The 57,671-nt window shown below is 64.8% G+C and carries 49 protein-coding genes and 2 pseudogenes (2 of these 51 running past the window's edge); 28 read left to right on the top strand and 23 right to left on the bottom strand.

Going from position 1 to position 57,671, the window contains the following annotated elements; translation table 11 throughout:
* The 3 genes in view from YUA_RS0128190 to YUA_RS0128180 are tightly spaced (at most 40 nt apart) and all read left to right on the top strand, a layout consistent with a single transcriptional unit that may run on beyond the window.
* Positions 1–1,424, top strand: partial view of an adenylate/guanylate cyclase domain-containing protein gene (locus YUA_RS0128190; protein ID WP_027533709.1) — the 3' portion only. The gene continues 346 nt to the left of window position 1, outside the view; only the last 1,424 of its 1,770 coding nucleotides appear in the window; the start codon falls outside the window, past its left edge; the stop codon is at positions 1,422–1,424.
* Positions 1,425–1,464: 40 nt separating this feature from the next.
* On the top strand, positions 1,465–2,355 hold the full coding sequence (locus YUA_RS47100) for a hypothetical protein (protein WP_084292920.1): 891 nt from the start codon (positions 1,465–1,467) through the stop codon (positions 2,353–2,355).
* A complete protein-coding gene (locus tag YUA_RS0128180; protein ID WP_027533707.1) occupies positions 2,352–3,386 on the top strand; it encodes a G1 family glutamic endopeptidase in 1,035 nt (344 codons plus the stop codon). Before YUA_RS47100 ends, YUA_RS0128180 begins: the two co-directional genes overlap by 4 nt.
* Before the next feature lie 26 nt (positions 3,387–3,412).
* Here YUA_RS0128180 and YUA_RS0128175 read toward each other — a convergent pair whose 3' ends face one another.
* Both YUA_RS0128175 and YUA_RS0128170 read right to left on the bottom strand, forming a co-directional pair.
* Positions 3,413–4,543 (bottom strand): M48 family metallopeptidase, encoded by a 1,131-nt coding sequence (locus tag YUA_RS0128175; RefSeq protein WP_027533706.1) that lies wholly within the window; start codon positions 4,541–4,543, stop codon positions 3,413–3,415.
* A 3-nt stretch (positions 4,544–4,546) separates the two neighbouring features.
* Positions 4,547–5,695, bottom strand: a complete 1,149-nt coding sequence (locus YUA_RS0128170) for a YjgN family protein (RefSeq protein WP_198029519.1) — start codon at positions 5,693–5,695, stop codon at positions 4,547–4,549.
* A 311-nt stretch (positions 5,696–6,006) separates the two neighbouring features.
* On the opposite strand from YUA_RS0128170, the gene YUA_RS0128165 reads away from it, so the two are divergent.
* Together YUA_RS0128165 and YUA_RS0128160 are read left to right on the top strand one after the other, a co-directional pair.
* Entirely contained in the window at positions 6,007–7,272 is a 1,266-nt protein-coding gene (locus tag YUA_RS0128165; RefSeq protein ID WP_027533704.1) for a cytochrome P450, read from the top strand.
* A 177-nt stretch (positions 7,273–7,449) separates the two neighbouring features.
* Positions 7,450–8,724: a cytochrome P450 gene (locus YUA_RS0128160; RefSeq protein ID WP_027533703.1), complete on the top strand. Its 1,275-nt coding sequence runs from the start codon at positions 7,450–7,452 to the stop codon at positions 8,722–8,724.
* A gap of 242 nt (positions 8,725–8,966) precedes the next feature.
* Here the strand turns inward: YUA_RS0128160 and YUA_RS0128155 are convergent, their stop codons facing one another.
* Complete coding sequence (locus tag YUA_RS0128155) at positions 8,967–9,887, bottom strand: LysR substrate-binding domain-containing protein (protein WP_027533702.1); 921 nt, start codon at positions 9,885–9,887, stop codon at positions 8,967–8,969.
* A 125-nt stretch (positions 9,888–10,012) separates the two neighbouring features.
* On the opposite strand from YUA_RS0128155, the gene YUA_RS0128150 reads away from it, so the two are divergent.
* From YUA_RS0128150 to mdlC, 4 genes are all read left to right on the top strand, one after another.
* The gene (locus YUA_RS0128150) at positions 10,013–11,182 is read left to right on the top strand and encodes an acyl-CoA dehydrogenase family protein (RefSeq protein WP_027533701.1); all 1,170 of its coding nucleotides are present in this window, start codon (positions 10,013–10,015) and stop codon (positions 11,180–11,182) included.
* A 10-nt stretch (positions 11,183–11,192) separates the two neighbouring features.
* Positions 11,193–12,296 (top strand): CaiB/BaiF CoA-transferase family protein, encoded by a 1,104-nt coding sequence (locus YUA_RS0128145; protein WP_027533700.1) that lies wholly within the window; start codon positions 11,193–11,195, stop codon positions 12,294–12,296.
* A 14-nt stretch (positions 12,297–12,310) separates the two neighbouring features.
* Complete coding sequence (locus YUA_RS0128140; protein WP_027533699.1) at positions 12,311–13,162, top strand: MaoC family dehydratase N-terminal domain-containing protein; 852 nt, start codon at positions 12,311–12,313, stop codon at positions 13,160–13,162.
* Positions 13,163–13,313: 151 nt separating this feature from the next.
* Complete coding sequence (gene mdlC, locus YUA_RS0128135; protein WP_027533698.1) at positions 13,314–14,948, top strand: benzoylformate decarboxylase; 1,635 nt, start codon at positions 13,314–13,316, stop codon at positions 14,946–14,948.
* A 4-nt stretch (positions 14,949–14,952) separates the two neighbouring features.
* Here mdlC and YUA_RS0128130 read toward each other — a convergent pair whose 3' ends face one another.
* Positions 14,953–15,729, bottom strand: a complete 777-nt coding sequence (locus tag YUA_RS0128130; protein WP_027533697.1) for an SDR family NAD(P)-dependent oxidoreductase — start codon at positions 15,727–15,729, stop codon at positions 14,953–14,955.
* Between the two features lie 75 nt (positions 15,730–15,804).
* On the opposite strand from YUA_RS0128130, the gene YUA_RS45245 reads away from it, so the two are divergent.
* Positions 15,805–16,263: a MarR family winged helix-turn-helix transcriptional regulator gene (locus YUA_RS45245; RefSeq protein ID WP_198029518.1), complete on the top strand. Its 459-nt coding sequence runs from the start codon at positions 15,805–15,807 to the stop codon at positions 16,261–16,263.
* 127 nt (positions 16,264–16,390) lie between these two features.
* Here the strand turns inward: YUA_RS45245 and YUA_RS0128120 are convergent, their stop codons facing one another.
* Together YUA_RS0128120 and YUA_RS0128115 are read right to left on the bottom strand one after the other, a co-directional pair.
* The gene (locus YUA_RS0128120) at positions 16,391–17,185 is read right to left on the bottom strand and encodes an SDR family oxidoreductase (RefSeq protein WP_027533696.1); all 795 of its coding nucleotides are present in this window, start codon (positions 17,183–17,185) and stop codon (positions 16,391–16,393) included.
* A gap of 55 nt (positions 17,186–17,240) precedes the next feature.
* Entirely contained in the window at positions 17,241–17,936 is a 696-nt protein-coding gene (locus tag YUA_RS0128115) for a hemolysin III family protein (protein WP_027533695.1), read from the bottom strand.
* 183 nt (positions 17,937–18,119) lie between these two features.
* Here YUA_RS0128115 and YUA_RS0128110 point away from each other — a divergent pair, with 183 nt between their 5' ends.
* Together YUA_RS0128110 and YUA_RS0128105 are read left to right on the top strand one after the other, a co-directional pair.
* Entirely contained in the window at positions 18,120–19,589 is a 1,470-nt protein-coding gene (locus tag YUA_RS0128110; protein ID WP_027533694.1) for a YcjX family protein, read from the top strand.
* Positions 19,586–20,614 carry a YcjF family protein gene (locus YUA_RS0128105; RefSeq protein ID WP_027533693.1) on the top strand — a complete coding sequence of 343 codons (1,029 nt, stop codon included), beginning with the start codon at positions 19,586–19,588 and terminating at the stop codon, positions 20,612–20,614. The genes YUA_RS0128110 and YUA_RS0128105 overlap by 4 nt, the downstream gene beginning before the upstream one ends.
* Positions 20,615–20,656: 42 nt before the next feature.
* Here the strand turns inward: YUA_RS0128105 and YUA_RS45240 are convergent, their stop codons facing one another.
* A complete protein-coding gene (locus YUA_RS45240) occupies positions 20,657–22,297 on the bottom strand; it encodes a glycosyltransferase family 39 protein (RefSeq protein ID WP_245285280.1) in 1,641 nt (546 codons plus the stop codon).
* Positions 22,298–22,655: 358 nt separating this feature from the next.
* Between YUA_RS45240 and YUA_RS0128095 the strand changes: the two genes are divergently transcribed.
* The 4 genes from YUA_RS0128095 to YUA_RS0128080 all read left to right on the top strand — a co-directional run bounded on the left by YUA_RS0128095 (position 22,656) and on the right by YUA_RS0128080 (position 26,602).
* Complete coding sequence (locus tag YUA_RS0128095; protein ID WP_027533692.1) at positions 22,656–24,392, top strand: adenylate/guanylate cyclase domain-containing protein; 1,737 nt, start codon at positions 22,656–22,658, stop codon at positions 24,390–24,392.
* Positions 24,393–24,673: 281 nt separating this feature from the next.
* On the top strand, positions 24,674–25,873 hold the full coding sequence (locus YUA_RS0128090) for a molybdopterin-dependent oxidoreductase (protein ID WP_027533691.1): 1,200 nt from the start codon (positions 24,674–24,676) through the stop codon (positions 25,871–25,873).
* Between the two features lie 11 nt (positions 25,874–25,884).
* Positions 25,885–26,193, top strand: a complete 309-nt coding sequence (locus YUA_RS0128085; RefSeq protein WP_027533690.1) for a sulfite:cytochrome C oxidoreductase subunit B — start codon at positions 25,885–25,887, stop codon at positions 26,191–26,193.
* Between the two features lie 208 nt (positions 26,194–26,401).
* Complete coding sequence (locus tag YUA_RS0128080; protein WP_008134691.1) at positions 26,402–26,602, top strand: cold-shock protein; 201 nt, start codon at positions 26,402–26,404, stop codon at positions 26,600–26,602.
* A 158-nt stretch (positions 26,603–26,760) separates the two neighbouring features.
* Here the strand turns inward: YUA_RS0128080 and YUA_RS0128075 are convergent, their stop codons facing one another.
* The gene (locus YUA_RS0128075; protein WP_027533689.1) at positions 26,761–27,222 is read right to left on the bottom strand and encodes an Lrp/AsnC ligand binding domain-containing protein; all 462 of its coding nucleotides are present in this window, start codon (positions 27,220–27,222) and stop codon (positions 26,761–26,763) included.
* A gap of 114 nt (positions 27,223–27,336) precedes the next feature.
* Between YUA_RS0128075 and putA the strand changes: the two genes are divergently transcribed.
* Positions 27,337–30,336 carry a bifunctional proline dehydrogenase/L-glutamate gamma-semialdehyde dehydrogenase PutA gene (gene putA, locus YUA_RS0128070; protein WP_027533688.1) on the top strand — a complete coding sequence of 1,000 codons (3,000 nt, stop codon included), beginning with the start codon at positions 27,337–27,339 and terminating at the stop codon, positions 30,334–30,336.
* 331 nt (positions 30,337–30,667) lie between these two features.
* Positions 30,668–31,873, top strand: coding sequence for a CaiB/BaiF CoA-transferase family protein (locus YUA_RS0128065; protein ID WP_027533687.1), 1,206 nt, complete (start codon positions 30,668–30,670; stop codon positions 31,871–31,873).
* A gap of 284 nt (positions 31,874–32,157) precedes the next feature.
* Here YUA_RS0128065 and YUA_RS51225 read toward each other — a convergent pair whose 3' ends face one another.
* The 3 genes from YUA_RS51225 to YUA_RS0128050 form a co-directional block, all read right to left on the bottom strand.
* On the bottom strand, positions 32,158–32,322 hold the full coding sequence (locus tag YUA_RS51225) for a hypothetical protein (protein ID WP_198029517.1): 165 nt from the start codon (positions 32,320–32,322) through the stop codon (positions 32,158–32,160).
* A gap of 23 nt (positions 32,323–32,345) precedes the next feature.
* Complete coding sequence (locus YUA_RS0128055) at positions 32,346–33,902, bottom strand: hypothetical protein (protein WP_027533686.1); 1,557 nt, start codon at positions 33,900–33,902, stop codon at positions 32,346–32,348.
* Between the two features lie 95 nt (positions 33,903–33,997).
* Positions 33,998–35,002, bottom strand: a complete 1,005-nt coding sequence (locus tag YUA_RS0128050; RefSeq protein ID WP_027533685.1) for a hypothetical protein — start codon at positions 35,000–35,002, stop codon at positions 33,998–34,000.
* Positions 35,003–35,285: 283 nt separating this feature from the next.
* Here YUA_RS0128050 and YUA_RS0128045 point away from each other — a divergent pair, with 283 nt between their 5' ends.
* Entirely contained in the window at positions 35,286–35,657 is a 372-nt protein-coding gene (locus YUA_RS0128045) for a cyclic nucleotide-binding domain-containing protein (protein ID WP_027533684.1), read from the top strand.
* Positions 35,654–36,466 carry an MBL fold metallo-hydrolase gene (locus YUA_RS0128040; RefSeq protein WP_027533683.1) on the top strand — a complete coding sequence of 271 codons (813 nt, stop codon included), beginning with the start codon at positions 35,654–35,656 and terminating at the stop codon, positions 36,464–36,466. The genes YUA_RS0128045 and YUA_RS0128040 overlap by 4 nt, the downstream gene beginning before the upstream one ends.
* A gap of 175 nt (positions 36,467–36,641) precedes the next feature.
* Here the strand turns inward: YUA_RS0128040 and YUA_RS0128035 are convergent, their stop codons facing one another.
* The 3 genes from YUA_RS0128035 to YUA_RS0128025 form a co-directional block, all read right to left on the bottom strand.
* Complete coding sequence (locus tag YUA_RS0128035; RefSeq protein WP_027533682.1) at positions 36,642–37,139, bottom strand: TPM domain-containing protein; 498 nt, start codon at positions 37,137–37,139, stop codon at positions 36,642–36,644.
* 2 nt (positions 37,140–37,141) lie between these two features.
* Positions 37,142–37,951, bottom strand: a complete 810-nt coding sequence (locus YUA_RS0128030; RefSeq protein ID WP_371259917.1) for a YgcG family protein — start codon at positions 37,949–37,951, stop codon at positions 37,142–37,144.
* 218 nt (positions 37,952–38,169) lie between these two features.
* Positions 38,170–38,778: a LemA family protein gene (locus tag YUA_RS0128025; RefSeq protein WP_027533680.1), complete on the bottom strand. Its 609-nt coding sequence runs from the start codon at positions 38,776–38,778 to the stop codon at positions 38,170–38,172.
* Between the two features lie 167 nt (positions 38,779–38,945).
* Between YUA_RS0128025 and YUA_RS0128020 the strand changes: the two genes are divergently transcribed.
* The 3 genes and pseudogenes from YUA_RS0128020 to YUA_RS52375 form a co-directional block, all read left to right on the top strand.
* Positions 38,946–39,797 (top strand): enoyl-CoA hydratase, encoded by an 852-nt coding sequence (locus tag YUA_RS0128020; RefSeq protein ID WP_027533679.1) that lies wholly within the window; start codon positions 38,946–38,948, stop codon positions 39,795–39,797.
* Positions 39,798–39,802: 5 nt separating this feature from the next.
* Positions 39,803–39,946 (top strand): annotated as a pseudogene (locus YUA_RS51220) (pimeloyl-CoA dehydrogenase small subunit); the annotation flags it as partial.
* Positions 39,938–40,081 (top strand): annotated as a pseudogene (locus tag YUA_RS52375) (acyl-CoA dehydrogenase family protein); the annotation flags it as partial. The pseudogenes YUA_RS51220 and YUA_RS52375, both read left to right, overlap by 9 nt.
* Positions 40,082–40,252: 171 nt before the next feature.
* Here the strand turns inward: YUA_RS52375 and YUA_RS0128010 are convergent.
* The 3 genes from YUA_RS0128010 to YUA_RS0128000 all read right to left on the bottom strand — a co-directional run bounded on the left by YUA_RS0128010 (position 40,253) and on the right by YUA_RS0128000 (position 44,838).
* The gene (locus tag YUA_RS0128010; RefSeq protein ID WP_027533677.1) at positions 40,253–42,577 is read right to left on the bottom strand and encodes a xanthine dehydrogenase family protein molybdopterin-binding subunit; all 2,325 of its coding nucleotides are present in this window, start codon (positions 42,575–42,577) and stop codon (positions 40,253–40,255) included.
* Positions 42,578–42,774: 197 nt separating this feature from the next.
* Entirely contained in the window at positions 42,775–43,698 is a 924-nt protein-coding gene (locus YUA_RS45235; RefSeq protein WP_051383417.1) for a dihydrodipicolinate synthase family protein, read from the bottom strand.
* Between the two features lie 174 nt (positions 43,699–43,872).
* On the bottom strand, positions 43,873–44,838 hold the full coding sequence (locus YUA_RS0128000) for a VOC family protein (protein WP_027533676.1): 966 nt from the start codon (positions 44,836–44,838) through the stop codon (positions 43,873–43,875).
* A 181-nt stretch (positions 44,839–45,019) separates the two neighbouring features.
* Here YUA_RS0128000 and YUA_RS0127995 point away from each other — a divergent pair, with 181 nt between their 5' ends.
* Both YUA_RS0127995 and YUA_RS0127990 read left to right on the top strand, forming a co-directional pair.
* On the top strand, positions 45,020–45,886 hold the full coding sequence (locus YUA_RS0127995) for a S1C family serine protease (protein ID WP_027533675.1): 867 nt from the start codon (positions 45,020–45,022) through the stop codon (positions 45,884–45,886).
* Positions 45,883–46,254 (top strand): response regulator transcription factor, encoded by a 372-nt coding sequence (locus YUA_RS0127990; RefSeq protein ID WP_027533674.1) that lies wholly within the window; start codon positions 45,883–45,885, stop codon positions 46,252–46,254. Before YUA_RS0127995 ends, YUA_RS0127990 begins: the two co-directional genes overlap by 4 nt.
* Here the strand turns inward: YUA_RS0127990 and YUA_RS0127985 are convergent.
* The 4 genes from YUA_RS0127985 to YUA_RS0127970 form a co-directional block, all read right to left on the bottom strand.
* Positions 46,249–47,319 carry a HAMP domain-containing sensor histidine kinase gene (locus YUA_RS0127985; protein ID WP_027533673.1) on the bottom strand — a complete coding sequence of 357 codons (1,071 nt, stop codon included), beginning with the start codon at positions 47,317–47,319 and terminating at the stop codon, positions 46,249–46,251. The genes YUA_RS0127990 and YUA_RS0127985 overlap by 6 nt on opposite strands.
* Positions 47,306–47,998, bottom strand: coding sequence for a response regulator transcription factor (locus tag YUA_RS0127980; protein WP_027533672.1), 693 nt, complete (start codon positions 47,996–47,998; stop codon positions 47,306–47,308). The genes YUA_RS0127985 and YUA_RS0127980 overlap by 14 nt, the downstream gene beginning before the upstream one ends.
* A 98-nt stretch (positions 47,999–48,096) precedes the next feature.
* Positions 48,097–48,633: a hypothetical protein gene (locus YUA_RS48790; protein WP_084292914.1), complete on the bottom strand. Its 537-nt coding sequence runs from the start codon at positions 48,631–48,633 to the stop codon at positions 48,097–48,099.
* 297 nt (positions 48,634–48,930) lie between these two features.
* The gene (locus YUA_RS0127970) at positions 48,931–51,270 is read right to left on the bottom strand and encodes a Tex family protein (RefSeq protein WP_027533670.1); all 2,340 of its coding nucleotides are present in this window, start codon (positions 51,268–51,270) and stop codon (positions 48,931–48,933) included.
* Positions 51,271–52,563: 1,293 nt separating this feature from the next.
* Between YUA_RS0127970 and YUA_RS0127965 the strand changes: the two genes are divergently transcribed.
* The gene (locus tag YUA_RS0127965; protein WP_027533669.1) at positions 52,564–53,667 is read left to right on the top strand and encodes a ring-opening amidohydrolase; all 1,104 of its coding nucleotides are present in this window, start codon (positions 52,564–52,566) and stop codon (positions 53,665–53,667) included.
* Positions 53,668–53,776: 109 nt separating this feature from the next.
* Positions 53,777–55,246: an amidase gene (locus YUA_RS0127960; protein ID WP_027533668.1), complete on the top strand. Its 1,470-nt coding sequence runs from the start codon at positions 53,777–53,779 to the stop codon at positions 55,244–55,246.
* Between the two features lie 6 nt (positions 55,247–55,252).
* On the opposite strand, the gene YUA_RS0127955 is transcribed toward YUA_RS0127960, so the two are convergent.
* Positions 55,253–56,473: an LON peptidase substrate-binding domain-containing protein gene (locus YUA_RS0127955; protein ID WP_027533667.1), complete on the bottom strand. Its 1,221-nt coding sequence runs from the start codon at positions 56,471–56,473 to the stop codon at positions 55,253–55,255.
* A 176-nt stretch (positions 56,474–56,649) separates the two neighbouring features.
* A complete protein-coding gene (locus tag YUA_RS0127950; protein WP_027533666.1) occupies positions 56,650–56,967 on the bottom strand; it encodes a hypothetical protein in 318 nt (105 codons plus the stop codon).
* 135 nt (positions 56,968–57,102) lie between these two features.
* Between YUA_RS0127950 and YUA_RS0127945 the strand changes: the two genes are divergently transcribed.
* On the top strand, positions 57,103–57,671 hold the 5' portion of the coding sequence (locus YUA_RS0127945; protein ID WP_027533665.1) for a PaaI family thioesterase. The gene runs 340 nt beyond the window's last position; only the first 569 of its 909 coding nucleotides appear in the window; it begins with the start codon at positions 57,103–57,105; its stop codon lies off the right edge, out of view.

Genomic DNA, 57,671 nt, shown 5'->3' with positions numbered 1-57,671 from the left:
ACGTCTATGGCGACGGCGTCAACATTGCGGCACGTCTTCAAACCTATGCGCAGGCGGGCGGCATCGTCGTTTCGGGTGCAATTGCGGAGCAGCTCGGCAAGGATTTCGACGTCAACGTTATAGATCTTGGCGATCTGCATCTTCGCAATATGGGTCGACCGGTCCGAGTCTATGCACTCCACCCGCCCGCGCAGCCCGCAAAGCTTGTCGGGGAAGCGCTTGCGGGCCAGGAGCCGCGCCCCTCGATTGCCGTTCTGCCGTTCCGAATGAATCTCTCCAACCCCGACGAGAGCTATTTCGCGGACGGCATTGTCGACGACATCATCCGCGGCCTCGCCGGGCTCAAGGAGCTGTTCGTCGTATCGAGAGGAGCCAGCCTTGGCTTTGGCGGCCGCAATATCGACGTGCGCGAAATCGGCCGTCAGCTCGGCGTTCGTTACGTCCTCTATGGAGGGGTGCAACGAACAGCGACGGCTATCCGCATCGGGACCGAACTCAGTGACGCCGAATCGGGAGAGGTCATTCGTTCGGATTTGCACGAAGGCGATCCCAGCGAACTGTTTGCTCTTCAGGATCGGATTGCCATCAGTGTCGTAAGACAGATCGCGCCGCAGGTGCGCGAGCGGGAATTGATGCGCGCAATGCGCAAGCATCCGCAGAATCTGACCGCTTACGAACTCGTGCTGCAGGCATTCGACCTTTTGTACCGTATGGACTACGATTCGTTTTCGAAGGCTCGGGGCCTGCTCGAGCAGGCGATATCGCACGACCCCAATTACGCTCTGGCCTATTCCTACGCCGCTCTCTGGTACGTGTTCCGGATGGGAGAAATGGGATCGCCGGATCCGGACGGCGACGCCATCGCCGGCGCCAAATATGCGGCGGAGGCCATCGCACGAGGCGGCGACGACGCATTCGCGTTAGCGGTGCATGGCCACGTCCAGTCATTTTTGCTCGGCGATTTTCAAAAGGCAAAGATTGTGCTGCAGCGTGCGATTGCCGCCGGCCCGAGTTCGGCCATGGCCTGGACGATGGCAAGCGCAACGTCGGGCTTTCTGGGGGATGGCGCTGCGGCCGTGCGCCAAGGTGAGCAGGGCGTGCGGCTCTCCCCGCTCGACGCCCGCTCGTTCTGGCACGAGGGACTACTGGGGCAGGCTCACTACGTCAATGGCGACTACGAACAAGCATTGGAGTGGGTGCGCAGTGCGGTGAGCCGCAACGAGCTCATCCGCTTCAATCAGCGCCTTCTCATCGTCACGCTCAGCGCGTTGGGCCGTGGTGAAGAGGCCGCGCAGGCAGCGCGTCGCTACCTGCATATTCAACCGGATTTCCGCATATCATCCTATGCGAGACGCTGCCCATTTCGCGGCGCTGCATTGGAAACCTGGCTCGGGCACCTCCGATCCGCGGGGCTTCCCGACTGATGCTGACTGCTGGCGACAACTTTCAAAAAGGGCAGACGTCATGACAGGTAACACAGGCAATACAGGGAATACCGGAAATACGGGAAATACGGGCAACACAGGCAATACCGGCAATATCGGAGGCGTTGGCTGGTTCATTTCCGACCGGGTCGACTTGCCATTCGTCACAAGGCTTGCCCCAGGTGGAATGAGCGACCTTGGCTCGCTGCGACGAAACCCGCCGGCGTCCTTCGGTGACAGACAATGGTCGGCGAATTGGTATGCATGGCGCGTCTTGCATCACATGGTGGCCGAGGTCCCCGGCTGGGCGGCGACCGTCGACGCTGACGGCATGTTCACAAACATTCGGAACACCCTTGTCGCCAACTTCAACAGCCAAATCGATGACCTTGTGCTCGCCGCTCGGGACGAACGGCCGGATGCGATGGGCCTTATTCTCTCGCAGGATAGCGAATTCTTCTCTGATTTTCTGGCCGTCCTGACGATCCGGCCAGGATCGCATCCGCAAACCTGGCGCGTATTGAACATCGCCAGCCTGATCGGATCGTTTGCGGCATTGTATTTCAAGGACAAGTACGACCTGCCCAGACCAACGCAGATCTGCCCCGCATTGCTGCCGCCCATCCCCGTGCCCGGCCACTCATCCTGGCCGAGCGGGCACTCCACGCAGGCGCATCTGATGAAGAACTGCATGCTCAGGATATTTGCGGCGACGGCGATGCCTGCGGCCGACCAGATGGTATGGAGCGCTGACTTGACGGTTCTGGCGGACGAGATCGCGCGAAACCGCGAGATCGCCGGCTTGCACTACGCCGGGGATTCAGCGGGCGGCGCCAGGCTCGCAGACTTGATGGATACCGTCATCCTTATACCGCACGCCGTGCCGCTGTTTGATCAGGCGATTGCCGCCGCTGCGGGGGAATGGCAATGACTCGCGAAAAAGCGTCCCACCCCCGCATTGACGTCGACGCATTGAGGAAGCTCGTCGGGGCTTCGATCACAAGCACGCCACCTCCGGGAGAGTTCGACCCGTTGGCAGCGTCACAAGAAGACTTGAAGAAATTCGGCTTCCCGGTGCGGCCGGATCCGATGCTTCATCCGACCGAATACGCGTTCTGGCAAAGGATGTTCGCCAAGTCGCTCGCATTCGAGGCATTCGACTTCGAAATACTCCCCCTGGTTGCAACACAGGGTCGCGGATTTTTCTGGGAATCGCCGCGGCGGCAAACCAGCCTCAATTGGTCTGGCGCCTACATCACGCCCCGGGACGGCACGGTATTTTCGTCGATTTGGGCAATGTTTCAGGTTCCTACGCCGAACCTGCCGCCGGGTGCGAAGCCCGGCGAAAAGGATCTCAGTTCCACATGGATCGGCTTTGACGGGCAGCGCCGGTACTACATGTCGACTCTCCCGCAGTTCGGCACGGCACAGAATATCGAGCCGAACATGGGTATCCCAACGCGGTCATTCTTCGCATGGTGGCAATGGTGGGTCAGAGACCTCGGAGGCCAGCAGCTTCCGATCAAGCTCACTGCACCGGTGATTCGTGCCGGTGATCTGGTCATGTGCTACATGCAGGTAGCCGTCGATCGCGCGGCGGTGTCGTTCGTCATCACGAATCTTACGACCGGCCGCGTCGTGCAGTTCTCCCAGAACGCGCCGCCCCCGGTCGGAGCGGGGCTGCCCTTCACGGTTTCAGGCGCGACCGCAGAATGGGTGATGGAGAGACCGGCGATCCCACCCGATCCCGCTCCTATGCCGCTTCCAGACTATGGCACGGTGGATTTCCGGGACTGCGGAGCAACGGCGATCAACATGAAGACCGGCGCGACGGTGGAACGATCCCTCTCCGGGGCCAAGCTCATCGATATGTACGTCGTGAGGCAAAATCCGGAGAGAACCGTGAAGATCTCGATCCCGAAGCAGCTTGATACGACGGAGTTCCTCACGGAGTATCTTTAAACCAAAGCGCCTGATGGCAATTTGCCCTAGATCTTCCCGCTGCCGCAAATGCCCTTCAGCGCCTGCCACTCCTTGTCCGTGAGTAGCGGCGGGCCGCTGGCGGGACGGTCTTCCTTTGTCATGCGCGCGAGGCGGTCCTCGGTGAGCGGATGGCTCGCCAGGATCGTAAAGCCTGATCCGCCCTCCTTGCCGGTGATGCGGAACATCAACTCGGCCGCTGGCTTCGGCGAGCGGCCGAGCGCGTGCATGATCTCGATCGCGAACGTATCCGCGTTGGTCTCGGCCTCGCGCGAATAGGAGGCTTCGACCACGCTGCGCGAGGCGAAGATCACGGCAGACGAGCCGGTGACGTCGCCGAACAGCAGGCCGATCAGGAACGAGGTGCCGCCGTTGTAGATCAGGCCGCGCATGTTGTCGTGATGCTTGAGATGGCCGAGCTCGTGGGCGAGGATGCCGGCGATTTCGTCGGGACTTTCGGCCTTGTCGAGCAGGGCGTTGAGCACGAAGACCTTGCCGCCCGGCAGCGCGAACGCGTTCGGCACCGAGCTCGGCAGCACGCCGGCCGTCATCGCATCGTCGTCGAGCCCGGCAGCATCGCGCAGGCGGTTGACGAGCTTGGAAAAAGCCGCCTGGCCAGCCGGATCGCTGCAGGACTCGCGGCCGAAGATGGCCTTCACCTGGACCTCGGACGCGTCGCCGATCCGCCGCTCGATCGGTTTCGGCACCAGCGGCGCCAGCCGATCCGCGGCAAGCGGCACGCCGAACATCACGACGCAGACGATCGAGACGGCGGCCGCAACCGACCAGCCGACGATTTTTGCAACACCGCGGCCGGTGGTCTGGTGCTCGTCGAGCCGCTGACATCGTGCGGCGAGATCGGCTCCGAAAGCCGCATCGCGAATCTCGAGCCGCGCCAGCGACGGCGCGGACGTCGCGGTCAGGCGCAGGATGCCGGCCGGACTGTCGGCCCGACGGATTTCGTCATAGGCCCAGCGCGTGACGGTCCAGCCGGCCTCCACGGCGCTCTGCTCGGCGATCTCGAGCGCGTCACCGAGCGTCAGCATGACTTGCCGCCGGCGGCTCGATAGTCCGTCGAAGAAGATCGCGGGCTGTCCGGGCTTCGTCTCGGCGCCGGGCTCGGCGGTCACATCACTCACGATCTAGAATCCTGCGACATCGAGACCATCGGCAAAGCCTTCGCCGAGCGCACTGGCGAGCTCGCCGCTGGCGCGGACATCGGCTGCGGCTTCGATATCATGCACCACGACGGTCTCCAGCACCTTGGCCCAGAGATCGCGCTGGAGATAGACGCGCATGACGATGTTGATGGCAAGCGCAAGCGCGAAATAGCCGATCACCATCATCACCAGCATCGGGATGCTCTTGGCGGCGTGGTCCGGCCCGAACACCTGCTCGGCGGGCACGCCGCTCACCTTGACGACGAGCATGGCTGCACCACCGATATAGAGGCCGAACAGGGTCGAGAGCAGCATCCACCAGCCGATCGTCTTCCAGTAAAGGCCGTAGAATGCATTGTGCGGCAGCTCCGAGGACAGGCTGACGCCGCCGATGCGGATGCCGTTGAGCCACCAGCGCCATTCGCGCGCCTTGAACTCGGCATAGAAGAACGGCGCGAGCGGGAAGATCACGATCGCGATCGGGCTGAGCAGCCACAGCCACCAGCCGCGCTTGAAGAACTCCCAGCCGTTACCTTCGAAATCGCCCTGCAGATCGCCGAAATGCGTGTGCTGCATCTTGTAGCGCTCCAGCGATGCCTCGCGCCAGGGGAGCGCCAGGCCGAGCGTCAGGAACACCAATAGGCCCCACAGCATCGCGCGGAACGAATAGACCCAGCCGGAGCCGTCCATCCAGAAGCGCACGCCGCGCCAGACGGTGCGCGTCAGACGATAGCGCCGCGCGCGAAAGATCGCGAACTGGCCGAAGGCGTAGAAGGAGATGAACAGCGGCGTCGAGGCGAAGCCCTGCCAGCGCTCGAACTCGATACCGACGAGGAAATAGGCGAGATAGATCGGCACCAGGATCGCGAGCGCGAACAGGAAGCCGATCAAGAGCTCTTTGCCGCGGCCGGTATATTCGGCGGCATCGCCGTCGATCGCGGTGTTGGACCACAAATGTCGGCGGATGTCGGTGACGAGCCAGAACCGGTAGAAGCCAAAGGTGACGAGCTCCAGCATGGCACCCTTGGTGACCATCTTGCGGAACTCAGTGCGATTGCCGGTGAAGTCGACCCGCGAGGGCGGCAGCGGCGGCGGGACCGGTTCGGAGGGGCCGACGGGAGTCCATTGCATGTCATTCACGGCAGCAACCTCGGGATGCGGATCTGATCCGCTCAAACTATAGATTAGAGATTGGTCGATCCCCAAGATGGACGGGTTCGATTTACCTCGGTTTCGAGCGATTTCTCGCACGATTTCACGGCAAGCGGCGTGCGGGAGGTCACGTTCACGCAAGAACGTGACGGCCGCCCGGCGCTCCCGCGAAGGTTGGATGTGGTAAAACTCGCCCTTGCTCCGGCGCAGACAACGGGCTGTAATTGCAGCCCAAATGCCGCAGCGCAGAATTCAAGAAAATCGCGCGGTTCATGTCAGGGAGAGCGGTCATGCACGGGACCATCGAGAGCGCGGGAAAAATCGACGCATTGCGCGAGCGCGCGTCGTCATTGCCGCTGGAGCAGTACGACCCCGGCGACCCCGAGCTGTTCAGGACCGATACGTTCTGGCCGTATTTCGACCGGCTGCGGCGCGAAGACCCTGTGCACTATTGCAAGGATTCGATGTTCGGGCCGTACTGGTCGGTGACACGCTACAACGACATCATGGAGATCGAGACCAACCATTCGGTGTTCTCCTCGGCCTCCTCGCTCGGCGGCATCACCATCCGCGACATCGATCCGGACCTGCGCCGCGAGAGTTTCATCTCCATGGATCCGCCGCGGCATGCCGCGCAGCGCAAGACGGTGGCGCCGATGTTCACGCCGACGCATCTGGACAATCTCGCGCTCAATATCCGCAAGCGCTCGGCCGAGTGCCTGGACAATCTGCCGCGCGGTGAAGTGTTCGACTGGGTCGACCAGGTCTCGATCGAGCTCACCACGCAGATGCTCGCGGTGCTGTTCGACTTCCCCTGGGAGGACCGCCGCAAGCTGACGCGCTGGTCGGATATCGCCACCACCATTCCCGGTCCCGACGGACTTGTCGCCACCGAGGACGAGCGCCAGGCTGAACTCGCGGAATGCGCCGGCTATTTTGCGCGTCTCTGGAAGGAGCGCATCGAGCAGCCGCCGAAGAGCGACCTGCTCTCGATGATGGCGCATGGCGCCGCGACCCGCGACATGGATGCCAAAAACTTCCTCGGCAATCTCATCCTTTTGATCGTCGGTGGCAATGACACCACCCGCAACACCATGTCGGGCTCGCTTCTCGCGCTGAGCCAACATCCAGAGCAATACCGCAAGCTGCGTGAAAACCCCGCGCTGCTCGACAGCTTTGTGCCGGAGGTGATCCGCTGGCAAACGCCACTGGCGCATATGCGCCGCACTGCACTTGCCGATTTCGAGTTCCGCGGCAAGCAGATCAAGAAAGGTGACAAGGTCGTGATGTGGTACGTCTCGGGTAACCGCGACGCCGAGGCGATCGAGAAGCCCTACGATTTCATCATCGACCGCGCCCGCTCGCGCACGCATTTGTCCTTCGGCTTCGGCATCCACCGCTGTGTCGGATTGCGGCTTGCCGAACTCCAGCTCAAGATCATCTGGGAGGAGATCCTGAAGCGATTCGACCATATCGACGTGGTCGGCGAGCCGAAGCGGGTCTATTCGAGCTTCGTGAAGGGTTTGGAAGCGCTGCCGGTCAAGATTGCGGCGTGAGTTTGAGCGACACCCACGAGGACGCTGCGCCCCCTCTCGCGCTTGCGGGAGAGGGTTGGGGAGAGGGTATCTCCGCAACGGGACAATCCCCCAGAGGAGAAAACCCTCACCCGGCGCTGCGCGCCGACCTCTCCCGCAAGCGGGAGAGGTTTGAAAAACACACTGGAGTGACTGCCCATGAACATTCAAACCCCGGTCAAGGCCGACAAGGCCGAACGCATGCGGCGCGCGCGCGAGGAAGCCTATGCGACCCCGCTGAAGAATTTTCACCCCGGCGCGCCCCGGTTGTTCCAGGACGACACCTTGTGGCCGTGGTTCGAGCGCCTGCGCAAGGAAGAGCCGGTGCATTACTGCACCAACGCGCCGATCGAGCCGTACTGGTCGGTGGTGAAATACAACGACATCATGCATGTCGACACCAATCACGGCCTGTTCTCCTCCGACTCGACCCTCGGCGGCATCGGGATCCGCGACGTTCCGCCCGGCTATGACTGGCCGAGCTTCATCGCGATGGACCAGCCCAAGCACTCGTCGCAGCGCAAGACGGTGTCGCCGATGTTCACGCCGGCGCATCTGGACGATCTGGCAAAGCTGATCCGCCAGCGCTCGCAGACCGTGCTCGACAATCTGCCGCGCAACGAGACCTTCAATTTCGTCGAGCGCGTCTCGATCGAGCTGACGACGCAGATGCTGGCGACCCTGTTCGACTTCCCCTGGGAGGAGCGGCGCAAGCTGACGCGCTGGTCGGACGTCGCGACCGCACTGCCCAAGAGCGGCATCGTCGAATCCGCCGAACAGCGCCGCCGCGAGATGGACGAGTGCTACGCCTACATGTCGAAGCTGTGGAACGAGCGCGTCAACTCCGCGCCGCGCAACGATCTCTTGTCGCTCATGGCCCACAGCGACTCCACGCGCTTCATGGACCCCGACAACCTCATGGGCAACATCATCCTGCTCATCGTCGGCGGCAACGACACCACGCGCAACACCATGACCGGCTCGGTGCTGGCGCTGAACGAGAATCCCGAGCAGTACGACAAGCTGCGCGCCAACCCGGGGCTGATCGACACCATGGTGCCCGAGGTGATCCGCTGGCAGACCCCTCTGGCGCATATGCGGCGCACTGCGCTTGCTGATACCGAGATCGGCGGCAAGCACATCAAGAAGGGCGACCGCGTCGTGATGTGGTACGTCTCCGGCAATCGCGACGAGGAGATGATCGAGCAGCCGAACGAGTTCATCATCGACCGCGTCCGGCCGCGCACGCATCTCTCCTTCGGCTTCGGCATCCACCGCTGCGTCGGCATGCGTCTCGCCGAATTGCAGCTGCGGATCATCTGGGAAGAGATGCTGAAGCGGTTCGACCGCATCGAGGTGGACGGCGAGCCGAAGCGGATCTATTCGAGCTTCATCAAGGGATATGAATCGTTGCCGGTGAGGATACCGGGGTAGGCCCAACTGTCATGCCCGCGAAGGCGGGCATCCAGTACGCCGCGGCTTCTCGATTCTAGCCGTGCCGCCTCTGGAATACTGGATTGCCCGCTTTCGCGGGCAATGACACCGAGAGTGGAGCGAAGAGCGCATCGTCCCTGACACTCGGCAGGCGCGGCACCCAGCTATAAAATTTCGGCATGACAGGTCGCGCCAGATGCGAAGGCAAGACGGCGGCTGACTGTTCTACGACACCAGCGCATCTAACTCAATTTGATGTCCCACACGCCTTCCTTGCGGCAGGCGGCGACTTCGTCACGCAGGAGTGCGGTGACGGCCAGCGAGGCCGTCGAGGCCGGGCGGTCGATCGGAGAGGCGAAAATGAGCTCGCGCGACATCGGTTTGGAGACGACAGCGATTTCCAGCCGCCCGTCCGCGACTTCGGCATGGACGGACGATGGCGGCAGCAGCGCGAAGCCGAGGCCTTCCTCGACCAGGCTCGTCAGCACGCGGAACGAATCTGCTTCCAGCTGGACGTTGAGCTTGATCTTGCGCTGTGCGGCCGCGTGCTCGATCAGCGCACGGAGGCCGTGGGAATGACTGGGCAACACCAGCCGCTGCCGCAGCAGCCAGCCGATATCGACGTTCTTCTTGCGCGCGAGACCACACCCGCGCGGGCCGACCGCGACGATGTTGTCGCGCCCCAAGCTCTGCACATTGAGATGCAGATCGGCGGAGCGGCCGTAGAGGATGGCGAGATCCATCTCGCCGCGATGCAGCCATTCGACGATATGGCCGCTGTAGCTTTCGACGATGCGCAGCGAGATGCCGGGATATTTTTCGACGCAGCGCCGCGCAAAGCGCGCCGACAGCACGCAGCTTACGGTCGGCACCAGGCCGAGCACGACCTGGCCGGACGGCAGCCCCTTGGCCGACTGGATGTCGTCGCGGATCTGGTCGATCTGCCGCACGATGCCGGACGTGCGCGCCAGCAGCAGCCGGCCGGCCTCGGTGAGCACCATGCCACGGCCATTACGGGTGAACAGTTCCGTGCGCAGCTCATGCTCCAGCAGCTTGATCTGCCGGCTCAGAGCCGGCTGCGCCACGCGCAATGTGTCGGACGCCTTGCTCAGGCTACCGAGCTCCGCCACGCAACTGAAGGTCCTGAGCTGCCGGAAATCCATGCTTGCCAATCCTGGAAGGCTACTCCATACGCTATAGCAAATGAGCATAGGGGGCTGGCATTGTTTTCACAACGCCAGAGGGTTGGCCGGCGTTATCTTAACTGCCGCTATCAACGGGAAACGCCATGAGTGAAGAACACCACAGCGAAGATCACGCCGACATCCGCGAAGCCGTCGCAAAGCTCTGCGCGCAGTTTCCCGGCGAATACTGGCGCAAGCTCGATCGTGAGATGGCTTACCCCAAGGCGTTCGTCGACGCGCTGACGCAGGCCGGCTATCTCTCGGTGCTGATCCCCGAGGAATATGGCGGCGCGGGCCTGAAGCTTTCGGCGGCGGCTGCAATCCTCGAGGAGATCCAGCGTGCGGGGTGCAACGGCGGCGGCTGTCACGCCCAGATGTACACGATGGGCACGGTGCTGCGGCATGGCAATGACGAGCAGAAGGCAAAATATCTGCCGAAGATCGCGAGCGGCGAATTGCGCCTGCAGGCCTTCGGCGTCACCGAACCAACCAGCGGCACCGACACGTCATCGCTGAAGACCTTCGCGCGCAAGGAAGGCAACGACAGCTATATCGTCAACGGCCAGAAGATCTGGACCAGCCGCGCCGAGCATTCCGATTTGATGGTGCTGCTGGCGCGCACCACGCCGAAGGAGCAGGCGAAGAAACGCACGGATGGTCTGTCGGTGTTCATCGTCGACATGCGCGAGGCCAGGAACAATGGCCTTGAGATCCGCCCGATCCGCACCATGATGAACCACGCCACCACCGAAGTGTTCTTTACCGACATGAAGGTGCCTGCGGAGAATCTGATCGGCGAGGAGGGCAAGGGGTTTCGCTACATCCTCTCCGGCATGAATGCCGAGCGCATCCTGATCGCGGCCGAATGCGTCGGCGACGCCAAATGGTTCATCGCCAAGGCCACGAATTACGCCAAGGAGCGCGCGGTGTTCGGCCGGCCGATCGGCCAGAACCAGGGCATCCAGTTCCCGATCGCCAAGGCCTACGCCTCGATGCGCGCGGCCGAGCTGATGGTGAAGGAAGCCACGCGCAAATACGAGGCCGGGCTCGACTGCGGCGCGGAGGCCAATATGGCGAAGATGCTCGCGGCCGATGCGTCCTGGGAAGCGGCGAACGCCTGCATCCAGACCCATGGCGGCTTCGGCTTCGCCGAGGAATACGACGTCGAGCGCAAATTCCGCGAGACGCGGCTGTATCAGGTGGCGCCGATCTCGACCAACCTCGTGCTGTCCTTCATCGCCGAGCACGTGCTCGGCATGCCGCGCTCGTACTGAGGCAGCAATCATGGGAGCACTTGACGGGATCAGGGTGATTGCGGTCGAGCAGGCGGTGGCCGCACCCTTCTGTTCCTCGCGCCTGGCGGATGCCGGTGCGGAGGTGATCAAGATCGAGCGGCCAGAGGGCGATTTCGCCCGCGGCTATGACGCGGCGGCCAAGGGCCAGAGCAGCTATTTCGTCTGGCTCAACCGCGGCAAGCAATCGGCGGTGGTCGACCTCGCCACCAAGGAAGGGCGCGCCGAATTGGAGAAGCTGATCGCGAGCGCCGACGTGCTGGTGCAGAACCTCAAGCCCGGCTCGATGGACAAGCTCGGCTTCTCGCGCGAGCGCTTGCTGAACGACTATCCGAAGCTGATCTCCTGCACCATCACCGGCTATGGCGACGACGGCCCCTACGCGCACCGCAAGGCCTATGACCTCCTGATCCAGGCGGAGAGCGGACTTGCCTCGATCACCGGCAATCCCGACGGCGCCTCGCGCGTTGGCATGTCGATCGTCGACGTCGCGACCGGCGCCACCGCGCATGCCGCGATTTTGGAGGCGCTGATCGCGCGCGGGCGGACCGGCAAAGGCTGTGACATCCGCATCTCCATGTTCGACGTGATGGCAGACTGGTGCACCGTGCCGCTGCTCAACGCCGAGGCCGGCAATCCGCCGAAGCGCATGGGCCTACGTCATCCCTCGATCGCGCCCTATGGCGTGTTCACCTCGCAGGACGGCAAGGACATTCTGATCTCGATCCAGAGCGAGCGCGAGTGGAAGACGCTCTGCGCCGAGGTTCTGGACCAGCCCAATCTCCCCGCCGATCCTCGCGTCGCCAACATGGTGGAGCGCGTGCGCAACCGCGACTTCACCGACAAGACGGTTGCCGATATCTTCGGCAGGATGACGCGCGACGAGCTGTTGAAGCGGCTGTCCGACGCCGACATCGCGTTTGCCGAGGTCAACACCATGACCGACCTCACCAACCATCCGCATCTGCGCCGCATCGAGGTGGATACCCCGAACGGCCGCGTCAGCTATCCCGCGCCGGCGCCGATCATCGTCGGCGAGACCCGCGCGTACGGCGCGGTGCCGGCCATCGGCGAAAATCCCAAAGCCAAGAAATAACAGAGCGAGGCGTCATGACCGGGAAGCTCGACATCGATCATCTCAGGCAATGGATCGGCCGCAGTGAAGAGGCGACCGACATCGTCACCGCGCAGCTCGTCAAAGGCCTGCGCGCGACGCTGTTCCAGGAGGTCAGCGAACCCAGGACGGGTGACGCCGCGCCGTTCACAGTGCATTGGTGCCTGGCGCAGCCGGTGTTTCCGATGTCGATGCTAGGGCCCGACGGCCACCCGACCCGCGGCGGTTTCCTGCCGCCAGTGCCGCTGCCGCGCCGGATGTGGGCCGGCGGCGAGATCGAATTTTTGCAGCCCTTGCGCGTCGGCGATGAGTCCACGCGGACCTCGCGCATTGCCGACGTGCAGATGAAGACGGGATCGACCGGCACGCTGTGCTTCGTCTCGGTCGAGCACAGCATCTCCTCCCCGCGCGGCGTTGCCATCCGCGAGCGGCAGGACATCGTCTATCGCGAGATGACGACCAACGCGACCGCGACCGCAAAAGCTCCGCCCCTGCCGCCGAAGGCACAGCACCGCGAGATCCATGTCTCCGATCCCGTGCTGTTGTTTCGTTATTCCGCGCTGACCTTCAACGGCCACCGCATCCATTACGACCGCGACTACGTCACCAAGGTCGAGGGCTATCCGGGCCTGATCTTCCACGGACCCTTGCAGGCGGCGCTCATCATCGAGATGGCGGCAAAACTCCGCAGCGGCAAGCCGCCGAAGAAGTTTGGCTATCGCAGCGTGCAGCCGCTGTTCGCGGGCAGCGAGTTCTCCATCAACGCCAACGAGACCGCTGATGGCATGGAGCTGTGGACCGCGAACGCCGAGGGGCAACCGACGATGAAGGGCACGGCGGTGTGGTGACATGCACACCGCTCCCTCCTCGTCATTGCGAGCGCAGCGAGGCAATCCAGCGTCTTTCCGCGGTGACAGTCTGGATTGCTTCGTCGCAAGGGCTCCTCGCAATGACGGGGTGAGGCTGCTACCTTCAATAAACAACAGGGGACGGAAACCAATGTCCAAGAACGGCAAGACCGACGGCAAGACCGGCAGCAAGTCCGTCACCGTCAAGCAGGCGACGCTCGACCTGCTGCGCGCCTTCGGCATCAGACGCGTGTTCGGCAATCCCGGCTCGACCGAGTTGCCGTTCCTGAGCGACTGGCCCGACGACATCGACTATGTGCTGGCGCTGCAGGAGGCCTCCGCCGTCGGCATGGCTGACGGCTATGCGCAGGCGACGCGCAATGCCGGTTTCGTCAATCTGCATTCGGCGGCCGGCGTCGGCAACGCGCTCGGCAACATCTACACCGCGCATCGCAACCAGACGCCGCTGGTGATTGCCGCCGGCCAGCAGGCCCGCTCAATCCTGCCGCTGCAGGCGTTCCTCTATGCCGAGCGCGCCTCTGAATTTCCGCGACCTTACGTGAAATACAGCGTCGAGCCCGCGCGCCCCGAGGACGTGCCGGCCGCGATCGCGCGCGCTTATTACACCGCGATGCAGCCGCCGTGCGGGCCGACCTTCGTGTCGATCCCGATCGACGACTGGACACATGCCTGCGCGCCGGTCGAGGCACGCAAGGTCAGTCGCGAGATCGGACCCGAGCCGGAGGCGATGAAGGCGCTGGTTGCCGCACTCGGCTCCGCAAGACACCCTGCCCTCGTCGTCGGCCCCGGTGTCGACCGCGCCGGCGCGGTCGACCTGATGGTGCGCGTCGCGGAGAAGGCGAAGGCGAGCGTCTGGGTCAGCCCGTTCTCGGCGCGCTGCTCGTTCCCCGAGCGGCATCCGCAATTTGTTGGCTTCCTGCATGCCTCTCCGGCACAACTCTCCGACGCACTGCGCGAGCACGACCTCGTCGTCGTGATCGGCGCGCCGGTATTCACCTTCCATGTCGAAGGCCACGCCGCGATCTTCGACGGCGGCGCGACGATCTTCCAGATCACGGATGATCCGGATGCTGCGGCGGTCACACCGGTCGGCACCAGCATCATCGCGACCATGAAGCCGGCGCTTAGCCTTCTGCTCGACATGCTGCCGGAGAGCAAACGCGCGACGCCAAAGGGCCGCACGCTGCCGCCGGCGCCGCAAGCCGCCGATCCGTTGCCGGTCGAGTTCCTGCTGCATTCGCTGTCGCAGGCGATGCCGGATGGCGCCTCGCTGGTCGAGGAAGCGCCGTCGCACCGGCCGGCGATGCAGAAATTCCTGCCGATGCCCGGCCAGGACAGTTTTTACACCATGGCGAGCGGCGGCCTCGGCTATTCGCTGCCCGCCGCGGTCGGCATGGCGCTGGGTAAGCCGAAGCAACGGACGGTGTGCCTGATCGGAGACGGCTCGGCGATGTATTCGATCCAGGCGCTGTGGACCGCCGCGCAGCGCAAGCTGCCGCTCACCATCGTCGTCATCAACAATTCCGGCTACGGCGCGATGCGCTCGTTCAGCCAGGTGATGCAGGTGCGCAACGTGCCGGGACTGGAGCTGCCCGGGATCGATTTCGTCCGGCTGGCCGAAGGCATGGGGTGCCACGCGGTGCGCGTGAGCAAGGCAGCCGAGCTCGGCGAGGCGCTGAAGCGCGGGATGGCGCACGAAGGCACCAGCCTCGTCGAGGTCGTCGTGGATTCGGCGGTGCCGGTGCTGTACGGGCAGAAGCACTAGGGCGTTACGCCGCCAGAAATCCCCCATCCGCCGCCAGCACGTGGCCAACCACGTACGACGACGCATCGGACGATAGCCACACTACGGCCTCTGCCACCTCCTCGGGCGTTCCCATCCGCCGCAGCGGCAGGCCGGCGCCGACGGTTGCGACATCGCCGACGCCGGCGCTCAGCATCATGTCGGTGATGACACGGCCGGGCGCGATGGCGTTGATGCGGATGCCGCGCGGCGCGTTCTCCATCGCCGCCGAGCGGGTCAGCGAGATCGCGGCGGCCTTCGAGGCCGAGTAGAGCGAGAAGCCGGGATTGGGATTGCGCACGCCGCTGACGGAGGCGTTGACGACGATGCTGCCGCCACCATTCGCCAGCATCGCCGGCAATTGATGGCGCAGGCACAAAAACAGCGCGCGGACATTGGTGTCGAACACGCTGTCGTAGACATCAGTGCCCTGCTGCTCCAGTGGCGCCCGGCGCTCCTGAAAGCCGGCATTGTTGAAGGCGACATCAAGCCTGCCACAGCGTTCGACGGCCGTGCGGACCAGACGTTCGACCTCGTCCTCTCTCGTGATATCGGTCTTGATCGGGATGGCCTCCGTGCCGAACTCGTGGCAGGCGGCCGCGGCGGCCTCGATCTCGGCCTCGCGCCGGCCAGCGACGATCACCGCGTCAGCGCCTTCGGCCGCCATCCGCAGCGCCGTGGCGCGGCCAATGCCGCTGCCACCGCCCGTGACAAGGCAGACCTTGCCTCTCATCCGCTCACCGGTTGGCAAAGTTCCGCTCATGGCCCACTCCAAAACGCTTGCGCGCACCGTTGCACGCATATAGTTGTATGATACAACTATATGCCGGGAGTCAAGATGGCCGAGCTTTCGCTGATCGACGACATCCGCGCCGCCTCGCGCCTGATGGTGCGCGAACTCGGCTTCATGGATGCGACGGTGGCGGCATCGGACTATCCGCCGTCGGCTGTGCATACGATCCTGGAGATCGGCATCCGTGGCCCGCTGACGTCAGGCGAGCTTGGCGATTTCCTGCGGCTGGAGAAATCCAGCGTCAGCCGTTTGGTGCGCAAGCTGATCGATTGCGGCGAGCTGCGGGAGACGCTGGACGAAGCCGACGCCCGCAGCAAGCTGCTGTCGCTGACCGCGAAGGGACGGCGCACGCTGGAGGCACTGCATGCGTTTGGTCGGCAGCAGGTGCGCGGCGCGCTGGCGGCACTGACGGACGCCGAGCAGCGCACGGTACGCGAAGGCATGATGCTTTATGCGCGGGCGTTGCGGATGAGTCGGGTGGAGGAAGCGCAGTCGGTAACGTAGCCACACTCTCGGTGTCATCGCCCGGCTTGACCGGGCGAAACCGCCCAGTACTCCGAGGCGGTCGTGATTGAACCGACAGGCCGCGGCGTACTGGATGCCCCGCCTTCGCGGGGCATGACAGTGTCGCCTACTTCCCGAACTCCTCCCGCATCTTCGCCTGGATCTTGGCCATGCCGCCGATCCAGCGGTCGTAATTCTCGGTCTTCTTGCGCATGTAGCCGAGCACCTGGGGGTGCGGCAGGATCAAAAACGTCTCCTGCTCGAGGCCGGCGAGCACGTCTTTCGCGACCTGTTCGGGCGTGAGGTCGCCGTCGCCGGATTGCGGGCCCTTGGGGATCGAGCGCAGCATGTTGGTGTCGACGCCCTGCGGGCAGAGGATCGAGACCCTGATATTGTCAGCCTTGTGCGAGATCGCGAGATTTTCGGCAAAGCCGACCGCGGCGTGCTTGGTGGTGGAATAGGCCGGGCTGCCGACCTGCGACAGCAGACCCGCGGCCGAGATGGTGTTGAGGAAATAGCCGCCGCCGCGCGCCTTCATGCGGGGGATGAGATGCCGCGCCGCGTAGACATGCGCCATGACGTGGATCGCCCAGCTGCGCTGCCAGGGTTCATCGGAGGCGCCGCCGGCATTGACCGACATTGGATCGAAGCCGCCGCCGATGCCTGCGTTGGAGCAGAACAACGCGATGGGACCGAACTGCCGCTCGGTCTCCTCGATGACGTGCGAAACGTCTTTTTCCTGCGCGACGTCGCATTTGAAGGCTGCGCCATCGACCATGGCGGCAACGGCACGCGCGTTCGCAGCGTCCATGTCCGCGACCACGACCTTGGCCGCACCCGCCTTGTGAAAAGCCTCGCACAGCGCCTTGCCGATGCCGTTAGCGCCGCCCGTGACGACCACGACCTTGCCGGTCACCTGCATGCGACGTCTCCTCTTGTCTTTTGCCGCGCCGCTTATGCCGCTTCGCGGAACCAGCTCAGCTCAACACGAGGTCGAGCACCGCAGTATAATGGCATGCCGCGCCGGCCAAGACAAAGCCGTGCCAGATCGCGTTCTGGAAGCGCAGCCGCCGCCAGGCGTGGAAGACCACGCCAAAGCTGTAGAGCATGCCGCCCGCAAGGATGAAGCCCAGCACCAGCGCGGGCAGCGCCCTGACCACGGGTCCGTAGAGCATCACGCCGCTCCAGCCCATCGCGAGATAGATGCCGACGGCGACGCGATCGAACCGGCCCGGATAGCGAAGCTTCAGCACGATGCCGAGGATCGCCACGCACCAGACGCAGACAAGCAGTGCCAGCGCAAACACGCTGTCCTTCACCTCCAGGATGAACGGCGTATAGGTCGCCGCTATCAAAAGGTAGATCGCGGAATGATCGAACCGCCGCAGCAGCCATTTGACCGGCGAGATCGGCCAGAGATTATAGGTTGCCGACAGCACCAGCATCGACAGCAGCCCGGCGACATAGATCGAGACGCCGACGATGTTGGTTGCATCGGCATAGACAACCGCAAGCACCACCAGCACGGTCGCGGCGATGATGCCGGAGAGCACACCGATCGCGTGGATGATGCCGTCGGCGATCAGCTCGGCGCGATCATAGTTCCAGCGGACCGCATCGGCTGCGGCGTGGACGGAGGTGAACGCAAGTTGTTTCAATCTGAAGACCATGATGGCAATCCACGAGGTGAGGCAATGCCCTCTTGTATGGGTGTTTCGGGACCGGCGCGTCGTTCAATCGGTTGATTTGCCGACAAAGGCGGTGGAAGTATGAAGCTTGATTTTCGTCAGGCAGTTGCCACTTTTGTGACTAGTCCATTTTGCGTATTTGCCCCCCGCCGAGATCCCCGCGTTCATATGGCATTCAGTTTCCAGGATATGGTCGAGGAGGCGCGCCTGTCGGCCCGGGCGCTGATCGACTATGGCGAGCATTTCTTCAATCCGACGGTGCGGCTTGGTGTCACCGGCCTGTCGCGGGCCGGTAAGACCGTATTCATCACCGCGCTGATCCATGGGCTGACGCGCGGCGGCCGGTTTCCGGTGTTCGAAGCCTGTGCCTCGGGCCGGATCGCGCGGGCGCATCTGGCGCCGCAGCCGGACGATGCCGTGCCGCGCTTCTCCTATGAAAGCCATCTGCACGCGCTGATCGAGGAGCGGCGCTGGCCGAGCTCGACGGTCGACATCAGCGAGCTGCGTCTCGTCATCGACTACCAGCGCCCGAACGGCGCCGACCGCACCTTGACGCTCGACATCGTCGACTATCCCGGCGAATGGCTGCTCGACCTGCCACTGCTGCAAAAGAGTTTTGAGCAATGGTCGGCGGAAAGCCTGGCGCTGTCGCGCGAAGCACCACGCGCGCATCTGGCCGCGGACTGGCACGCGCATCTGGCAACGCTCAAGCCCGAGGCGCGCGAGGACGAACAGGCGACGCTGACGGCCGCAAAGCTCTTCACCAGCTATTTGCGCGCCTGCCGCGACGAGCGGTTTGCCATGAGCCTGTTGCCGCCTGGCCGTTTCCTGATGCCCGGCAGTCTCGCCGACACGCCGGCGCTGACTTTCGCCCCGCTCGACGTGCCCGTCGGCAGTCAAGCAGCGGAGGGATCGCTGTGGGCGATGATGGTGCGCCGCTACGAGGCCTACAAGGACGTCGTGGTGCGGCCGTTCTTCAGGGATCATTTTGCACGGCTCGATCGCCAGATCGTGCTCGCCGATGCGCTTTCCGCATTCAACTCCGGACCCGAAGCGCTGCACGATCTCGAAGCCGCGCTGGCCGGCATTCTCGACTGCTTTAACATCGGCCGCAGCACGATCCTCTCCAGCCTGTTCCGGCCGCGCATCGACCGCATCCTGTTCGCGGCGACGAAGGCAGATCATCTGCATCATTCCAGCCACGATCGACTCGAGGCCGTGCTGCGCCGCGCGGTGACCCGGGCGCTCGCGCGTGCGGAAATTACCGGCGCGCAAATCGATGTGGTGGCACTTGCCGCCGTCCGCGCCACCCGGGAAGCTCAGGTCACCCGTGGCCGCGACAAATTGCCCTCGATCCTGGGAACGCCGGCCGCAGGCGAAAGCGCCGGCGGGGAATTCTTCGACGGCAACACGGAAGTCGCGACCTTTCCGGGCGATCTGCCGCTGGATCCAGAGCCGCTATTCAACGGCACCGATGCGTTCCGCGGCCTCTCCACGCAGGCCGCCGAGAAGAGCGATTTCCGCTTCCTGCGCTTCCGTCCGCCCAGGCTCGAGCGCGAGGAAGCGAACGAGCCCACGCTGCCTCACATCCGCCTCGACCGTGCCTTGCAGTTCCTGATCGGAGACAAGCTCGCATGAACGACCGATCCCAGCCGCGGCGGCCGGCGACGTTCCGGCTGGACGATCCCGGCGTCGTCCTGACCGAAGCCGACGAGACGAGCCGGCTCAGCCGTGCCGCCATCCAGATCACGCCGGAGCCCGATCCGGCGACATTGCCGGTGCCGATCGAAACCGCGCTTCCGGCGCGACGCGGGTTTCCTTGGGGCGCGGTGTTCTGGTCCGGCGTCGCCGGGTTGACACTGCTCGGCACCGGGCTCGGCGTTGTGCGCTTGATCGAGGATCTGTTTGCGCGCAGCGAGAGCCTCGGCTTCGTCGGGCTCGCGCTCGCCTTCGTCACCACGCTTGCGCTCGCGGTGGTGATCGGGCGCGAGGCGTTCGGGCTTGCACGCCTTGCGACGATCGAAAAACTGCATCGGCGTGCCGCCGAGGTGCTCGCCAGCGATGATCGCAAGGAGAGCCGCGCCATCGTGCAGGATCTGATCGCGATTGCACATCAGAACCCGCAGCTCGCACGCGCCCGTGCCGCGCTGGAGACCCATACCGGCGAGATCATCGACGGCGCCGACATGATCCGGCTCGCCGAGCGCGAGTTGATGTCGCCGCTGGATGCGCAGGCACGGCGGCTGGTGTCGTCGGCCGCGCAGCGGGTCTCGATCGTGACGGCGGTGTCGCCCCGCGCGCTGTTCGACGTGCTGTTCGTGTTCGTGGCCTCGCTGCGCCTGATCCGGCAGCTCGCACGGCTCTATGGCGGCCGGCCCGGCGCACTCGGCATGATCCGCCTGCTCCGTCACGTCATCGCCCATCTCGCCATCACCGGCGGCCTCGCCGCGAGCGACAGCCTGGTGCAGCAGATGCTAGGGCACGGGATTGCAGCAAAACTGTCGCAGCGTCTGGGTGAAGGCATGCTCAACGGGCTATTGACGGCGCGGCTGGGCCTCGCCGCGATCGACGTCACAAGGCCGCTGCCGTTCGCAGCCCTGCCGCCGCCGAAGTTATCGGATCTCGCAACAGATCTGCTGCGGAAGAAAGAGGACGGGGAGTAGCGGCGCCGCTCTTTCTTACCCTCCCCTGGAGGGGGAGGGTCGCTACGCATGCAGCGAAGCGAAATGCGTAGCGGGGTGGGGTGACAGTCTCTCCACTTCGCACACTGCCCGCGTGGAGAGATCACCCCACCCCGCTCGCGCTACGCGCGATCGACCCTCCCCCTCCAGGGGAGGGTAAGCAAGCGCGGGTCTCGTGCTGATCTCCCCCGCCAGCACGCGCCACGGGAATAGCGGCGAGTCCTTTGGCGGAGAAAGCTCCGGGGTCCATCCGGTGAGCTTGTCGATTGTGTAGGTGTCGATCAGGACACCGCGCCAGCGGCGTTCGACCTGTCCCAATGGCTCGCGCTTCGCGGGGATCGAGTCCCACAGGGGCGAATGATCGTCGGGCTGGCGGCCGATATAAATTCCCGCCTGCCCCCTGATCCGGTCCATGCCGGGATCGCGAAAACCCTGGAAGCGGCCGCGCTCGTTGATTTCGATCACCGGCACGCGGCCGCGGAACAGCCAGCGCATCATGGCGTAGGTGCGGTAATCCGTGGTCGCGATCCAGGTCGCGCCGGTCTCGTCCAGCGCGGCCTGCGCGCGCGCCACGACCTGCTCGTAGCCGGCCTCGGCGCCGATCGGATCCATCTTGCCGAGGAAATTCCAGGGCGCCGCGACGTAATAGAGGAACACGATCACGACGAAGGCGATCCCCGAGACCAGCGCCGTGTTCGCCCAGAACATGCTCGACCGGATCATCCGCGCCGAACACCCCACCCGAGGCATCATCGCGAGATTGATCGCCGCGGCGGCAAAGCCTATCGGCCACATGAACATCGGCCAGGTGTCGCCGACCCTGAGCGTCAGTGACTTGAAGAAGAAATAGACGAACGGCACCAGCGCCGCCGTCGACAACAGGATCGCAACCGGCTCGCGCCGGCGATAGCCGCGCCACGCCGTCATCACCAACCCCAAGAACACCACCGGCACCATGACGAAACCGACGAGGCCGAATTGCAGGCCGACATAGTCGCCGACGGTGCGCAGCGAGATGCCGTAATTGGTGGTCGCGCGCACGCCCTGGAAACGGAACGAGGCCCAGTCATGCTGTGCGTTCCAGATCAGCACCGGCGAGAACACCGCGATCGCGATCAGCGCCGCGAGATAAGGATAGGGGCTGCGCAGCCAGCGCCAGCGCCAATCCGGCACCAGCAGGAACGCAGCGACCGCGGGCGCGAACATGATCGCGGTGAATTTCGACAGCAGCGACAGGCCCGCGAACAGCCCGGCCGCGAGCCACCAGCGTCGATCCCCGCTCTGCGCAAGCCGCACCAGCGACCACACCATCGCCACTGCAAACGGGATCATGGCGACGTCGGGCGCGACCTTGGCCATCAGCAGGCCGTAATAGAGCGCGGCCTCCGGCATCAGAACCGCAACCACGATCGCGCGCACATCATGGGTGAGGCGGCGGACGATGTCGGCGAGCAGGCACTGCGTCACCAGCATCGCGATGATGCCGCCGAAGCGGACACCGAGCACGGTGTCGCCGAACATCGCGGTGCCGAAGCGGATCAGCCAGGCGACGCCGGGCGGATGATCGAGGAAGCTCAACGCCGCCTCTTTCGACCAGGTCCAGTAATAGGCCTCGTCGGTGCGCAGCTCGATCGCGGAGGCATAGACGATGCGCAGCGCCGTCATCGCCGCGATCACCAGCGCGGCCACGACGAGCGGCCGGCGCGACGCGCCGTTGGGCTTCACGGTGATGTCGGGAGCGATCGTCACGGCCGCGCTTTTCCCTGAGTTGGGAGGGGGAGTCAATGTGGGGATGTTGCCGTCCACGTCTGCCGCGCCGGACAGAACCGTAGGGTGGGCAAAGCGAAGCGTGCCCACCGCCCCACGATGCGCCGGAATGGTGGGCACGGCGCAAGTGCGCCTTTGCCCACCTGCGGTACATACGATTACGTAACCTTGCCGCTTATGTGATCCCGCAGACCGCCCACCCGCGGAATTTAACTCTGTACTGGCTGTTCTCCTCAATGAACTGGTACAACGGATCATGGCCGCCACCGCCCTTTCACGATTGCCCGAACTCGTCCGCTCGACCAGCGCGCGGCAGGTGCGGCTGGTCTGCGGCGTCATCCTGTTCTCTTACGTGGTGAGCCATTTCCTCAACCACGCGCTCGGCAATATCTCCGTCGATGCCATGCAGATCGGGGTCTACTACCACACGTCGTTCTGGCAGTTCCTTCCCGTCGCGATCGTGTTCTATGGCGCGGCCCTCACCCATATGGGTCTCGGCGTCTATGCGCTGTACCAGCGCCGCCAATTCCGCTGGAAGGCGATCGAGCCGCTGCAGCTGGTACTGGGGCTGAGCATCCCGGCGCTGGTCTTGGCGCACGTGATCGGCGTGCGGGTCGGGCAGACGCTGTACGGGCATGAGAAGCTCTACCCGCAGGAGCTCTATCTGTTCTTTGTCGCCGCGCCCAATCGGCTCTGGACCATGACGATCCTTCTCATCGTCGCCTGGGTGCACGGCTGCATCGGGATCTATTTCTGGCTCCGGCTCAAACCGTTCTTCATCCGCGCGGCGCCGTACCTGCTGGCGGCCGCGGTGCTGATCCCGACGCTGGCGCTGCTCGGCATCTACCAGGGCGGCCGCAGCGTCGCCGCCGAGAGCGAGGACGGCGAGTGGCGCACGCATAATTTCACGCAGCGCCAGGTCGGCACGGTCGCAGAGGCCGATACGCTCGATCGCATCACCGGCGCCCTCACCATCAGCTATATCGGCCTGCTCGGCCTGGTTCTGCTCGGGCGCGGCGTGCGCGGCTGGCGCGAGCGGCGCGGCGGCATGATCGCGCTGTCCTACGGCAACGGCAAAACAGTGCGCGTGCCCAAGGGTCTCTCGGTGCTGGAAGCGAGCCTGCGCCACAATGTGCCGCATGCCAGCGTCTGCGGCGGCCGCGCCCGCTGCTCGACCTGCCGCATCCGCATCATCGGCGACCACGGCACCTTGCCCGAGCCGTCGCAGCGCGAGGCCTTCGTGCTGGCCCGCGTTGGCACCGCCGATCCCTCGATCCGGCTTGCCTGCCAGCTGCGGCCGAACTCCGATCTCTCCTTCTTCCAGCTGTTCATGCCGCAGATGCTGTCGGCCAACGCGCATGCGTCCTCGCCTGCGCGAATCGGGCAGGAGCGCTATCTCGTCAGCCTGTTCGTGGACATGCGCGGCTCGACGCAGTTGGCCGAGAAGCGGCTGCCGTTCGACACCGTCTTCATCGTCAATCGCTTCCTCGGCGCGGTGTCGCAGGCCGTGATCGAGAATGGCGGCCAGCCGAACCAGTTCGTCGGCGACGGCATGCTGGCGCTGTTCGGCCTCACCAGCGATCCGCAAGAAGCCTGCCGGCAGGCGCTGAAGGCGGTAGCCGGCATCGCGACCCATGTGGACGAGCTCAACGAACTGCTGAGCCACGATCTGCGCCAGCCGATCCGCTTCGGCATCGGCGTCCACGGCGGCGAGGTCATCATCGGCGACATCGGCTACCGCGACCACATCGTCTTCACCGCGCTCGGCGACGCCGTGAACGTCGCAGCCCGTCTCCAGGACATGACCAAGACGCTGGCCTGCGAGGCGATCGTCTCGGAAGAGGTCCGCCGCGCCGCCGGCCTTCACGACGATGCGCTGCCGAAGCAGGAGGTCGCGATCCGCGGCCGCGACGAGCCGATGGTGGTGCGCGTCATCACCGACACCAGGACATTGTCCGCCCTCATCGCCGGCGGCGAGCGCGTCGCGGCGTAAGGCGCTGGAGGTGTGCTCCCTCTCCCGCTTGCGGGAGAGGGTCGGGGAGAGGGTGTCTCGGCAACGGGACAATCCCCAAGAGGCGAGAGCCCTCACCCGCGCCTTCGGCGCGACCTCTCCCGCAAGCGGGAGAGGTGCAGCACCAACACCGCGTTGCTGCAGCGCAATGGCATGGGCTTGCTGCGAAAGCACGAATTGACTTCACGTGAGTCGTTGCGACAGATGAGCGCGAGATCGCGGTGATGACCGCGAGCCAACGGAAAGCTCCGGGAGGAGACGACATGTTCGATCGACGCGACCTGCTCAAAGGAGCGGGCCTTGCCGCCTTTGCGACCACACTGAATTCAACCAAAGCACTGGCACTCGATACCGTTACGCTGCCCTTCGCCAATGGCGAGCGGCCGCTGGTGAGATATCCGCAGAAGCGGCCGATGATCGGGCTCACCAGCCGGCCGCCGCAGCTCGAGACGCCGTTCGCGGTGTTCAACGACGGCCCGATCACGCCGAACAACGCATTCTTCGTGCGCTATCACCTAGCCGACCTCCCCTACGATCTCGACCCCGACAAGTTCACGCTCGAGGTCAAGGGCAAGGTCGACAAGCCGCTCAAACTGTCGCTGAAGGACATCCGCAAGATGAAGGCGACCGAGATCGTCGCCGTCAACCAGTGCTCCGGCAACAGCCGCGGCCTCGTCGAGCCGCGCGTCGCCGGCGGCCAACTCGCCAATGGCGCGATGGGCAATGCGCGCTGGCGCGGCGTGCCGCTGAAGGCGGTGCTGGAGATGGCGGGCGTGCAGGCCGGCGCCAGGCAGGTCACGTTCAATGGCATGGACGGGCCGGTCAGCGACAAGACGCCCGATTTCGTCAAGGCGCTCGATCTCGCTCACGCCGCCGACGGCGAGGTGATGCTGGCCTACGGCATGAACGGCGACGATTTGCCGTTCCTCAACGGCTTCCCGCTGCGCCTTGTCGTGCCCGGCTTTTACGGCACCTACTGGGTCAAGCACCTCAATGAGATCACCGTCGTCGACACTGTCTATGACGGCTTCTGGATGAAGTCGGCCTATCGGATCCCGGACACGCCGGACAATTCGATCGAGCCCGGCACCGTGCCGAAGGCGACGATCCCGATCAACCGCTTCACCATCCGCTCCTTCATCACCAACGTGACTGATGGCGCCAAGCTGAAGGCCGGACGCACGATGCTGCGCGGCATCGCCTTCGACGGCGGCAAGGGCATCAAGGACGTCTCGGTCTCCACCGATGGCGGCAAGACCTGGACCGCCGCGAAGCTCGGCAAGGATCTCGGCAACTACTCATTCCGCGAATGGAAGCTGCCGGTGAAGCTTGCTGCGGGCCAGGTCGAGCTCAAGGTGCGCGCTACCAGCAATTCCGGCGAGACGCAGCCGGAGACACCGCGCTGGAACCCGGCGGGTTATTTGCGCAACGTCGTCGAAACCGTCCGCGTCAGCGTGGCCTGAGGAGAATGATCATGCAGCGCACCGTTCTCCTCGCCATCACGCTCGCCTTCGCCGCCGCGGTGGGTTCGGCCCTGGCAGCGCCGGTCAATTACAAGACGCCGGATGAGACAGCAGCCTTCAAGCCAGGCCCCAATCTTGAGGTGGTTCAGGGCAATTGCGTCGCCTGCCACTCGTCCGACTACATCGCCACGCAGCCGCCGATGAAAGACAAGAAAGGATTTTGGCAGGCCGAGGTGACCAAGATGATCAAGGTCTATGGCGCGCCAATCGACGACGCCGACGTCGGCAAGATCGTGGACTATCTGGCCGCGACTTATTGACGGAGGGCGTGCGGCGTCCCGGAGAAGTGACCGCGAAACGGGCAAAACCGGCAAAAACGCCGCGAAGTTGAGCGAATTTCCACGAAATGCCGCTGTGGTTTGATCTACCAAGCCCGCCACATTCCGCGTATCCTGTTAGGACCGAACCGGCCGGTTGGCGGGGATTGGCGGTTCGCGATCTCGGAGGAAGACCCGCGGAGAAGACGTGATGGCTAAAGGTACGGTCAAGTGGTTCAATCCGACGAAGGGTTATGGATTTATCCAGCCTGCGTCGGGCGGCAAGGATGTGTTCGTGCATATCTCGGCAGTGCAGAAGGCCGGTCTGTCCTCCCTCAACGAGGGCCAGACGGTTGAGTATGAAGAGATCGCAAACCGGGGCAAGACGTCCGCAGAGAACCTCAAAGTATAAGCCCGCCAGCCTCCCGGATTGATCCGGGATGGGGCCAAGAAAATTTTAGAAGACGATCAGTGCATTCGACGACAGGCGTTGCGATTGCGCGCGGAAACTATTTGCCCGTAGAGATCGCCAATCAACGCCGCAGCAGCGACAATCGCGACCGCATTTCGTCAGCCAACCGGCAACGGTGCGTCGCGCTTGATCTCCTCCATCACCGCATAGGTGCGCGTCTCGCGCACACCCGGCATCGACAGCAAGGTCTCGCCGAGGAAGCGCCGATACGCGGTCATGTCGGCCAGCCGCGCCTTCACTAGATAGTCGAAGCCTCCGGCAACCATGTGACACTCCAGCACTTCGGGCGCGAGTTTCACCGCACACGCAAAGCGCTCGAAATTGTCAGGCGTGGTCTTGTCGAGCAGCACCTCGACGAACACCAGCAGGCCGAGACCAAGCCGGTGCGGATTGAGCCGCGCGCCATAACCCTCGACAAAACCTTCGCGCTGCAAGCGCTTCAGCCGCTCACCGATCGAGGTCGGCGACAGCCCGATGCGCTCGGCGAGCTCGACATTGGCGATTCGCCCATCTTCCTGCAAAATCGAGAGGATTCTCCGGTCGATTCGATCGAGTTCCATAATTTATACGGCCAATACGCCAATGATCTTCACTTTCTAAGGCAAAATTGTTATCTTGTCTATCGAACTACGGTCATGCGGACTTTATCCTGAGTTTTAGCCACAGGACACGCCATGCCGAACATCCCGCCGTCCTTCACTGCTCCCTACGCGCCCGATGATGCCGACATCGCTGCACGCCTGCTTCAGGCGGCGCATCTCGCCCCGCCGCAGGAAGCGCGGATCGACCGCACCGCCACGCGGCTGATCGAGGCAATCCGCAAGCGCGACGACCGGTTTGGCGGGGTCGAGGACATGCTGCGCGAGTTCGCGCTCTCGACCAAGGAAGGCCTCGCCCTGATGGTGCTGGCGGAAGCGCTGCTGCGCGTGCCAGACGCGCGCACCGCCGACCAATTCATTGAGGACAAGCTCGGCGAGGGCGACTTCATCCATCACGAGACCAAGTCCACGGCCTTCCTGGTCAATGCCTCGGCCTGGGCACTCGGCCTGTCGGCGCGGGTCATCCAGCCTGGCGAGACGCCCGACGGCACCATCGGCCGGCTGGTGAAGCGGCTGGGCGCGCCCGCCGTGCGCACCGCCACACGCCAGGCGATGCGATTGATGGGCAATCATTTCGTGCTGGGCGAGACCATCGAGCAGGCGCTGGAGCGGGGTAAGCCGCGCTCCGGCGAGAGGCCGCGCTACTCGTTCGACATGCTCGGCGAAGGCGCGCGCACGGCGGCCGACGCAAAGCGCTATTTCGACGCCTATGCGAGTGCGATCGAAACGATCGGCAAGACGGCGGGCAGTCATCCCCTGCCCGACCGGCCCGGCATCTCCGTGAAACTCTCGGCACTGCATCCGCGCTTCGAGGCGATCAGCCGCGCGCGCGTGATGGCCGAGCTGGTGCCGCAACTTCTCGACCTCGCGCAGCGCGCCAAGGCGCACGACCTCAACTTCACCGTCGATGCCGAGGAAGCCGACCGTCTGGAGCTGTCGCTCGACGTGATCGCGGCAACGCTCGCCGATCCCTCGCTCAAAGGCTGGGACGGCTTCGGACTTGCGATCCAGGCCTATCAGAAGCGCGCCAGTGCGGTGATCGATTACGTCCACGATCTTGCCCGTGCGCATGACCGCAAGCTGATGGTGCGGCTGGTCAAGGGCGCCTATTGGGACACCGAGATCAAGCGCGCGCAGGAGCGCGGGCTCGACGGCTATCCGGTATTCACGCGCAAGGCGATGACGGATCTGAACTACGTCGCCTGCGCCTCGAAGCTTCTAATTCTGCGGCCGCGCATCTTCCCGCAGTTTGCGACCCACAACGCGCTCACCGTCGCGACCGTGCTGGAGCTCGCCGGCGACAGTGGCGGATTCGAATTCCAGCGCCTGCACGGAATGGGCGAGGCGCTCTACGAGCAGCTCGCCAAGGATCACCCTGAGATCGCCTACCGCACCTATGCGCCGGTAGGCAGCCATCGCGACCTGCTCGCCTATCTGGTGCGACGGCTGCTCGAGAACGGCGCCAACTCGTCCTTTGTGGCGCAGGCAGCCGACTACCGCGTTCCGGTCCCGGCGCTATTGAAGCGCCCCGTCGATCTCATCGTCCGGCCTGATCACGCGCATCACGCAAGGATCCCGCTGCCGGGTGATCTCTTTGCACCAGAGCGGCATAATTCGGGCGGGATCGAATTCGGCGAGCGCCCGGCGCTCGACCGGCTGCTCGCCGACGTCAAGGCCGCAACGCCCGACCTCAAGCCGGTCCCGGACGCAACGCCCGAGCAGGCGAACGCGGCAATCGCCGCAGCGCGCGCGGGCTTTGCGACCTGGAGCCGGACGCCAGCGGCAACACGCGCGGCGGCGCTGGAGCAGGCCGCGCATCTCCTGGAGAGCCGAGCTGCGCATTTCATCGCGGCTCTTCAGCGCGAAGGCGGAAAGACGCTCGACGACGCGCTCTCCGAGCTGCGCGAAGCCGCCGACTTCTGCCGCTACTATGCGGCGCAGGGCAGAAAGCTGTTCGGCAGCGAGGTCGCGATGCCGGGTCCGACCGGCGAGAGCAACGCGCTCGCCATGCGCGGCCGCGGCGTCTTCGTCGCGATCTCGCCGTGGAACTTTCCGCTGGCGATTTTCCTCGGCCAGGTCACCGCGGCGCTGATGGCCGGCAACAGCGTCGTTGCAAAGCCCGCCGAGCAGACGCCGCGCATCGCGTGCGAGGCCGTCGCCCTGCTGCATGAGGCCGGTATCCCCGCGAGCGCGCTGCATCTCGTCACCGGCGACGGCCGCATCGGCGCCGTGCTCACCGCACACCCAGACATCGCCGGCGTCGTCTTCACCGGCTCGACCGAGGTTGCGCGTCACATCAACCGGTCGCTCGCCGCCAAGGACGGGCCGATCGTGCCGCTGATCGCGGAGACCGGCGGCATCAACGCCATGATCGCCGACGCCACCGCGCTGCCTGAGCAGGTCGCCGACGACGTCGTCACCTCGGCGTTTCGCTCGGCTGGCCAGCGCTGCTCGGCGCTGCGGCTCTTGTTCGTACAGGAGGACGTTGCCGACCGCATGATCGAGATGATCGCGGGCGCGGCGCGCGAGTTGAAGATCGGAGATCCCGCTGACATCGCGACCCATGTCGGCCCGGTGATCGACGCCGAGGCCAAGCGGCGCCTCGATGCGCACATCGCGCGGATGAAGACGGAGGCGCGGCTGCACTTTGCGGGTATCGCGCCGGAGGGCTGCTTCGTCGCGCCCCACATCTTCGAGCTCCGCGATGCCGGCCAGCTCACCGAGGAGGTGTTCGGCCCGATCCTGCATGTGGTGCGCTACCGGGCCGAGACTCTCGAACGCGTGCTGCAGGCCATCGAGCGCACCGGCTACGGGCTCACGCTCGGCGTCCACTCCCGCATCGATGACACGATCGAGGCCATCATCGACCGCGTCCAGGTCGGCAACATCTACGTCAACCGCAACATGATCGGCGCCGTGGTTGGCGTGCAGCCGTTCGGCGGCAACAGCCTGTCCGGGACCGGCCCCAAGGCCGGCGGCCCGCACTATCTCGCGCGCTTTGCCACCGAGCAGACCGTGACCATCAACACCGCAGCCGCCGGCGGCAACGCTGCGCTACTCGCAGGCGAGGCGTGAGCGGCGATGCTGGAGCCGTCCTCGCGACACGCCGCAACCGCAGTTTCGTCATCCTGAGGTGCCGGAGCGCAGCGGAGGCCTCGAAGGATAGACGGCCCGGATGCAGCCGGGCCCTCGCCCCTCGAGGCTCGCCCTGCGGTACACCGCAGGACGAGCACCTCGGGGTGACGGGAGATGGTTTCGGCTTCGTGGCGGATGCGATGGATACCGCAATGAGCCCTGCGCGCGGCGCCGTTGCGTCCTGCTAGAACATCGGTCTAATGCTCCCATGGTCTGGCCCACGCGAATTCCAGCCAGCGGGAAACAACAAGAGCGAGGGAGCAACGCCGCGATGGAAAAAGGCATTTTTGCAGGACTCAAGGTTCTGGACTGCGCGAGCTTCATCGCGGCGCCCGCGGCTGCGACCGTGCTGTCCGATTTCGGCGCCGATGTCATCAAGATCGAGCCGCCCGGCGCCGGCGACCCCTACCGCAATCTGCCCAACCTGCCCGGCTATCCCACCGGCGAACACAATTTCGCCTGGCTGCTCGAGGCCCGCAACAAGAAGAGCCTCGCGCTCGACCTCTCCAAGCCCGAGGCGCGGGCCGTGCTCTATAAGCTGGTCGAAGAGGCCGACGTCTTCATCACCAACATGCCGCCGCCGGTGCGGACCAAACTCGGCATCACCTATGACCATCTCGGCCATCTCAACGACCGGCTGATCTACGCCTCCTTCACCGGCTATGGCGAGAAGGGCGAGGAAGCCAACAAGCCCGGCTTCGACAGCAACGCCTATTGGGCGCGCTCCGGCCTGATGGACCTCGTCCGCGCCGACACCGACACCACACCGGCCCGCTCGATCGCCGGCATGGGCGACCATCCCTGCGCGATGGCGCTGTACAGCGCCATCGTCACTGCGCTGTATCAGCGCGAGAAGACCGGCAAGGGCTCGCATGTCGCCTCCAACCTGATGGCCAACGGCGTCTGGGCCGCGAGCGTGCTGGCGCAGGCCAAGCTCTGCGGCGCCAAGTTCGGCGAACGGCGCCCGCGCGAGCGCGCGCTCAATGCCGTCGCCAACCACTATCAGTGCAGGGACGGCCGCTGGCTGATCCTGTCGCTCCTCAGCGAGGAGAAGCAGTGGCCGACGCTCGCCAAATGCCTCGGACGCGAGGACCTGATTAACGATCCGCGCTTCGCCACCAAGCCCGACCGTCACGCCCGCTCGATCGAGCTGATCAAGATCTTTGACGACACCTTCGCGACCAGGGATCTTGCCGAATGGCGCAAGATCCTCGACGGCAACGGGCTGGTGTTCGGCATCGTCGGCATTCTGGACGACATCCCGAACGACAAGCAGATGCTCGACAACGAGGTGCTGGTGCCGTTCGAGAACGACACCATGCTCACCATCTCCAGCCCGATCTGGATCGACGGCACCAAGAAGGTGCAGCCGCGCAAGCCGCCCGGCGTCGGCGAGCACAGTGACGAGATTTTGCGTGGCGCGGGATACGACGAGACCGCGATCAAGCAGCTGCGGGCGAAGGGGGCGGTGGGGTGAAGGGGCGCATTCGCGCTATACATCCCCGTCGTCCCGGCGGAGGCCGGGACCCATACCCCCAGGAGAAGTTTGGCGAAGACTCGCAGTTCGGTACTCCTACCCAATGCAATCGATAGATTCCGCGGTATAGGTCCCGGCCTTCGCCGGGACGACAATGGATAGCTCGCACACGCAGATGCATTGCTGGATTGCTTCGCTGCGCTCGCAATGACGACGTGGGATGATCTCGCGATAAACTCTCGGCAACGTCGCCGATGACGAATTACGCGAAGTGAGGCGTTCCGCTACCGCAGCGCCAGCCAGCCGAGCGTGAACAGGATGCCGCCGATGATGACGACCACCGCGACCGCCCAGGTGCTGACGCGGACGCTGCCGGTAACCTGCTTGGCTTCCTCATTGCGCGCAATCTCACGATTGCGCTCCTTGTCGGCGTCGCTGGTATCCGTCATGAGTCATCCGAATCGCTATTTTGCTAACGCGTCTTGATGAAGCACATGCCAATGCGGCTCGAGGCCGCGGCGGCCTGACAGGTGAGACCTTTGGCGCAGGTCCATGACGTAAAACTCTTGTCCGGCGTTCCCGATCCCTCGTTTTGGAGGGAACAATGGGCGCCCCAGCCGTCCTGATATTCGGTGCCGGCGAGCTCCCGGCTGCCGCGGGTCTGCGGCCGGCTGGCAAATCCGCGCGAGAAATCAGGGTGCTTGCCTGCGGCAAAGGCGATCAGGATGTCGCGGCGGCGGAGCTGGTCGCCGACAAAATGCGGCGAGGCCGGCACGATGGTGGAATTCGTCGCCTTGTCCGAGAGCCAGTCCACGCCGGGAAAATGGAAGCCGCCGATGCCGCGGATCTGGTGGCAGCCCGAGCAGGTGACATCGTTGAGGCGGCGCTGGAAGCCCGCGACCGAGCGGATGTTCTCCATGGTGATGCCGCGTGCCGCGGCCTGCTTCAGCGCGCCGACGACGTCGTCGTCCGTGAAGACGGGGTCGCTATTGCCTTCACCTTTTCCTTCCCCCCGCACCATCCCGAACTCCGGCTGCAGGTCCGACGCATCGAGGCCCGCAGGTGTCGGCGCCACGGCAGCCTTGGCGAGATACTGCTCCGGGATCAGCACGGTGCCGCGATCGAACTCGCGAAGATGCGCAGGCGCAAGCAGCCAGGCCTTGAAGTCGCGCCGGAGCGCGTCATCGGCAAGGATACGATCGCGGTCGATCTGGTTCTCCAGCGTCGATTCCACGAACGTCTTCGTGGCGGCGTCGTATCTGAACACCTTGAGCAGATAGTCGGAGCGGAAATCGTGCAATGCCGATTTCGGTGCGATCGAGATCTGGATGTTGGTCTCGATGCGATCGAACATCGCGTCATCGGGAACGGTACGGCTGCCGATCAGCCCCTGCCAGTCGCCATTGTCGAGCCAGCGCCGCGCGAGCTCGGCGCACGTGATGGTCTTGCCGTTCGCATCGGTCTGGCGTGCATCGCGCGCCTTCATCACCAGGTTGAACGTCATCGGCAGGCGCGTCGCGGTGTTGCCGGCCTCGAACCGCGCCAGGCGATAGATCAGCCGGATCTCGCCGCAGGACTCCTCCGAGACATAGGCGCGGTCCATGCGGTTGACGATGCCGGCCAGCACGAAGCGCGTGTTGGCGGCTTTCAGATTGGCCCGGTCGAATAGCTGGACGTCGAAACCTTCGCCGACGCCAATGGTCTCGCTCGGCGAAGCCAGCTCATGCTGCGCGATGTAGCGATCGAACTCCGCATCGATTGCCGGCGGAATCTGCTTCAGCTGCGGCAGCGAGGCGAACAGCAGATCGCTCGTCAGCGGCACGCCTGCGTTCCGCTCGGGCTGCAACAGATGCGCGATTGACAGTGCATCGCTCTGGTCGAGCTTGCGCAGGAGATCGGGATCGGTGATCGCGGTACCGCGTGCCAGCGGCGCGTTCTCTGCTGCCGAGAGCGACATGACGCTCCCAAACAACATAGTGGCAGCGAGAAGAATTTGGGCAGCCAGGAGAATTCGCAGCGCGCGGCTCATGCCTTCACTAACACCGCGAGGCTTCGCCTATTCAAGTAAAAAGGCGCTTCACGCGGTGGTGAAGCGCCTCTTGTGACAAGTCCGATATCAAACGCTTATCGCGCGACGATCAGGCCCTTGCTGGTGACGACCACCCAGCGGCCATCCTGGCGACGGATCGCATCGACACGGCCGATGCCGGGGATGGGATCGCCGGCATAGACCTCGTACAGGCCATCCCGGCCCTCGATCAGCGCGCCGCCATTGGCGACGTCGCGGAGCCTCCAGCCGTCAATCGTCGGCAGGCGGCCGAGCTCGGTCTTGGGCGCAGCAAGCACGGGAGCCGGCGCGGCAGCGGCCGTTGCGACCTGGGTCGGAGCCGGCACGATCGTGCCGGTGGTCTCCTTCGCGGGCGCCGTGGCGGCGGCCTGCGCGGGGGCTGCCGGCGGCGTGGCGCGGAGCTTGTCGACGGTCTCGGACAGCTTTGCGAGCTTGGCCATCGGTTCGGCCTGCGCCTTCTCGAGCTTGTCGAGACGATCGTTGGCCCGGTTGAATTGGCTGACGCCGGTCTTCGAGGCGTGCTCGACATTGGCCTTGAGCGCGACGATGTCGGCATCGATCCGGGCGACGGACGCATCCAGCGCGCTGGTATCGGCAACCTGCGCCGGCGCCGGGCTGGCAAAATGCATCATGCCGGCGGTCGCGAGCGCGCCACTGATGGCGCCGACGCAGGCCGCGATCGCCACCACCGCGGCCATCGCCGACAGGCGGCGCTTGCCGCCGGTGTCACGCACCTCGTCGGCCTTCACATGCGGAGCAAACTCTTCGCGGTCCCAGGACCGTTCCGAGGGCGCCATGACGATGAGCTTGCCGGGTTTGGGCTCGGGCTTTGTTTCGGCCTTGGTCTCGAACTTCGGGACCTCGATCCTTGAAGCCTCGATCTTTGGCGGTTCGACCGTCGGAGCGTCCGCTTTGGGCGGCGTCTCATGGTCGGGGGCGATCGAGGGGGCCTCGATACCGGCGGCAGCCTCGACGGCCTGCGGCACGGTTGCGGCGGCGCCGATGGCGCCGGTCCGGTCACCAGTCCGGTCATCAGTCTCTTGGCCGGCCAGTTCGGGCATTGGTTCACTCACGGCTCAAATACTCCAGTCCAGGTTCACTTTTTGGTAACTTTCATTGCTTGCGAATTCCTTACCTCGGGACCCGCTTACCGAAATTTTAGGAACTCGTCCGAGGCCGAATTGGGTCGGGAAAGTGGAACCGGCGTGGCGGCGTGCAACAAATTGTCAGCCGATGCTGCCCTGCGGTAGGCCGCTTGCCTTAGCCGAAGGGGGTTGTTTGCCCGTCACTGTTCCCCGGCTAACATGGCCCGTCCCGTCAGCCAGAAGGCGTTTGGGGAGTGCCATGACGATCGAGAAATGCATCAACGCGTTCGGTGTCGATGACGTCATCTTCGAGGAGGGCTCGACCGGCCGCGAGCTGTTCGTCGTGCTCGACGGCGAGGTCGAGATCGCCAAGGTCGACGGCGCGCGAAAGACCAGCATCATCAAGCTCGGCAAGGGCGAGTTCTTCGGCGAGATGGCCGTGATCGACGGCTCGGTGCGCTCCGCGACCGCGATCGCATCGGCGCCCAACACGAAGGTGATGCGGATCAACCACGCCCGCTTCGTCTATCTCGTCAGCCAGCAACCGGCGTTCGCGCTGATGGTGATGGATGCGCTGTCAAAACGCCTGCGGGCGTCCAACGCCGTCACCTACCGGGCAGCGCAATCATGAGCGAACGGAAGCCGACTGCATTTCCGATCCTGATGAAGAACGACACCTGCTCGCTGATCCAGGCGGCCGATGACGTCTACCAGATCCGCTTCTCCAACCGCGCAGCGAATGCGTATCTGGTGCGCGGCTCGGCGCGCACCATCCTGATCGACGTCGGCCTGTCCTCGAACTATCCGGCGATGGTCGAGTGCCTGAACTTCGTCGGCTGCCCGCCCGAGAAGATCGACATGGTGGTGCTGAGCCATGAGCATCTCGACCATATCGGCGCCGCCTGGCACTTCAACGAGCGCCGCACCTACGTCGCCGCGCATCGGCTTGCCGCCAACAAGATCGTGCTGCGCGACGATTTCTCGATGCTGCGCAAGATGTTCAACGAGCCGAACGTGCCGATCAATATCGACATCTGGCTCGAGGAAGGCAATCTGATCGACCTCGGCAATTTCCGCCTTAGCGTGATGTACACGCCGGGCCACACCTCGGCCTGCATCACCCTGTTCGACCAGGACAAGGGCCTGTTGTTCGCCGCAGATACGCTGATGCCCGGCGGCGTCATGGGCGGGGTGTTCGGCTCGGGCAGTATCTCCGACTACATCCAGTCGCTGGAGCGCATCAAGGGACTGAACGCGAAGATCCTGCTGTCAGGGCACGGAAGGCTGTCCGACACGCCGCAGGAGGATGTGCGCATTGCGATTGCGCGATCGCACGGTCTGCTCGAAGACACCGCGCAATTGTTCGACGCGCTGGATGCGCGCTCGAACTTCGAGCCGATCATGCAGTCGGTAAGGGATTTGAACAAGCTGGATGATTGAAGACGCGCACTTACTTCAATCCGTCATCCTGAGGTGCGAGTGGCGCGGTGCGTCGCGCCGCGCCGGGAGCCTCGAAGGATGGGCGGCCGCGTTGCCGCAGCCGGGCCGTCGCCCTTCGAGGGCCGCCGAAGAGGCGGCCGCCTCAGGGTGACGGTGAGAGAGTGTCAGCAATTCCTCACATCACCACCGGCTTGTCCGGCAGCTCGTTCGGATGCGCACCCGCCGGCGGGAAATGCCTGGCGAGTTCCCGCGACACCGCCGCGATGCCGTCGATCACGCCGCGTTCGAACTCGCCCGAACCAAACTCGGCTTCCATCGCGCGGCAGATTGTCTCCCAGCCGGCAGCGCCGACCTTCGCATCGATGCCGCGATCGGCGATGATCTCGACATCGCGGTCGGCGAGCAGCAGGTAGATCAGCACGCCATTGTTGTGCGCGGTGTCCCAGATGCGCAGATGCGAGAACACGTCGAGCGCGCGCTCGCGGGCATGCTGATTGCGAAATAGCGGACGGCCATCGAGCGCGCCTTCGACGACGAAGCGGACTTGGCCGGAATGCGTCGTTTCGCTCTGCTTGATCGCCTGCTCGATGCGGTCGAGCACGCTTTGCGGAAACACCTGCCTCGCGCGCCAATGGTGCTGGAGGAGATGCCTGAACATGCGCCCAATGCTCATGACTACCAGCTCCCCGAGGCGCCACCGCCACCAAAGCTGCCACCGCCTCCGCTGAAGCTGCCGCTGTCACTGGACGATGATCCGCTGCTCCAGCTGCCTCCCGACGAGGAACCGCTCGACCACGAACCGCCGCGCGACGACCCCGTCGATGCGGGAAAGAGATCGGCTATGAAGGACAGCACAAAGCCGACGATCCCGGCGAGCAGGGCCAGTCCTGCGGATCCGATGATGAGCAACGCCAGGATGCCGATCATGCTGCCGGTTGCGACCGAGCCCAGCAATCGCCCCAGCAGCGCGCGCAGGAAGCCACCGACGACGAGCGAGGCAAACAGGACGACCGGGGCGAGCGGCCCGATCTCGTCCAGATTGGCAAAATTCACGCTGCGTGAGGGAACCGGCAGCGGCTCGCCGTCGACGACGCGCATCATCCGGTCGACGCCGGCCGAGATGCCGCCGGCGAAATCACCGTCTCTGAATTTTGGCGTGATGACCTCATCGATGATCCGCCGCGAGGTGACGTCGGTGAGCGCGCCTTCGAGGCCGTAGCCGACCTCGATGCGCAGATGCCGGTCGTTCTTGGCAACGACGAGGATCGCGCCATCGTCGACCTTCTTGCGGCCGATCTTCCAGGCCTCGGCGACGCGAATCGAGAACTGCTCGATCGTCTCCGGGTCCGTTGTCGGCACGATCAGCACGGCGATCTGGCTGCCCTTGCGCGTCTCGAAACCGCTGAGCTTCTGGCTCAACGACGCAATGTCGCCGCTTGACAGCGTACCGGTCCGGTCGACCACGCGGCCGGTGAGCTGTGGCACGGCGACGTCGGCGGCGACTGGGAAAGCCCAACCAAGCAGCAGCGCGAATACGATGATTGTTTGCCACAGCCTCGCTGTCGTCGCCCGCGAAGGCGGGCGATCCAGTATTCCAGAGGCGGCCGTGCTTGAGCCGAGAAGCCGCGGCGTACTGGATTCCCCGCTTTCGCGGGGAATGACAGCGGTGGGTGGGGTGAAGCCCATTGGCAAACGGCGCGCGCTTACTTCGACGGCGCGGGCGCTGGATTGAAATCGACCTTCGGCGCGGTCGAGATCTCCCTCTCGTTCTCGACCGAAAAATTCGGCTTCCCCTTGTAGCCGAACATCATCGCGGTGAGGTTGTTAGGGAACGATCGGACGGTGACGTTATACTCCTGCACCGCCTTGATGTAGCGGTTGCGCGCGACCGTGATGCGGTTCTCGGTGCCCTCTAACTGCGACATCAGGTCCTTGAACAGGGCGTCCGACTTGAGCTGCGGATAGTTTTCCGTGACCACGAGCAGCCGTGACAGCGCGCTGGAGAGCTCGCCTTGCGCGGCCTGGAATTTCTGGAAAGCTGCGGGATCGTTGAGCACCTCCGGCGTTGCCTGGATGCTGCCGACCTTGGCGCGGGCATTGGTGACGCCGAGCAGGACGTCCTTCTCCTGCTGCGCAAAGCCCTTCACCGAATTGACCAGATTGGGCACGAGATCGGCACGGCGCTGATACTGGTTCACCACCTCGGACCAGTTGGCCTTGATCTGCTCATCCTGGCTCTGGATCGCGTTGTAGCCGCAATTGGTGAGGCTGAGCGAGGCCAGCGCCGCCAGCACGGTCAGGATCTTGCGCATCAAATTTCTCCCGGTGGAATCGGGGGGCAAACTACCAGATTGCGCGCGTACGGCGCCAGACGTAGCAGCGGCGCGAAAAGCAGCCGGCTGACGCAAGCCCCTTGCCTATCACCACGCGACATAGTCAACTCGAAGGAAACAAGACGAAAATAGCAGGGGAGCGCGCCATGTCCTCATTCGAGACCATTCTCGTGGAGCGGCCGGAGCCCGCGATTGCACGGGTCGTCATGAACCGGCCCGAGGCGCGTAATGCGCAGAACCTGCAGATGACCTACGACCTCAACGCCGCCTTCGACGCGGCGGTGCAGGACGATGGGGTCAAGGTGATCATTCTCGCCGGCAATGGCCCGCACTTCTCGTCCGGTCACGATCTGCGTCCCGGGGCTAAGAATGCCGCAGGCGTCGATTTTCCACCTGTAGGAAATTGGGGCGGCTTTGCCGAAGCCAACGCCCACGGCCGCTTCGCGCGCGAACAGGAAATATATCTCCAGATCACCCGGCGGTGGCGCAACCTGGCGAAGCCGATGATCGCCGAAGTGCATGGCAAGTGCATCGCGGGCGGGTTGATGCTGGCCTGGGCCTGCGACCTCATCGTCGCCAGCGACGATGCGCAGTTCTGCGATCCCGTCGTCACCATGGGCGTCTGCGGCGTCGAATGGTTCGTGCATCCCTGGGAACTCGGGCCGCGCAAGGCCAAGGAATTTCTGTTCACCGCGGACAGCTGGAGCGCGCGGGAGGCGCATCAGCTCGGCATGGTCAATCGGGTCGTGCCGCGCGCGGAGTTGCCGGCGCAGGTGCTGGAGCTGGCGCGCCGGATCGCAACAAAGCCGTCCTTTGCGCTGAAGCTGACCAAGGAAGCCGTGAACCGTTCGGTCGACGTGATGGGCCAGTCCGCGGCGATCGACCAGGCCTTCGCCCTGCATCAGCTGTGTCATGCCCACAATCTTCAGGAGTTCGGCATGGTGGTCGATCCATCCGGACTGCATCCCTCCGTGCGCAAGCCGGCGGCCGCGGAGTAGACGCCATGAATCTCAATCCCTCCGACGAGCAACGGCCGCTGCGCGAGAGCGCGGAACGCTTCGTGGCCGAGAGCTACGATGCCGACCATCGCCGCAAGACGGCGAAGGATCCGCTCGGCTTCAGCCCGGCGGTGTGGAAACAGTCGGCGCTGCCGGAGGACATGCTGACGGTGGTGCCGGAATATCTCAACGGCCGGGCCTATACGATCTTCGGCGGCACGTCTGAGATCCAGCGCGACATCATCGCGAAGATGATGCTGGGGATTAGCGCGAGCCGGCCGTAACACCCTCCTCGTCGTCCCGGCAAAGGCCGGGACCCATACGCCGAGGGAGAAGTGTGGCGCGAGTTGGTCACCGCCAATCTTCGCCAAACTAGATTCGGTGGTTATGGGTCCCGGCCTTCGCCGGGACGACGAGTGGGTGTTGCTGTTGCAGCGTGGGCGACGTCGACGAGTCTATGCCCCCACCTTCGCATCCCTGATCGCCTTCCAGATCTTCTGCGGCGTCAGGGGCGTGTTGAGCTGGATGATGCCGAGCTCGTGGAGTGCGTCCATCACGCCGTTGGTGACGCAAGGAGGACCGCCGATGGCGCCGGACTCTCCGCAGCCCTTGGCCCCGAGCGGATTGGTGCGGCAGGGCGCGGAATCATCCAGCGTCACCACGATCGGCGGCACGTCGTCCGCGCGCGGGATGCAGTAATCCTGGTAGCTCGCGGTCAGCAGCTGGCCATCGGCGTCATACGACACGCCTTCATAGAGCGCCTGGCCGATGCCCTGCGCGACGCCGCCGTGGATCTGACCGGTGACCAGCATCGGGTTCACGGCCACGCCGACGTCGTCGACGGTGGTGTAGCGCACGACGCGGGAGACGCCGGTCTCGGGGTCGATCTCGACCTCACAGATATGCGTGCCGTTCGGCCAGCTGGGACCGTCGACCTCGCCTTCCGAATCGACGCTGAGTTTTGAGCCACTCTCCTTCTCGGCGATGTCGAACAGGCTGATGCGGCGGTCGGTGCCGACTACGGTGAGCATGCCGCCTTGATATTCGATGTCCTCGACCGAGGTCTCCAGCACGTTCGCCGCCTTCTCGCGCGCCTTCTGGATCAAATCGTTGGAGGAGACCGCAACCGCCGTGCCGCCAACGAACAGTGAGCGCGATCCGACGCTGCCAAAGCCCATCGCCAGATCAGTGTCGCCCTGGACGACGTCGATCTTGTCCATGGCAATGCCCAGCGTATCGGAGATCATCTGGGTGTAGGTGGTCTGCAGCCCCTGCCCCATCGCCATGGTGCCGGAATGCAGGATCACGCGTCCTTCCGAGGTCGCATGCAGGCTGACCTTCTCGGTGTGGGCGCGGCCGCCGGTCCATTCGATGTAGGAAGTCAGGCCGCGGCCGTAGAGCAGGCCCTTCTTCTTCGCGGCCTTCTTGCGCGCGGCAAAGCCGTCCCAGTCGGCGAGTTTTACCGCGCGGTCGAGCATGTGGGCGAAGGCGCCGGAATCGTACACCTGACCGGCGGCGTTGGTGTAGGGCAGCTGCGCCGGCTTGATGTAGTTCGCCTTGCGGATCGCGCGCGGATCCATGCCGATTTTTCGCGCGGCAGCATCGAACAGGCGCTCGACGATGAAGACGGCTTCTGGCCGACCAGCGCCGCGATAGGCACCGACCGGTGCGGTGTGGGTCATCACCGACTTGATCTCGAAATGCACCAGCGGCAGGTCGTAGACACCGGTCTGCACGAACGGCCCGAGCACCAGCGGAATGATGTTGGCAGCCCCCGAGGAATACGCACCCGTGCAGCCGATCGAGGTGACGCGATAGGCCAGCACCTTGCCCTTCTCGTCCAGCGCGAAGGAGGCCGTCGAGGTGAGATCACGGCCATGGGTGCCACCGACGAACTCGTCGGTGCGGTCGCCGCGCCAGCGGATCTTCCTGTTCAGCTTGGACGCGACGTAAGCGACGATGCCGTCTTCCGGATAGAGATTGGTCTTCTGGCCAAAGCCGCCGCCGATGTCGCCGACCAGCACGCGCACGCTGTCCTTCGGGCGCTTCAGCACGGCTTCCGCCAGCACGTCGCGGGTTGAGGCCGGGGTCTGCGACTGCACATGCAGGAGGAGCCGGCCGGTCTTCTTGTCGATCTCCGCGATGGTCGAGCGCGGCTCCATGGCCGAGGGCACCAGGCGCTGGCTGACGAGATCGAGCTCGACCGTGTGCGCGGCCCTGGCGAAGGCCTCATCCACCTTGGCGGCATCGCCGTAGCTCATCGCGCCGACGATGTTGTCGGGCGCCTCCGGCCACACCACCGGCGCGCCGGGCTTCACGGCCTCGACGGGATCGACCACGGCGGGCTGCACGTCGTATTCGATCACGATCGCTTCGGCCGCGCTCTGGGCCTCTGCACGCGACGAAGCCACCACCGCAGCTACCGCCTCGCCGGTGTAACGCACGACCTCATGGGCGAGCAGCCGCCGCGGCGGCACCGTCATCGGCTTGCCGTCGGGGCGCTTGAAGATGCTCAAGGTCGGAATGGTGCCGACGTCGTCCTTGATCAGATCGGCGCCGGTGTAGATCGCGGTGATGCCCGGCATCGATGCCGCAGCACCGGTATCGATCGAGACGATCTTCGCATGCGCATGCGGCGAGCGCAGCACGTGCAACCACAGCGCGCCGTCCTCCGGCTTGTCGTCGATGAATTGCCCCTTCCCGGTGAGCAACCGCTGGTCTTCCAAACGCTTGACGGGCTGGCCCGCTCCGAAACGCAAATTGCCGGGAAGAATGTTCATTCCGCTGGATCCTCTAAGCCTCAAAGTGCGCGCGCCTTTTAGCGGATCGAGCCAGGCGAGACCAGCCGCGCTTTTGAGCGAGATATCCACGATTTCGGCATGCCGTCCCGTAGATCTGCGATTTCGTAGGGTGGGCAAAGGCGCGCTTGCGCCGTGCCCACCATCGCTGAACGGATGCGATCAGGATGGTGGGCACGCTACGCTTTGCCCACCCTACGGCACTGACCATGTCGGGATGGCTGCTCGCTAGCAAGCTCCCGCAGAGCCGCTTCCACGACCTTGCACGCGTCGGCCGACAGTGCGGCCTGCGGCGGGACGGGATCGCCGACGTCGTAGCCCTGGATCGCGAGCCCGGCCTTGATGCAGGCTGCGAGATTGAAGCGGGCGAAGGCCTCGTTGATCCGCCACAACCTGCGCTGGAGCACCATGGCCTCGTCCCAGCGACCGGCCTTGCAGAGGTCGTAGAGCGCCACGCTCTGGCGCGGGATGATGCAGGCCGGCCCTGCCATCCAGCCGAGGCCGCCGATCAGCATCACCGCGGCCGGGATATGGGCGGAGGCCGAGAACACGCGCAAGGCATCGCCGCAGCGGTTCATGATCGAGAGCAGCCGCCCGGTGTTGGTCGAGGCATCCTTGATGTAGCCGATGCGCGGATGCTCGGCGAGGCGCGCGATGACATCGAGGGTCAGGTCGGAGCGCTGGAATTGCGGATTGGTGTAGATGACCACCGGAATGTCCACGGCATCCGCGATGCTGCGGAAGTAGGACTCGACCTGGGCCTCAGTGAGCGGGAAATACGCCTCGAGGATCGCCAAGATGCCGTTGGCGCCGAGCTTTTGATAGGCCTTCGCCTGCGTCACCGCGTCTGCCGTCGAGGTCGACGCGACGCCCGCCACAACAGGCACGCGGCCCTTCGCGGCCTCGATCGTGGTCTGCACGATCGCCATGCGCTGCGCGGCGTTGAGATAGGCGAACTCGCCAGTCGAGCCGAGCGGCGTCAGCCCGTGCACGCCGGCGCCGATCAAATCGTCACAGAGCTTTGCGAGCACGTTCGTCCGCACCGTACCGTCGGCATCGACGGGCGAGACGAGGTAGGGAAAGACGCCGCGAAAATCGGTCATGTCGGGGAATAAATTCCGGGAAGCTCGAGTCTTGTTCGGCAAGCGTGCGATCCAGCGCGTGCTATCACGGGCCCCTATTGCCAGCAAGCGACCAGCGGGCTGCTGGGACAACGTCCTCGGCACAGCGACGAGACCGATGCTGCGGCATCGACAGTACTCGTCAGCGCGAGCGGCTCACACCTTGAGCAGCCGCACCCGCGTGCCCCAGGGATCGATCGCTTCGACCCCATCCGGCAGCTGCGCGACCCGCGCACCGCCGTTGCGCAGGCGCTCTTCCTGCGCGGCGAGAAGCTCCTGCTTTTCCGTCACCAGCGAGAACCAGGCGAGCCCGGTCGTGGCATCGTCGCGCTGGCCAGCACCCTGGCTCTGCCAGACGTTCATGCCGAGATGGTGGTGATAGCGGCCCGACGACAGGAAGGCGGCGCCGTTGCGGCTGCGGGTCGGGTCGAGGCCAATCGTGCCGTGATAGAAGCGCTCGGCCTGCGCGAGATCGCCGACACGCAAATGCATATGGCCGACGCGCAGGCCGTCCGGCGCCTTGGCGTAATCGCTGACGCGCGTATTGGTCAAGGACAAGAGATCGGGGATGTTGAGCTCGTCGGTCGCCATCTTCACGCTGCCCTCGCTCCACTGCCATTGCGAGGGATCGCGATCGGCATAGACCTCGATGCCGTTGCCTTCGGGGTCGTCGAGATAGACGGACTCGCTGACCAGATGATCGGCAAAGCCCGACAGCTTCACGCGATGCGAGGCGGCATGCACCAGCCAGCGCGCAAGATCTTTGCGCGTCGGCATCAGGAAGGCGGTGTGGTAGAGGCCGGCGGCGTTGCGCGGCTCGATCGCGGCGTCGGGACGGGCTTCCAGGACCAGCAGCGTGATGCCGGCTGTACCGAGCCTGGCGGCGGTCGTCGAACGCTCCATCCCGGTGAGCCCGATCACGTCGCGGTAATAGTCCGCGACCTTGTCGAGGCTCTTCACCCGCAGCGTCACCATGCCGACCCGCATCGGCGTGCGGCTGGCATAGGTCGGCCCGCCGCCTTGCGGATTGCCCTCGGCGCGCGCGGCAGCCGCCGCAGCCATCGCGAGCGAGGTGGCGCCGGCGAGTTGAAGCAGGGTGCGGCGGGTGAGGTCGATGGTCATCGGTCAGGGCTCGCTGGCAACGTTCAAGGCCGTACGGCGCAATTTCGGGATTGCTACACGTTCCCGTGAGCGGCTCCCAATCACATGTTCGTCGGCTGTGGCCTTGGGAGGACTGGCCACCCGGCCAGTTTCGCAATGGCCCGCGACATCCCAGATTGTGGGCAACTTACAGGAGCTTTCCATGACCGACTTCACTCCTCTCACCTCACTGTCGTCCGCGCTCGCGGACGTCGTGGCGCGCATCACGCCGTCCCTCGTCTCCGTGCATTCGCACCGTTCCCGCTCGACCGGCTTCGTCTGGAAGCCCGGCCTGATCGTGACCGCCGACGAGGCGCTGGCCGACGAGGGCGATGTCCAGATCGCCCTCCCCGACGGCAGCACGATCGCTGCCACGATCGTCGGCCGCGACCACACGACCGACATCGCATTGGTTCGCGCGGACACCAGCATCGCCCCGGTCAAGCTCGCCGCCACAGTCCCTGCCCTCGGCACGCTGTCGGTCGTGGTCGCCACCAATCGCGATGCACAGAGTGCGGCGCTGGGGATGGTGTCGGTCTCCGGGAAGGGCTGGCGCTCCTTGCGCGGCGGCGAGATCGATGCGCGGATCGAGCTCGATGTTCGCCTGCGTCCGAGCCAGGAGGGCGGCCTTGCCCTCGATGCCTCGGGCGAAGCCTTCGGCATGGCCGTGCTCGGCCCGCGGCGCGTGCTGGTGATCCCGACGGCGACGATCGAGCGCGTCGCGGCCCAGCTTGAGACGCGCGGCCGCATCGCGCGCGGCTATCTTGGGCTCGGGTTGCAGCCGCTGCGGCTTGACGACGGCATCGGTGCGATGGTGATGAATGTCGACAAGGCAGGTCCGGCGGCCACGGCCGGTATCCGCCAGGGTGACGTGATCGTGGCGGTCAATGACCAAAAACTCTCCGGCGTGCGTGCGCTATTGCGAACACTGGGACCCGCGAGCGTCGGCCAGGTGGTCGATGTCGCGGTCCGCCGTGGTGGCGAACCGGCGAGCTTCAAGGTCACGATCGGCGAGAGGCCGGAGGCGTGAGCGAGGACAACGCACGCGAGATTGTGTTGTCCCTTGAGGTCGACGATCCCGCGCTGGCCGATCGCCTCGCGACGCTGCTCGGCAGTGTCGCGGGGCTTCGCCTTGCCGCGCCCGGCGAGACGGCCACGGCGAGCGTCGTCGCCCGCGATCCGCGCATCATGCCCGACGACATCGCGCTGACACAGCGCGAGCTCGACGTGCTGGCGCTGATGGCGGAAGGCGCCTCCAACAAAATGATCGCGCGCCAGCTCAATATCTCCGTGCATACCGTGAAATTCCATGTCGGCTCGCTGCTCGACAAGCTGGATGCCACCGGCCGCACCGATGCAGTGGCGCATGCGGCGCGCCGCGGCGTGATCGAGCTATAGCGCGATCGGGAAGCTGAGCTGGACCGTCAGGCCCGGCGCATTGTCATGCAGCGCGATCTCGGCGCCATGGAGCCGCGACACCGCCGCGACCAGGCTCAGGCCCAGGCCGTTGCCCGGCGTATAACGGCTCTGCTCGAGCCGGTAGAAGCGCTTGAACACGTGATCGTGCTGATCGTCCGCGATGCCCGGACCATCATCGGCGATGGCGATCGTCGCGCCACCGCCCGCATTGCGGCAGGTCACGGTGACCTTTCCACCGGGGCGGCCGTGCTTGATCGCGTTATCGACGAGATTGGCGATGGCATCGAACAGCAGATCGCGATCGCCGGTCACGGCGACCTCGCGGTCGCCACCGAGGCTCAGGCGCGTCGCGACCTGCTCGGCGGCAGCGTCGTAGAGCTCGACGACTTCGCCGGCGATCTCGGCAAGGTTGAGCGCGCGAAACGCGCTCCTGCGGGCGCGGGTCTCGATCTCCGAGATCCGCGTGATGGAGGCGAACATGCCGAGCACCGCATCGAGGTCGGCGATGGTGTCGCCGATCAGCGACGCATCGGCTTCACTGTCGCGCTCGTGGTGATAGGCCTTTTCCAGCCGGCCACGCATGCGCGTCAGCGGCGTGCGCAGATCGTGGGCGACATTGTCGCTGACCTGCTTGACCTCACCCATCAGCGTCTCGATCCGATCAAGCATCTGGTTGAGGTTTTCGGCGACGCGGTCCCATTCATCGTGGCTGCCGCGCAAGGGAATGCGCCGGTCGAGGCCGGACAGCATGATGGCGCGGCTGGTGGCGTTGATCTCCTCGATCCGCCCGACCGTGCGCCGCGTCACCAGCACGGCGGCGAGGCCTGCCAACACCAAGAGCAACACGGCGACCGCGATCATCGCGAGCTCGAGCATCGCAGTGAAGCCGCCGTGGTCGCCGACATCGCCGACCCGGCTCTGCACATAAGCAAGTGTGCCGAAATAGACGTACGCCATGATCGCTGCGACGATCACGCCGAAGATCGCGATCGCGATCAGCGCCAGGCGGAAGGTCGAGGAACGAAGCGTGTTAGCCAGGAGCACGGAGGCAATATCCGATGCCGCGGATGGTGTGGATCAATGGATAGGCCTGGGCATCATCGACCTTGCGGCGGACGCGTCCGACATAGACGTCGATGATATTGGTGGAGGGATCGAAATGCAGATCCCAGACATGCTGGAGCAGCATCGCGCGGGAGACGACGCGGCCCTCGTTGCGGACGAGATATTCGAGCAGCTGGAATTCGCGCGGCAGCAGCGGAATCTTGCGGCCGCGGCGGCTGGCACTGCGCGTGATCAAATCGACGGCGAGATCGCCGACGCGCAAAATGGTTTCCTTGGCGATGGTCTCGCTGCGGCGGCCAAGCGCCTCAAGGCGTGCGAGCAATTCGACGAAGGAGAACGGTTTGACGAGATAATCGTCGCCGCCGGCGCGCAGGCCGCGCACGCGGTCGTCGACCTCGCCGAGCGCGGAGATGATCAGGAAGGGCGAGGCAACGCCATCATCACGCATCTGCCGCATCACGGTGATGCCGTCGATATCGGGCAGCATGCGGTCGATGGTGATCACGGCATAGTCGCGGGCGACGCCATGGCTGAGGGCTTCACGCCCGGTGGCTGCGAGATCGACGTCATAGCCCGAGGTCGTCAGCTCTTCGACGAGCTGGCCTGCGGTTTCCGGATCGTCCTCGACGACCAGGATGCGGCGGTGGCCTCCAGTCATGACAAACTCCGCGCGAACGATCGCCACCAGACTATCCCGTTCCGGGGCTGAGCGGAACCACCCGGTGGCGATCGCGACAATGGTGCGGTCCGGCGATGCTAGTACCAAGCGTCCCCGCACACATTGACCCATTGCCACCCATAAGGCGTCAAGCTCCTGCGCCAACAGCCATCGTCGTAATAGTTGGCATAGTAGGGCGCGCCGAAGACTGCGAAACGACGGAAATGATGGTGGCGGAAGAAGAAGGCATGCCGGCCGATGAACGGCCTGCCATGCCAGCCGCCGCCGGCGAAACGCGGCCCGATCGCCGCATGCGCGAAGCGCGCGCCGCCGAAGGCCGGTCGACCAAAGCCTGGTCCACCGACATGGGCGAAGTGCGCGCCGCCGCCCATGCCACCGACATGCATGCCGCCACCGAAGCCGCCCGCGTGCATGCCGCCGCCTCCGAAGTGGCCACCACCGCCGAAGCCGCCGCCGTGCATCCCGCCGCCACCACCGAAATGCCCGCCACCGCCAAAGCCGCCACCGCCGTGACCGCCGCCTCCGCCACCACCTCTGGCGAGAACGGGCGATGCGAGTGCCAGTGCCGCGACGACGGCCGCCGCGGCAAGGCGAGTGAGACGCCTGTTGTTCATCGGAAACCCTCCATGCAGCGCGGCAATATGTGCCGCGCAGAGAGGATCAGATGAGGAGAAGGCGCCCTCTCCTTCAACTTACAAATGCGCCAGATTCTGACGCCGGAGTTAGGGAGGCGCTGCTCTTTCACTCCCTCTCCCGCTTGCGGGAGAGGGCTGGGGTGAGGGTGCCTCCGCAATCGAGAACCCCGCCGTGGACATAACCCTCACCCGCCGCGCTCTTTGAGCGCGTCGACCTCTCCCGCAAGCGGGAGAGGTGCAGTCGCACTAGCCGCCAGACATTCGTCTCCAATCGGCTTACGCCCGCTTGCCGCCGTTCTTTTCGGCTGCGCGGCGCATCGCCTCGGCAAGCGCGCCGCCGCCACCGCTGGAAGATTCCTGCTTGCGCGGGGCCGCCGACGTCATGCGGTTGGTGTTGCGCGTGTTGTCGCGCTGCATGCCGGGCGCGTCCTTCTTGGCGCCGACCTCGTCGTCGAGACGGAGCGTCAATGAGATGCGCTTGCGGGCGACCTCGAAGTCCAGCACCTTCACCTTGACGATGTCGCCGGGCTTCACCACCTCGCGCGGATCCTTGATGTAGGTCTTCGACATCGCCGAGATGTGCACGAGGCCGTCCTGGTGCACGCCGATGTCAACGAAGGCGCCGAACGCGGCGACGTTGGTCACGGTGCCCTCGAGGATCATGCCCTTCTGGAGATGCTTGATCTCCTCGACGCCCTCCTTGAACACCGCGGCCTTGAACGCCGGACGCGGGTCGCGACCGGGCTTTTCCAGCTCGCGCAGAATGTCGGTGACGGTCGGCAGACCGAAGGTCTCGTCCACGAAATCCTTCGGCTTCAGTGTGCGAACGATCTCGCTGCTGCCGATCAGCGCCTTGATGTCGCTCTTGGTGGCGCTGAGAATCCGGCGCACCACCGGATAGGCTTCGGGATGCACGCCGGAGGCGTCGAGCGGATCCTCGCCGCCGAGGATGCGCAGGAAGCCGGCGCACTGCTCGAATGCCTTGGGCCCGAGCCGCGGCACCTCCTTGAGCGCCTTGCGCGACTTGAACGGGCCGTTGGCGTCACGATGCGCCACGATGCTCTGCGCCAGACCGGAGCCGACGCCCGACACACGGGCCAGCAGCGGCGCGGACGCCGTGTTGACGTCGACGCCGACCGCGTTCACGCAATCTTCGACCACCGCATCGAGCGATTTGGCAAGCTTGGCCTGGCCGAGATCATGCTGATACTGGCCGACGCCGATCGCCTTAGGCTCGATCTTGACGAGCTCGGCAAGCGGATCCTGCAGACGACGGGCGATCGAGACCGCGCCACGCAGGGTGACATCGAGGCCCGGCAACTCCTCCGAAGCGAAAGCCGACGCCGAATAGACCGACGCGCCGGCCTCCGACACCACGATCTTGGACATTTTCAGCTCAGCGAGGCCCTTGACGAGATCGCCTGCGAGCTTGTCGGTCTCGCGCGAGGCGGTGCCGTTGCCGATCGCGATCAGCTCGACGCGATGCTTCATCGCGAGCCTGCCGAGGGTCGCGAGCGACTCGTTCCATTGACGCTGCGGCTCGTGCGGATAGATCACGGCGGTGTCGACCACCTTGCCGGTCGCGTCAGTCACGGCAACCTTGACGCCGGTGCGGTAGCCGGGATCGAGCCCCATGGTCGCGCGGGTACCGGCAGGCGCGGCCAGCAGGAGATCACGCAGGTTCGAAGCGAACACGCGCACGGCTTCGGTCTCGGCCGCGTTCCACAGCCGCATGCGCAGGTCGATATTCAGATGCACCTGGATCTTGGTGCGCCAGGCCCAGCGCACGGTGTCGATCAGCCAGCGATCGCCGGCGCGCTTGAGGTCGGCGATGCCGAACCGCTTCATGATCTTCAGCTCGTAGGCGCCGGGCACACCGGCAGGGGGCACTTCGGCTTCGGCCTGGATCTGGAGATCGAGGATCTCTTCCTTCTCGCCGCGGAACATCGCGAGGATGCGATGCGACGGCAGCTTGGTCAGCGGCTCGGAGAACTCGAAATAGTCGGCGAATTTTTCGCCCTCGGTCTTCTTGCCGTCGCGCACCTTGGAGGCCATGCGCGCATTGGTCCACATCTCCTCGCGCAACACACCGATCAGATCGGCGTCCTCGTCAAAACGTTCGACCAGGATGGCGCGGGCACCGTCGAGCGCAGCCGTGGCATCCGCGACGCCCTTCTCGGCGTTGATGAAGCCTTCGGCCACGACCTTCGGATCATTGCCGGGCTCAGCCATCAGCTGATTGGCGAGCGGCTCGAGGCCGGCCTCCTTGGCGATCTCGGCTTTGGTGCGGCGCTTCGGCTTGAACGGCAGATAGATGTCTTCGAGACGGGCCTTGCTGTCGGCGGCGAGAATGGAGGCTTCGAGTGCCGCGTCGAGCTTACCTTGCTCGCGGACTGATTCGAGGATCGCCTTGCGGCGGTCTTCGAGCTCGCGCAGGTAAACCAGGCGCTCCTCCAGGGTACGCAATTGCGCGTCGTCGAGCGCACCGGTCGCTTCCTTGCGGTAGCGTGCGATGAAGGGAACCGTGGCGCCGCCGTCGAGCAGCGTCACCGTCGCCTCGACCTGCTCCGCCCGTACCCCAAGCTCCTGCGCAATTTTCTGGTTGATATTTGCCACGCGAGAATCCCTCTATATCCAAGCACGCGACGCAAACCGAAATCCGGCCGCGGGACGCCGCTTATGGACCAACCGAGGTTGATTCAGCAAGGTGCGGCGCGCAACCGTCGACAGAGGATTTTTTGTGGGGCCGATGCGATCTCGCCACAATCGTGGGGATGTCGGCGGATCCGGGGGCACGAGAGTGAGGTTCGGCGCATATTCCCTCCACGTCGTCATTACGAGCGCAGCGAAGCAATCCAGACTGTCGCCGCGGAGAGATTCTGGATTGCTTCGTCGCAAGGGCTCCTCGCCAAGGGCTCCTCGCAATGACGGAGCAAGGAGCGATGCCATGGTAATCCAACGCCCTTATCCACTGTCGAGACAGGTTCAGACACACCTTCGCACTCTCGCGGCTTGTTCCGCCCGAGTTTTGCTCTCCTCATCACGCCCTCGACAGAAAGGGCGCAGGGAAGGCCGGGTGCCGGCTGGCACCCACGGTCCGCTGTGCGCATGTAGCGCAAAAAGAACTGCACAGCGGCATACAGGTGTAGCCGAACACACGGCCTTCCCTGCGCGATGGTTGGACGGCTTATGCCGTGCTCTCCCGGGAGCCGAATTCCTTCTGGCCTCCCTCGCGCCTGCGAAATTCGCCGACACCGCGCCGGTTGGCGCCAATGCCGCATTCGCAAAGAGCTTGACCGTAGCGACGACGGCCAGGACCACACGGTTTTGCCGTACGCAAGCTTCCGACTTCGCCNAAAGGCTTCGCCGGACATGCCCCGCTTAGCCCAAGGGCCTGGCAGGCATTNAGCGCCGTTCGTNCAACGCGGCTTGCAAGCGGCTCACGGGGCTCGGCTCAATCCACTGCCCCACCCTGCCACNCACATCCGCGACGGCGCCGCTCAGCGTCCACCGCAACCCGATCCGCGGCTCGTGACGACGTACGACCGCCCCTTTTCGCCGGATCAGGATGGGCGATACATACGACAAATCCGAATTTCGGTAAAGTGGAATATTTTTACAAGAGCCGGTTGACCCATCGATGGCGTGTTTCGCCCGGCGGGCGACGCAAAGTCTTGTCTTCTCTCGCAGTCCGTCATCCTGAGGTGCGAGGCATGGGACGCAACCCGTCCCATGGGGAGCCTCGAAGGATGAGCGGCCCGGATGCAGCCGGGCCGTCGCCCTTCGAGGCTCGCCGAAGGGGCGAGCACCTCAGGATGACGGTCGGAGGTAAGCGCTTGTGGCTTGACAGACGCATCGCTTCCACGGCTGTTTGACTTGCCGGACCACCGAACTCCACGAGGACCATCTATGCGGACAACATCGGTCGGCGTCTTCAAGATCGCCACCAAGGGCCCCGGCGACGTGTCCGGCCTCATGAGCCTGATCGTTACAGGCGCGATCGATCCGGCCTCCATCCTGGCGATCCTCGGCAAGACCGAGGGCAATGGCGGCGTCAATGATTTCACCCGGGAATATGCCGTTGCCGCGCTGTGCACGGCGTTGGCGCCAAAACTTGATCTGGCGCCGCATGAAGTCGAGCAGCGCATCGCTTTCGTGATGTCGGGCGGGACCGAGGGCGTGCTCAGCCCGCACATCACGGTGTTCACGCGCCAGCAGGTTGCGAAGCCGCCGGCCGGCATCTCCGGCAAGCGCCTGAGCATCGGCATGGCGCAGACACGGGATTTCCTGCCCGAGGAGCTCGGCCGCTCGGCGCAGATCACCGAGACCGCGACGGCTGCGAAGGCCGCGATGGAAGATGCCGGCATAACTGACCCAACTGATGTCCATTTCGTCCAGATCAAGTGCCCGCTGCTGACCAGCGACCGTGTCGAGGCAGCAGCCGCGCGCGGCAGCAAGACGGCGACGATCAGCGCCTACAGCTCGATGGCCTATTCGCGCGGCGCCTCCGCGCTCGGGGTGGCGGTCGCGCTCGGCGAGGTCGGCTCCGACATCCGCGATGACGACGTGCTGCGACGCTACGATCTGTTCTCGAAGGTCGCCTCGACCTCATCCGGCATCGAGCTGATGCACAACGTCGTCATCGTGCTCGGCAATTCGGAAGGCTCAGCGAGCGAATTCAAGATCGGGCATGCCGTGATGAGCGACGCGATCGACGCGCTGGCGGTGGTGTCGGCACTGAGCGGCGTTGGGCTTGGCGCGCAGGCGAAAGCAGGCCGCGAGCTCGTCAACATCTTTGCCAAGGCCGAGGCCTCGCCAAACGGCACCGTGCGCGGCTTCCGCCACACCATGCTGGAAGACACCGATATCAGCTCGACACGCCATGCCCGCGCGGCGGTCGGCGGCTTGATTGCCGGCCTCGCCGGCACCAGCGCAGTCTACGTCTCCGGCGGCGCCGAGCATCAGGGGCCGGCCGGCGGTGGGCCGGTTGCGGTGATCGCAAGGCTGCTCTAAAGCGCCACGACCTCTCCGCCCGGCGCAACCCTGCCCCTCGCGCCGGCTCAGTTGATTCACGCGGGCCCTTGCGAAAAAGGTGACGCCGCATCTCAAGGGATTTGACTTCATGACTTTGCCGATGAGCTGGAACGAATGGGCGCAGCACGATGGCGTCGCCCTTGCGGCTCGCGTCCGCAAGGGCGAGCTGACGGCGAAGGAACTGGCACGTCAGGCCGCAGCCGCCGTCGCCAAGGTCAATCCGACGCTGTCAGGCGTGGTCGAGCTGTTCGATGACGTGATCGCCGATCCCGCCAAGGACGGCGCCAATCTCGCCGGTCCGTTCGCCGGCCTGCCCTTCCTGATGAAGGATCTGGGTCCGACCATGAAGGGCCGGCTCCAGGAAATGGGTTCGCTGCTGATGCGCGATAATCGCGCCGCCGCCGATACATTCCTGACCGGAAAATTCCGCCAGGCGGGGCTCAACCTGATCGGACGCACCACGACGCCGGAATTCGGCGTGTGCAGCTCGGCCGACAATCCCGCCGTCTACGTCACCCGCAATCCCTGGAATACCGATTACACCACCTGCGGCTCGTCGGCGGGCAGCGCCGCGATGGTCGCGGCCGGCGTGGTGCCGATCGCACACGCGACCGATGGCGGCGGCTCGATCCGCATTCCCGCCGGCGTCAACGGCAATATCGGCTTGAAGGTCTCGCGTGGCGTATTCTCGCTTGCGCCGCACATGTCTGATCTCACCGGCCTCGTCTCGATCCAGGGCTGCCAGTCGCGCACGGTGCGCGATACCGCGGCTTTCGTCGACCATGCCCGCGGACCCGCGCCCGGCGAGTTCATGCCGTTCTGGACCACGGCGCAGCCGTATTCCGAGATGATCAAGCGCGATCCGTCAAAGCTGCGCATCGCGCTGTCGCACACCTGGGGCGACTACACCGCGACGCCAGAGATCGCAGCCGAGCTGGAGAAGACCGGCCGCTTCCTCGAAGGCCTCGGCCACCATGTCGACTACGCGCTACCCGAGCTCGATTTCCCCGCCGCGTTCGAGGCGCAGACCACCTGCTACATCTCGAATTTTGCCGTCGTGATCTCCAACATGCTCGCTGCGCGCGGGCTGGAAAAGCCGCCGGAAGATCTGATCGAGCCCATGAACATCGGGATCTGGGAAGCCGGACGTCACACGAGCTTCGCCGAGCGCGCGAAGATGCAGGGCGTGTTCAACACGACATCACGCGGCTTCGGTGCGTTCTTCGAGCAGTGGGACGTGATCCTGACGCCGATCACGGCGCTGCCGACGCCGAAGGTCGGGACGAAGGAATATCTCACCATCTCTGACAATCCTGATGTGCTGGACTGGTTCGGCAATCTCTGGCGCTTTTTCGCGTTCACGCCGCTCGCCAACCTCTGCGGCATGCCGGCGATCTCGATGCCGATGGCCGCGCAAGAGCACGGCCTGCCGCTCGGCATCCAGGCCATCGCGAAGCAGGCCAACGACGGCCTGCTGTTGCAACTCGCCGCGCAGATCGAGCGCGCGCTCGAGGGCAAGTGGAACGGCGGCAGGAAGCCGAAGGTGCATGTCGGCTAGGCTCGACTAAGCGCCCTTGCCAACGCCGCGCGCGATCGCCTTGTCAGCACGCCCGCGCGAAACGCCATGCTCCGCGAGCAGGCGCGCCGCGGGGCTTCGCGTTTCGGCAAACAAGGCGACCAGCGCATTGGCACCGGTCACCGCGGCATGGCCCACCTCCTGGGCGTGGAGTGCGGCGCGCTGATCGACGCGCTTGAATGCCGGCGTAGGCTCGGCACTTCCGGTCTCGGTCACGGTGTGCTTGAGCTCGTTGTCGAGATATTGCACGAGGCCCTGCCTCAGGTTGCCGAAATCGGCGTCGCAGGCACGCATCACGGCGGATGCTTCCGCATCATCGACCAGCGCGAGCAGAAAATGCTCGAGCGTCGCGTATTGGTGGTGACGCCGCTCGGCGTGTTCGAGCGCATGCCGCTTCGTGGCTGCGTAATTTGCCGACACCGGACGCTGCGACACATCGAGCAGCGCCTCGATCCGCTCGAGCCGTTTCATGGGATCGAGCGTTGCCAATAACTCGTACTTGTCTTTGATGGGCAACTTCATTCGCGTGGCGACGGTATCGGCGATCTGTCCGGGATCTCGCGTTTGATCGAAGAACAGCCAGATGTCCGGCACAAGGATCCCGTGCGCCGCCGTGTAATCCTGGAAGCGCTGATAGATACTTCGGATCAGATCCCGGGCATCGCGGACCGCTACTTCGCTGACGTCAGTTGCCTCGGCCTGATACGCGGCTGATTCAACGGCAAAGCTGCGCAGCGCGACGCGCCGAAGCCCGCGCGTCAGCACCCTGAATGTGCCATCGGCGAGTGGCTCGAGTTCGAGGAGCTGGGCCACGATGCCGATCTCGTAGACGTCGGAGAATCGGGGATCATCGACGGCCGCCTCGCGCTGGACTGCCAGCACGACCTCCCGTCCACCTTCAAACGCCTGGTGCAGGGCCTGGAGGGTGCGCTCGCGGCCCACAAACATCGGGTAAGTCGCATTCGGAAATGGAACGAGATCACGCAGCGGAGCGGCCGGGTAGAACGCCGTCGTCTTGAGCTTCGCAATCGGTGCAGCCGTGTCACGCCGTTCGGCGTGAAGCAGCGCCGACAATGTGTTCCAGTCAGCAACGCCCAACATCCTCGACACCAGTTCGAGGCTCTCGCTGTGGCTGATAGTGACGGCCTTGGTGGTCAGGGATTCGCGCAGGGTCTGCGCCATAGCCTTGGCATCGCGAAAATCGCGCATCGGTTCGTCCTCTGCATGAGCGATCCAGGAGTGTCAGGTGGTTGCGTTGCTGACCCGGTCGCTCGGGCAAAGGGAGGCCGATCAGGGCTCGATACGTTCACCGTCCACGGAGGGCGCAACCGGCAGGTCGTATCAACCTGCACGAAAAGTGACGTAAAGCCGGGTGGCTGTCAATCTCAGTTCTTCACCGTCGGGATTGCTTCTTCCGCCTGCTGCTGTCCGAGCTTGAGCATCGCGAGCGCCTTGTCGAGCGCTTCGCGCAAGGCCAGCGCCGCGGCCGGGCTGCAGCGCAGATGGGCGGTCTGGACCACGTCGACCCTGACGGCCGCGCCGACCGGCATCAGCAGGTTCGCTGCGAGCTCGATCTGGATCGCACCGTTGTGATGGCCGAAGCAGGATGCGCCGTCGAAATAGATGATCGGCGCCCGCTCGGAACTGGAGCTCGAAATGGTGACGGGCCCCTGGTTGGCGGCGGGTGTTTCGGGGTCAGCCATGGGATACTCCTCGCGGGCAATGAACGAGCGCCCACCATCGTTGCTTCGGCGGGCTCTGTCGAGGCCAAACCGGCCGTGTGCGGCGACACATGCGGGGGTTTTGCGCGGCGCGCGACACTGGTCTAGAACATCGTCATGCCTAACTCATCGCCCACGCTGCCGTTTGAGGAACTCGCCGAGGCCATCAAGGGCCGCCGTTCCGATTACGGCCATATCAGCGGGCTCCAGCTCGACCGGTTCGCACCGGGCGAGGCCTGGTCGAGCCTGCCCTACCGCCCCGTCTTCGTCGGCGACACCGAGACCGGCGTGCTGCATGGCGGCGTCGTCACTGCGATGCTGGACGAGAGCTGCGGCATGGCAGTTCAACTTGCGCTCGACGGCACCAGCGCAATCGCGACGCTCGATTTGCGCATCGACTACCAGAAGCCGGCGACGCCAGGCCTCGCCATCAAGGCGCATTCGGTCTGCTACCGCACCACCCGCTCGATCGCCTTCGTGCGCTCGACGGCTTACCAGGAGTCCGAGGACGATCCGGTGGCGACCGCCACCGCCTGCTTCATGATCGGCGCCAACCGCACCAACATGCTTGCGGACCGCAGGATCGATTCGCGCAGCATTCCGACGCTGGAAGCGCCGCAGGATCCGGACGGCCCGTTCGCCAACAGCCCGTTTGCGCGCTGCCTCGGCATTCGCGTCAACGACGA

Origin of the sequence: Bradyrhizobium sp. WSM3983 (genome assembly GCF_000473045.1) — a bacterium.
Classification (GTDB): domain Bacteria; phylum Pseudomonadota; class Alphaproteobacteria; order Rhizobiales; family Xanthobacteraceae; genus Bradyrhizobium.
Note: the sequence above shows the minus strand (reverse complement) of the source record. Positions and strands in the feature narration are given on the sequence as shown.

Coding starts and splice junctions, on each gene's coding strand:
- YUA_RS47100 (WP_084292920.1), top strand. CDS start 1,465: ATGACAGGTAACACAGGCAATACAGGGAATACCGGAAATACGGGAAAT.
- YUA_RS0128180 (WP_027533707.1), top strand. CDS start 2,352: ATGACTCGCGAAAAAGCGTCCCACCCCCGCATTGACGTCGACGCATTG.
- YUA_RS0128170 (WP_198029519.1), bottom strand. CDS start 5,695: ATGCAATGGACTCCCGTCGGCCCCTCCGAACCGGTCCCGCCGCCGCTG.
- YUA_RS0128165 (WP_027533704.1), top strand. CDS start 6,007: ATGCACGGGACCATCGAGAGCGCGGGAAAAATCGACGCATTGCGCGAG.
- YUA_RS0128160 (WP_027533703.1), top strand. CDS start 7,450: ATGAACATTCAAACCCCGGTCAAGGCCGACAAGGCCGAACGCATGCGG.
- YUA_RS0128155 (WP_027533702.1), bottom strand. CDS start 9,887: ATGGATTTCCGGCAGCTCAGGACCTTCAGTTGCGTGGCGGAGCTCGGT.
- YUA_RS0128150 (WP_027533701.1), top strand. CDS start 10,013: ATGAGTGAAGAACACCACAGCGAAGATCACGCCGACATCCGCGAAGCC.
- YUA_RS0128145 (WP_027533700.1), top strand. CDS start 11,193: ATGGGAGCACTTGACGGGATCAGGGTGATTGCGGTCGAGCAGGCGGTG.
- YUA_RS0128140 (WP_027533699.1), top strand. CDS start 12,311: ATGACCGGGAAGCTCGACATCGATCATCTCAGGCAATGGATCGGCCGC.
- mdlC (WP_027533698.1), top strand. CDS start 13,314: ATGTCCAAGAACGGCAAGACCGACGGCAAGACCGGCAGCAAGTCCGTC.
- YUA_RS0128130 (WP_027533697.1), bottom strand. CDS start 15,729: ATGAGCGGAACTTTGCCAACCGGTGAGCGGATGAGAGGCAAGGTCTGC.
- YUA_RS45245 (WP_198029518.1), top strand. CDS start 15,805: ATGGCCGAGCTTTCGCTGATCGACGACATCCGCGCCGCCTCGCGCCTG.
- YUA_RS0128120 (WP_027533696.1), bottom strand. CDS start 17,185: ATGCAGGTGACCGGCAAGGTCGTGGTCGTCACGGGCGGCGCTAACGGC.
- YUA_RS0128110 (WP_027533694.1), top strand. CDS start 18,120: ATGGCATTCAGTTTCCAGGATATGGTCGAGGAGGCGCGCCTGTCGGCC.
- YUA_RS0128105 (WP_027533693.1), top strand. CDS start 19,586: ATGAACGACCGATCCCAGCCGCGGCGGCCGGCGACGTTCCGGCTGGAC.
- YUA_RS45240 (WP_245285280.1), bottom strand. CDS start 22,297: ATGACGGCGCTGCGCATCGTCTATGCCTCCGCGATCGAGCTGCGCACC.
- YUA_RS0128095 (WP_027533692.1), top strand. CDS start 22,656: ATGGCCGCCACCGCCCTTTCACGATTGCCCGAACTCGTCCGCTCGACC.
- YUA_RS0128090 (WP_027533691.1), top strand. CDS start 24,674: ATGTTCGATCGACGCGACCTGCTCAAAGGAGCGGGCCTTGCCGCCTTT.
- YUA_RS0128085 (WP_027533690.1), top strand. CDS start 25,885: ATGCAGCGCACCGTTCTCCTCGCCATCACGCTCGCCTTCGCCGCCGCG.
- YUA_RS0128080 (WP_008134691.1), top strand. CDS start 26,402: ATGGCTAAAGGTACGGTCAAGTGGTTCAATCCGACGAAGGGTTATGGA.
- YUA_RS0128075 (WP_027533689.1), bottom strand. CDS start 27,222: ATGGAACTCGATCGAATCGACCGGAGAATCCTCTCGATTTTGCAGGAA.
- putA (WP_027533688.1), top strand. CDS start 27,337: ATGCCGAACATCCCGCCGTCCTTCACTGCTCCCTACGCGCCCGATGAT.
- YUA_RS0128065 (WP_027533687.1), top strand. CDS start 30,668: ATGGAAAAAGGCATTTTTGCAGGACTCAAGGTTCTGGACTGCGCGAGC.
- YUA_RS51225 (WP_198029517.1), bottom strand. CDS start 32,322: ATGACGGATACCAGCGACGCCGACAAGGAGCGCAATCGTGAGATTGCG.
- YUA_RS0128055 (WP_027533686.1), bottom strand. CDS start 33,902: ATGAGCCGCGCGCTGCGAATTCTCCTGGCTGCCCAAATTCTTCTCGCT.
- YUA_RS0128050 (WP_027533685.1), bottom strand. CDS start 35,002: ATGCCCGAACTGGCCGGCCAAGAGACTGATGACCGGACTGGTGACCGG.
- YUA_RS0128045 (WP_027533684.1), top strand. CDS start 35,286: ATGACGATCGAGAAATGCATCAACGCGTTCGGTGTCGATGACGTCATC.
- YUA_RS0128040 (WP_027533683.1), top strand. CDS start 35,654: ATGAGCGAACGGAAGCCGACTGCATTTCCGATCCTGATGAAGAACGAC.
- YUA_RS0128035 (WP_027533682.1), bottom strand. CDS start 37,139: ATGAGCATTGGGCGCATGTTCAGGCATCTCCTCCAGCACCATTGGCGC.
- YUA_RS0128025 (WP_027533680.1), bottom strand. CDS start 38,778: ATGCGCAAGATCCTGACCGTGCTGGCGGCGCTGGCCTCGCTCAGCCTC.
- YUA_RS0128020 (WP_027533679.1), top strand. CDS start 38,946: ATGTCCTCATTCGAGACCATTCTCGTGGAGCGGCCGGAGCCCGCGATT.
- YUA_RS0128010 (WP_027533677.1), bottom strand. CDS start 42,577: ATGAACATTCTTCCCGGCAATTTGCGTTTCGGAGCGGGCCAGCCCGTC.
- YUA_RS45235 (WP_051383417.1), bottom strand. CDS start 43,698: ATGACCGATTTTCGCGGCGTCTTTCCCTACCTCGTCTCGCCCGTCGAT.
- YUA_RS0128000 (WP_027533676.1), bottom strand. CDS start 44,838: ATGACCATCGACCTCACCCGCCGCACCCTGCTTCAACTCGCCGGCGCC.
- YUA_RS0127995 (WP_027533675.1), top strand. CDS start 45,020: ATGACCGACTTCACTCCTCTCACCTCACTGTCGTCCGCGCTCGCGGAC.
- YUA_RS0127980 (WP_027533672.1), bottom strand. CDS start 47,998: ATGACTGGAGGCCACCGCCGCATCCTGGTCGTCGAGGACGATCCGGAA.
- YUA_RS48790 (WP_084292914.1), bottom strand. CDS start 48,633: ATGAACAACAGGCGTCTCACTCGCCTTGCCGCGGCGGCCGTCGTCGCG.
- YUA_RS0127965 (WP_027533669.1), top strand. CDS start 52,564: ATGCGGACAACATCGGTCGGCGTCTTCAAGATCGCCACCAAGGGCCCC.
- YUA_RS0127960 (WP_027533668.1), top strand. CDS start 53,777: ATGACTTTGCCGATGAGCTGGAACGAATGGGCGCAGCACGATGGCGTC.
- YUA_RS0127955 (WP_027533667.1), bottom strand. CDS start 56,473: ATGCGCGATTTTCGCGATGCCAAGGCTATGGCGCAGACCCTGCGCGAA.
- YUA_RS0127950 (WP_027533666.1), bottom strand. CDS start 56,967: ATGGCTGACCCCGAAACACCCGCCGCCAACCAGGGGCCCGTCACCATT.